Source organism: Mesorhizobium sp. B3-1-8 (genome assembly GCF_006439495.1).
Lineage (GTDB): Bacteria > Pseudomonadota > Alphaproteobacteria > Rhizobiales > Rhizobiaceae > Mesorhizobium.
In genome coordinates, this window is record NZ_VFTK01000012.1 from 1 (window position 1) to 54,623 (window position 54,623).

61 protein-coding genes and 2 pseudogenes (1 of these 63 running past the window's edge) are annotated in these 54,623 nt (G+C 63.4%); 37 read left to right on the forward strand and 26 right to left on the reverse strand.

From position 1 onward, the window contains the following. The first annotated feature begins 153 nt into the window (after window positions 1-153). From FJ424_RS13060 to FJ424_RS13080, 5 genes and pseudogenes are all read left to right on the forward strand, one after another. Window positions 154-1,679, forward strand: a pseudogene (locus tag FJ424_RS13060) (ABC-F family ATP-binding cassette domain-containing protein). A 131-nt stretch (window positions 1,680-1,810) separates the two neighbouring features. Next, entirely contained in the window at window positions 1,811-2,200 is a 390-nt protein-coding gene (locus tag FJ424_RS13065) for a nuclear transport factor 2 family protein (RefSeq protein WP_140647545.1), read from the forward strand. Window positions 2,201-2,291: 91 nt separating this feature from the next. Further along, window positions 2,292-2,474, forward strand: a complete 183-nt coding sequence (locus tag FJ424_RS13070; protein ID WP_041012788.1) for a hypothetical protein — start codon at window positions 2,292-2,294, stop codon at window positions 2,472-2,474. Window positions 2,475-2,619: 145 nt separating this feature from the next. Continuing rightward, complete coding sequence (locus FJ424_RS13075; RefSeq protein WP_140647546.1) at window positions 2,620-3,036, forward strand: glyoxalase/bleomycin resistance/extradiol dioxygenase family protein; 417 nt, start codon at window positions 2,620-2,622, stop codon at window positions 3,034-3,036. A gap of 108 nt (window positions 3,037-3,144) precedes the next feature. After that, a complete protein-coding gene (locus FJ424_RS13080) occupies window positions 3,145-3,498 on the forward strand; it encodes a DUF1428 family protein (RefSeq protein WP_140647568.1) in 354 nt (117 codons plus the stop codon). A 55-nt stretch (window positions 3,499-3,553) separates the two neighbouring features. Here the strand turns inward: FJ424_RS13080 and FJ424_RS13085 are convergent, their stop codons facing one another. After that, window positions 3,554-5,188, reverse strand: a complete 1,635-nt coding sequence (locus tag FJ424_RS13085; protein WP_140653386.1) for a sulfotransferase — start codon at window positions 5,186-5,188, stop codon at window positions 3,554-3,556. Window positions 5,189-5,380: 192 nt separating this feature from the next. Then, window positions 5,381-5,782: a Kazal-type serine protease inhibitor domain-containing protein gene (locus tag FJ424_RS13090; protein WP_140653384.1), complete on the reverse strand. Its 402-nt coding sequence runs from the start codon at window positions 5,780-5,782 to the stop codon at window positions 5,381-5,383. Between the two features lie 448 nt (window positions 5,783-6,230). On the opposite strand from FJ424_RS13090, the gene FJ424_RS13095 reads away from it, so the two are divergent. The 3 genes from FJ424_RS13095 to FJ424_RS13105 all read left to right on the forward strand — a co-directional run bounded on the left by FJ424_RS13095 (window position 6,231) and on the right by FJ424_RS13105 (window position 7,578). Next, window positions 6,231-6,443 carry a cold-shock protein gene (locus FJ424_RS13095; protein WP_006202520.1) on the forward strand — a complete coding sequence of 71 codons (213 nt, stop codon included), beginning with the start codon at window positions 6,231-6,233 and terminating at the stop codon, window positions 6,441-6,443. Between the two features lie 238 nt (window positions 6,444-6,681). Then, the gene (locus FJ424_RS13100) at window positions 6,682-6,894 is read left to right on the forward strand and encodes a cold-shock protein (protein ID WP_006202521.1); all 213 of its coding nucleotides are present in this window, start codon (window positions 6,682-6,684) and stop codon (window positions 6,892-6,894) included. Between the two features lie 270 nt (window positions 6,895-7,164). Next, complete coding sequence (locus FJ424_RS13105) at window positions 7,165-7,578, forward strand: BA14K family protein (RefSeq protein WP_140647550.1); 414 nt, start codon at window positions 7,165-7,167, stop codon at window positions 7,576-7,578. Window positions 7,579-7,646: 68 nt separating this feature from the next. On the opposite strand, the gene FJ424_RS13110 is transcribed toward FJ424_RS13105, so the two are convergent. The 3 genes from FJ424_RS13110 to FJ424_RS13120 form a co-directional block, all read right to left on the reverse strand. Further along, entirely contained in the window at window positions 7,647-8,288 is a 642-nt protein-coding gene (locus tag FJ424_RS13110; protein ID WP_140647551.1) for an MBL fold metallo-hydrolase, read from the reverse strand. A gap of 253 nt (window positions 8,289-8,541) precedes the next feature. Further along, a complete protein-coding gene (locus FJ424_RS13115) occupies window positions 8,542-8,850 on the reverse strand; it encodes a hypothetical protein (RefSeq protein ID WP_140647552.1) in 309 nt (102 codons plus the stop codon). A 146-nt stretch (window positions 8,851-8,996) separates the two neighbouring features. Continuing rightward, entirely contained in the window at window positions 8,997-9,890 is an 894-nt protein-coding gene (locus tag FJ424_RS13120) for a branched-chain amino acid aminotransferase (protein WP_140653382.1), read from the reverse strand. Between the two features lie 261 nt (window positions 9,891-10,151). Here FJ424_RS13120 and FJ424_RS13125 point away from each other — a divergent pair, with 261 nt between their 5' ends. The 4 genes from FJ424_RS13125 (at window position 10,152) to FJ424_RS13140 (ending at window position 14,191) form a co-directional block, all read left to right on the forward strand. Next, window positions 10,152-10,679: a MarR family transcriptional regulator gene (locus tag FJ424_RS13125; RefSeq protein WP_181175259.1), complete on the forward strand. Its 528-nt coding sequence runs from the start codon at window positions 10,152-10,154 to the stop codon at window positions 10,677-10,679. After that, window positions 10,666-11,385, forward strand: coding sequence for a response regulator transcription factor (locus FJ424_RS13130; RefSeq protein WP_095766537.1), 720 nt, complete (start codon window positions 10,666-10,668; stop codon window positions 11,383-11,385). Before FJ424_RS13125 ends, FJ424_RS13130 begins: the two co-directional genes overlap by 14 nt. A 50-nt stretch (window positions 11,386-11,435) precedes the next feature. Next, entirely contained in the window at window positions 11,436-12,851 is a 1,416-nt protein-coding gene (locus FJ424_RS13135; protein ID WP_140653379.1) for an ATP-binding protein, read from the forward strand. 275 nt (window positions 12,852-13,126) lie between these two features. Further along, window positions 13,127-14,191, forward strand: a complete 1,065-nt coding sequence (locus FJ424_RS13140; protein ID WP_140653402.1) for a glycosyltransferase family 1 protein — start codon at window positions 13,127-13,129, stop codon at window positions 14,189-14,191. Here FJ424_RS13140 and FJ424_RS13145 read toward each other — a convergent pair. From FJ424_RS13145 to FJ424_RS13155, 3 genes are all read right to left on the reverse strand, one after another. Then, window positions 14,183-14,542: a tRNA-binding protein gene (locus tag FJ424_RS13145; RefSeq protein ID WP_140653377.1), complete on the reverse strand. Its 360-nt coding sequence runs from the start codon at window positions 14,540-14,542 to the stop codon at window positions 14,183-14,185. The two genes, FJ424_RS13140 and FJ424_RS13145, sit on opposite strands and share 9 nt — an antisense overlap. 18 nt (window positions 14,543-14,560) lie before the next feature. Next, a complete protein-coding gene (locus FJ424_RS13150) occupies window positions 14,561-15,061 on the reverse strand; it encodes a YbjN domain-containing protein (RefSeq protein WP_040989643.1) in 501 nt (166 codons plus the stop codon). 313 nt (window positions 15,062-15,374) lie between these two features. After that, on the reverse strand, window positions 15,375-15,677 hold the full coding sequence (locus tag FJ424_RS13155) for an accessory factor UbiK family protein (protein ID WP_140647557.1): 303 nt from the start codon (window positions 15,675-15,677) through the stop codon (window positions 15,375-15,377). Window positions 15,678-15,887: 210 nt separating this feature from the next. Here FJ424_RS13155 and FJ424_RS13160 point away from each other — a divergent pair, with 210 nt between their 5' ends. From FJ424_RS13160 to FJ424_RS13190, 7 genes are all read left to right on the forward strand, one after another. Continuing rightward, window positions 15,888-16,127: a BrnA antitoxin family protein gene (locus tag FJ424_RS13160; RefSeq protein ID WP_140647558.1), complete on the forward strand. Its 240-nt coding sequence runs from the start codon at window positions 15,888-15,890 to the stop codon at window positions 16,125-16,127. Window positions 16,128-16,233: 106 nt separating this feature from the next. Next, entirely contained in the window at window positions 16,234-17,088 is an 855-nt protein-coding gene (gene lgt, locus FJ424_RS13165) for a prolipoprotein diacylglyceryl transferase (RefSeq protein WP_140647559.1), read from the forward strand. Then, window positions 17,085-18,152 carry a class I SAM-dependent methyltransferase gene (locus FJ424_RS13170; protein ID WP_140653375.1) on the forward strand — a complete coding sequence of 356 codons (1,068 nt, stop codon included), beginning with the start codon at window positions 17,085-17,087 and terminating at the stop codon, window positions 18,150-18,152. The genes lgt and FJ424_RS13170 overlap by 4 nt, the downstream gene beginning before the upstream one ends. Window positions 18,153-18,240: 88 nt before the next feature. Next, window positions 18,241-19,029 carry a peptidoglycan editing factor PgeF gene (gene pgeF / locus FJ424_RS13175; protein ID WP_140653373.1) on the forward strand — a complete coding sequence of 263 codons (789 nt, stop codon included), beginning with the start codon at window positions 18,241-18,243 and terminating at the stop codon, window positions 19,027-19,029. Beyond that, window positions 19,029-20,180, forward strand: coding sequence for a Xaa-Pro peptidase family protein (locus FJ424_RS13180; RefSeq protein ID WP_140653371.1), 1,152 nt, complete (start codon window positions 19,029-19,031; stop codon window positions 20,178-20,180). The genes pgeF and FJ424_RS13180 overlap by 1 nt, the downstream gene beginning before the upstream one ends. A 55-nt stretch (window positions 20,181-20,235) precedes the next feature. Next, window positions 20,236-20,859 carry a hypothetical protein gene (locus FJ424_RS13185; protein ID WP_140653369.1) on the forward strand — a complete coding sequence of 208 codons (624 nt, stop codon included), beginning with the start codon at window positions 20,236-20,238 and terminating at the stop codon, window positions 20,857-20,859. Between the two features lie 189 nt (window positions 20,860-21,048). Further along, window positions 21,049-21,984 (forward strand): ribose-phosphate pyrophosphokinase, encoded by a 936-nt coding sequence (locus tag FJ424_RS13190; protein WP_126059768.1) that lies wholly within the window; start codon window positions 21,049-21,051, stop codon window positions 21,982-21,984. On the opposite strand, the gene FJ424_RS13195 is transcribed toward FJ424_RS13190, so the two are convergent. Together FJ424_RS13195 and FJ424_RS13200 are read right to left on the reverse strand one after the other, a co-directional pair. Beyond that, window positions 21,981-22,550, reverse strand: a complete 570-nt coding sequence (locus tag FJ424_RS13195; protein WP_140653400.1) for a dihydrofolate reductase family protein — start codon at window positions 22,548-22,550, stop codon at window positions 21,981-21,983. The genes FJ424_RS13190 and FJ424_RS13195 overlap by 4 nt on opposite strands. A 125-nt stretch (window positions 22,551-22,675) precedes the next feature. Then, window positions 22,676-23,545 (reverse strand): helix-turn-helix transcriptional regulator, encoded by an 870-nt coding sequence (locus FJ424_RS13200; RefSeq protein WP_140653367.1) that lies wholly within the window; start codon window positions 23,543-23,545, stop codon window positions 22,676-22,678. 164 nt (window positions 23,546-23,709) lie between these two features. On the opposite strand from FJ424_RS13200, the gene FJ424_RS13205 reads away from it, so the two are divergent. Continuing rightward, window positions 23,710-24,939 (forward strand): MFS transporter, encoded by a 1,230-nt coding sequence (locus tag FJ424_RS13205; protein ID WP_181166801.1) that lies wholly within the window; start codon window positions 23,710-23,712, stop codon window positions 24,937-24,939. Between the two features lie 150 nt (window positions 24,940-25,089). On the opposite strand, the gene FJ424_RS13210 is transcribed toward FJ424_RS13205, so the two are convergent. Continuing rightward, window positions 25,090-26,646 carry a glycosyltransferase gene (locus FJ424_RS13210; RefSeq protein ID WP_140653365.1) on the reverse strand — a complete coding sequence of 519 codons (1,557 nt, stop codon included), beginning with the start codon at window positions 26,644-26,646 and terminating at the stop codon, window positions 25,090-25,092. 42 nt (window positions 26,647-26,688) lie between these two features. Between FJ424_RS13210 and FJ424_RS13215 the strand changes: the two genes are divergently transcribed. Further along, window positions 26,689-27,501 (forward strand): hypothetical protein, encoded by an 813-nt coding sequence (locus FJ424_RS13215; RefSeq protein ID WP_246677231.1) that lies wholly within the window; start codon window positions 26,689-26,691, stop codon window positions 27,499-27,501. A gap of 72 nt (window positions 27,502-27,573) precedes the next feature. Here FJ424_RS13215 and FJ424_RS13220 read toward each other — a convergent pair whose 3' ends face one another. After that, a complete protein-coding gene (locus FJ424_RS13220) occupies window positions 27,574-28,431 on the reverse strand; it encodes an alpha/beta hydrolase (protein ID WP_140653364.1) in 858 nt (285 codons plus the stop codon). 148 nt (window positions 28,432-28,579) lie between these two features. On the opposite strand from FJ424_RS13220, the gene FJ424_RS13225 reads away from it, so the two are divergent. Next, complete coding sequence (locus tag FJ424_RS13225; protein ID WP_140653362.1) at window positions 28,580-29,023, forward strand: MarR family transcriptional regulator; 444 nt, start codon at window positions 28,580-28,582, stop codon at window positions 29,021-29,023. Window positions 29,024-29,101: 78 nt separating this feature from the next. On the opposite strand, the gene FJ424_RS13230 is transcribed toward FJ424_RS13225, so the two are convergent. Then, a complete protein-coding gene (locus tag FJ424_RS13230; protein WP_140653360.1) occupies window positions 29,102-29,746 on the reverse strand; it encodes a glutathione S-transferase family protein in 645 nt (214 codons plus the stop codon). 349 nt (window positions 29,747-30,095) lie between these two features. On the opposite strand from FJ424_RS13230, the gene FJ424_RS13235 reads away from it, so the two are divergent. After that, on the forward strand, window positions 30,096-30,740 hold the full coding sequence (locus tag FJ424_RS13235) for a 50S ribosomal protein L25/general stress protein Ctc (RefSeq protein ID WP_140653359.1): 645 nt from the start codon (window positions 30,096-30,098) through the stop codon (window positions 30,738-30,740). A gap of 110 nt (window positions 30,741-30,850) precedes the next feature. After that, on the forward strand, window positions 30,851-31,573 hold the full coding sequence (pth, locus tag FJ424_RS13240; RefSeq protein WP_140645766.1) for an aminoacyl-tRNA hydrolase: 723 nt from the start codon (window positions 30,851-30,853) through the stop codon (window positions 31,571-31,573). Between the two features lie 156 nt (window positions 31,574-31,729). Here the strand turns inward: pth and FJ424_RS13245 are convergent, their stop codons facing one another. Next, window positions 31,730-32,011, reverse strand: coding sequence for a hypothetical protein (locus FJ424_RS13245; protein ID WP_140645765.1), 282 nt, complete (start codon window positions 32,009-32,011; stop codon window positions 31,730-31,732). Between the two features lie 220 nt (window positions 32,012-32,231). Here FJ424_RS13245 and ychF point away from each other — a divergent pair, with 220 nt between their 5' ends. From ychF to FJ424_RS13265, 4 genes are all read left to right on the forward strand, one after another. Then, entirely contained in the window at window positions 32,232-33,335 is a 1,104-nt protein-coding gene (gene ychF, locus FJ424_RS13250; RefSeq protein WP_140653357.1) for a redox-regulated ATPase YchF, read from the forward strand. A gap of 19 nt (window positions 33,336-33,354) precedes the next feature. Continuing rightward, window positions 33,355-34,329: a magnesium/cobalt transporter CorA gene (corA, locus tag FJ424_RS13255; protein ID WP_140653356.1), complete on the forward strand. Its 975-nt coding sequence runs from the start codon at window positions 33,355-33,357 to the stop codon at window positions 34,327-34,329. Window positions 34,330-34,443: 114 nt separating this feature from the next. Beyond that, the gene (locus FJ424_RS13260; RefSeq protein WP_140653354.1) at window positions 34,444-34,914 is read left to right on the forward strand and encodes a MaoC family dehydratase; all 471 of its coding nucleotides are present in this window, start codon (window positions 34,444-34,446) and stop codon (window positions 34,912-34,914) included. After that, window positions 34,911-35,381 carry a MaoC family dehydratase gene (locus FJ424_RS13265; protein ID WP_140653352.1) on the forward strand — a complete coding sequence of 157 codons (471 nt, stop codon included), beginning with the start codon at window positions 34,911-34,913 and terminating at the stop codon, window positions 35,379-35,381. Before FJ424_RS13260 ends, FJ424_RS13265 begins: the two co-directional genes overlap by 4 nt. A gap of 59 nt (window positions 35,382-35,440) precedes the next feature. Here FJ424_RS13265 and FJ424_RS13270 read toward each other — a convergent pair whose 3' ends face one another. The 4 genes from FJ424_RS13270 to petA form a co-directional block, all read right to left on the reverse strand. Further along, window positions 35,441-35,986: an adenine phosphoribosyltransferase gene (locus FJ424_RS13270; RefSeq protein ID WP_140653350.1), complete on the reverse strand. Its 546-nt coding sequence runs from the start codon at window positions 35,984-35,986 to the stop codon at window positions 35,441-35,443. A gap of 97 nt (window positions 35,987-36,083) precedes the next feature. Then, complete coding sequence (locus FJ424_RS13275) at window positions 36,084-36,941, reverse strand: cytochrome c1 (RefSeq protein WP_140653348.1); 858 nt, start codon at window positions 36,939-36,941, stop codon at window positions 36,084-36,086. Window positions 36,942-36,962: 21 nt separating this feature from the next. After that, the gene (locus FJ424_RS13280; RefSeq protein ID WP_140645758.1) at window positions 36,963-38,264 is read right to left on the reverse strand and encodes a cytochrome b N-terminal domain-containing protein; all 1,302 of its coding nucleotides are present in this window, start codon (window positions 38,262-38,264) and stop codon (window positions 36,963-36,965) included. 16 nt (window positions 38,265-38,280) lie between these two features. Then, entirely contained in the window at window positions 38,281-38,841 is a 561-nt protein-coding gene (petA, locus tag FJ424_RS13285) for a ubiquinol-cytochrome c reductase iron-sulfur subunit (RefSeq protein ID WP_112099424.1), read from the reverse strand. Window positions 38,842-39,151: 310 nt separating this feature from the next. Between petA and FJ424_RS13290 the strand changes: the two are divergent. Further along, a pseudogene (locus FJ424_RS13290) lies at window positions 39,152-39,495 on the forward strand (cupin domain-containing protein). A 71-nt stretch (window positions 39,496-39,566) separates the two neighbouring features. Continuing rightward, a complete protein-coding gene (locus tag FJ424_RS13295; RefSeq protein ID WP_140653346.1) occupies window positions 39,567-40,421 on the forward strand; it encodes an alpha/beta hydrolase in 855 nt (284 codons plus the stop codon). Here the strand turns inward: FJ424_RS13295 and FJ424_RS13300 are convergent. Genes FJ424_RS13300 through FJ424_RS13320 form a run of 5 tightly spaced genes read right to left on the reverse strand, consistent with a single transcriptional unit; the run spans window position 40,418 to window position 46,875 of the window. After that, window positions 40,418-40,729, reverse strand: a complete 312-nt coding sequence (locus FJ424_RS13300; protein WP_140653344.1) for a DUF6665 family protein — start codon at window positions 40,727-40,729, stop codon at window positions 40,418-40,420. The two genes, FJ424_RS13295 and FJ424_RS13300, sit on opposite strands and share 4 nt — an antisense overlap. Before the next feature lie 9 nt (window positions 40,730-40,738). After that, window positions 40,739-42,622, reverse strand: coding sequence for an ABC transporter ATP-binding protein (locus tag FJ424_RS13305; protein WP_140653342.1), 1,884 nt, complete (start codon window positions 42,620-42,622; stop codon window positions 40,739-40,741). Further along, a complete protein-coding gene (locus FJ424_RS13310; RefSeq protein WP_140653340.1) occupies window positions 42,619-44,511 on the reverse strand; it encodes an ABC transporter ATP-binding protein in 1,893 nt (630 codons plus the stop codon). The genes FJ424_RS13305 and FJ424_RS13310 overlap by 4 nt, the downstream gene beginning before the upstream one ends. 40 nt (window positions 44,512-44,551) lie before the next feature. Beyond that, a complete protein-coding gene (locus FJ424_RS13315) occupies window positions 44,552-46,432 on the reverse strand; it encodes an ABC transporter ATP-binding protein (protein ID WP_140653338.1) in 1,881 nt (626 codons plus the stop codon). Between the two features lie 26 nt (window positions 46,433-46,458). Then, window positions 46,459-46,875, reverse strand: coding sequence for a hypothetical protein (locus FJ424_RS13320; RefSeq protein WP_246677233.1), 417 nt, complete (start codon window positions 46,873-46,875; stop codon window positions 46,459-46,461). Window positions 46,876-47,369: 494 nt separating this feature from the next. Here FJ424_RS13320 and FJ424_RS13325 point away from each other — a divergent pair, with 494 nt between their 5' ends. Next, window positions 47,370-47,828 (forward strand): tRNA (cytidine(34)-2'-O)-methyltransferase, encoded by a 459-nt coding sequence (locus FJ424_RS13325; protein ID WP_140653334.1) that lies wholly within the window; start codon window positions 47,370-47,372, stop codon window positions 47,826-47,828. Between the two features lie 148 nt (window positions 47,829-47,976). Then, entirely contained in the window at window positions 47,977-48,420 is a 444-nt protein-coding gene (gene soxR / locus FJ424_RS13330; protein ID WP_140653333.1) for a redox-sensitive transcriptional activator SoxR, read from the forward strand. Between the two features lie 168 nt (window positions 48,421-48,588). On the opposite strand, the gene FJ424_RS13335 is transcribed toward soxR, so the two are convergent. Next, complete coding sequence (locus tag FJ424_RS13335; RefSeq protein WP_140645749.1) at window positions 48,589-48,846, reverse strand: hypothetical protein; 258 nt, start codon at window positions 48,844-48,846, stop codon at window positions 48,589-48,591. 121 nt (window positions 48,847-48,967) lie between these two features. Between FJ424_RS13335 and hemF the strand changes: the two genes are divergently transcribed. The 5 genes from hemF to FJ424_RS13365 all read left to right on the forward strand — a co-directional run bounded on the left by hemF (window position 48,968) and on the right by FJ424_RS13365 (window position 52,754). Then, the gene (gene hemF, locus FJ424_RS13340) at window positions 48,968-49,882 is read left to right on the forward strand and encodes an oxygen-dependent coproporphyrinogen oxidase (protein ID WP_140653331.1); all 915 of its coding nucleotides are present in this window, start codon (window positions 48,968-48,970) and stop codon (window positions 49,880-49,882) included. 258 nt (window positions 49,883-50,140) lie between these two features. Continuing rightward, window positions 50,141-50,401, forward strand: coding sequence for a DUF1344 domain-containing protein (locus FJ424_RS13350; RefSeq protein WP_140645747.1), 261 nt, complete (start codon window positions 50,141-50,143; stop codon window positions 50,399-50,401). 243 nt (window positions 50,402-50,644) lie between these two features. After that, entirely contained in the window at window positions 50,645-50,830 is a 186-nt protein-coding gene (locus FJ424_RS13355) for a DUF1059 domain-containing protein (RefSeq protein WP_008877709.1), read from the forward strand. Window positions 50,831-51,115: 285 nt separating this feature from the next. Further along, window positions 51,116-51,694, forward strand: coding sequence for a hypothetical protein (locus tag FJ424_RS13360; RefSeq protein WP_140653329.1), 579 nt, complete (start codon window positions 51,116-51,118; stop codon window positions 51,692-51,694). A 79-nt stretch (window positions 51,695-51,773) separates the two neighbouring features. Continuing rightward, window positions 51,774-52,754, forward strand: a complete 981-nt coding sequence (locus FJ424_RS13365; protein ID WP_140653327.1) for a S8 family serine peptidase — start codon at window positions 51,774-51,776, stop codon at window positions 52,752-52,754. A gap of 23 nt (window positions 52,755-52,777) precedes the next feature. Here the strand turns inward: FJ424_RS13365 and FJ424_RS13370 are convergent, their stop codons facing one another. Beyond that, the gene (locus FJ424_RS13370) at window positions 52,778-54,046 is read right to left on the reverse strand and encodes a CCA tRNA nucleotidyltransferase (protein ID WP_140653325.1); all 1,269 of its coding nucleotides are present in this window, start codon (window positions 54,044-54,046) and stop codon (window positions 52,778-52,780) included. Beyond that, on the reverse strand, window positions 54,043-54,623 hold the 3' portion of the coding sequence (locus tag FJ424_RS13375; protein WP_140645743.1) for a CoA pyrophosphatase. Its footprint extends 52 nt past the window's final position; 581 of the gene's 633 nt are visible here — the last part of the coding sequence; its start codon lies beyond the right edge, outside the window; the stop codon is at window positions 54,043-54,045. The genes FJ424_RS13370 and FJ424_RS13375 overlap by 4 nt, the downstream gene beginning before the upstream one ends.

Consider the following 54,623-nt stretch of genomic DNA (forward strand, 5'->3'; position numbering starts at 1 on the left):
ATCCCCAAAAATCAGCGTTGAATCTGATTTGCCGGCCCGTGGGAATCCCAATTCCTTAAATCGTCACTACGGCCTAGAGCATGATCCCGAAAATGGGAACCGTTTTTCGGGATCATGCTCCAACAAAGTGTCGGCAAGACCAGAGATATCGACATGGCCCTGATCAGCCTCAAATCCCTCGGCGTCACCATGAGTGCGCCGCTTTTTTCCAATCTCGACCTCATCATCGGCGCCGGCGACCGGCTCGGCATCGTCGCGGCCAATGGCCGTGGCAAATCCACCTTGCTCAAATGCCTGGCCGGCGAATTCGAAGCCACCACCGGCGACATCACCCGCTCGCGCGGCTTGCGCGTCGGCCATGTCGAGCAATCCGTCCCCGACGCGCTGCTCGACCGCAGCTTCCATGACGCCGTCGCCGATGCTTTGCCGCCCGAACAGCGCGACAGCGAGCTCTGGCGCGTTGACGTGGTGCTGGATTCGCTCGACGTGCCGGAGGACATGCGCGAGCGGAGAATGCGCGCCTTGAGCGGCGGCTGGCAGCGGCTGGCGCTGATCGCGCGCGTCTGGGTCACCGATCCGGACGTGCTCCTGCTCGACGAGCCAACCAATCATCTCGACCTTGCCAGGATCAGCCAACTCGAGACATGGCTCAACGCGTTGCCCCGCGAGGTGCCGGTGATCATCGCCAGCCACGACCGCGCCTTCCTCGACGCCACCACCAACCGCACACTGTTCCTGCGTCCGGAGGACTCACCGGTGTTCGCCTTGCCGTATTCGCGCGCCAGGCAGGCCTCGACGAGGTCGATGCGGCGACGGCGCGGAAGTTCGAGCGCGACATGAAAACCGCCCAGCAGCTGCGCAAGCAGGCCGCCAAGCTGAACAATATCGGCATCAATTCCGGCAGCGACCTTTTGACGGTGAAGACCAGGCAGCTCAAGGAGCGGGCGGAGAAGCTGGAAGATGCGGCGGTGGCGGCTCACCGCGAACGCTCGGCCGGCGCAATCCGGCTCGCCAACCGCGGCACCCACGCCAAGGTGCTGATCACGCTCGAGGACGCGGCGGTCGAAACCCCTGACGGCACGCTGCTGTTCAGGACCGGCAAGCGCCATATCTGCCAAGACGATCGCATCGTGCTGCTCGGCCGAAACGGCGTCGGTAAGACGCGCTTCATCGCGATGATCCGCGACGCCGTCGCCGAGCCAGGTTCGGTCGCGAACGTCAAGGTGACGCCCTCGACCGCGCTCGGCTACAGCGATCAGGCGTTGTCGGGCATCGATGGCGACGACACGCCGCTGGCGATGCTCTCGCGCCGCTTCGATGTCGGCGAGCAGCGCGCCCGTTCTCTGCTCGCCGGCGCCGGCATCGCCATCGAAATGCAGGAGCGGAAGATCGGCCTTCTGTCCGGCGGACAGAAGTCGAGACTGATGATGCTGGTACTGCGGCTCATCCATCCCAATTTCTATCTGCTCGACGAGCCGACCAACCACCTCGATATCGACGGTCAGGAAGCGTTGGAGGACGAATTGCTGAAGCATCAGGCGAGCTGCCTGCTTGCCTCGCATGACCGCTCCTTCATCCGCGCCGTCGGCAACCGCTTCTGGCTGATCGACAGGCGGCGGCTGACCGAAGTCGACGACCCGGAAGCGTTCTTCCGCTCCGTCGCCGAAACGCCGAACTGAGAGACGATACATCTGCCGGGCCGGCATTCGAAGCAACGCCGGCCCGGCAGGCTTTGCTGCCGGCCCGGCAATACTTTTCCATCTGCTAAAAAGGAGCATCTTGAATTGCTCAGCCATGGAGGGAACGGGCCATGCGTGCAGTGGAAATCGTCAGCAATCTCTACAAAGCCTATGCGGACCGCGACATCGAGGGCGCCCTCGCCCATTGCGCCGAGGATGTCGTATTCCGCTGGATTGCCGATCCCCGGCAATCGCGTCATGCCGGCACCGCGCATGGCAAGCAGGAATTCCTCGCCAGGCTCCTGGCGCTCGACGATGACTTCGAATACCGGCACTTCGTCCCGGTCGAGATCATCGACGGCGGCGACAAGGTCGCCGCGCAGGTCGAGATCTACATGACACGCCGCGCCACCGGCGAGGAGTTCATCATGCGCACCGCCAATTTCTGGACGGTGCGCGACGGCGAGATCATCGAGATGGTGGAATATTACGACACCGCGCTGGCGGCGTCGGTGTTCTGAAAAGATTGAGGCGATCTGTCGGATCGCCTGTTGCCGCCTCGTCCTTGGGATGCCGACACGGTGATGCCGGCATCAACCAGGGAGAACCAACATGTCGGTACTGTCATCCATCGGCCGCCTCGCCAACCGGTATGCCGCGGCGCGTGCCCGTCATCGCAGCGAGCGCATCCTGCTTTCGCTGCCCGCCGAGTTGCGCAAGGACATCGGCTTTCCGGAGATTTTCGAAACGCGGGAAAGCCGCCGTGCCGCCACCTTCTCGGCGAAGGTCATATAAAGTGGCATATCCAATGCGATTGTTCTCCGGTCGCCCCGGCTGCCGGGAACCGGCCCTTTAAGAAATTTTCGAGAGGCATGTAGGATCGCCGCCGGTTCGTCCGTCCTTGGGTGGCCAGATCAACCCCGTGAAGAGGAACACGAGAATGAACGACCAGACCCCGCCCCGCGCCAAGGTCCTTGGCGGATTGACCCCCTACCTGCAGGTCGACGGCGCCATCAAGGCCGCCGAATTCTACAAGAAGGCTTTCGGCGCGGAGGAAGTGTTCGCCTATCCGCCGGACGACAAGGGCCGCACCATGCACATCCATCTCTACGTCAACGGCTCGACGCTGATGCTGGGCGATGCCTATCCCGAGCACGGCCATCCGCACCAGGCGGCGCAGGGCTACACGCTGCAGCTCCATCTCGGCGGCGACGATATCGATGCCTGGTGGAAGCGCGCGGTCGATGCCGGCTGCGAAGTCGTCACCCCGCTGCAGGTGATGTTCTGGGGCGACCGCTGGGGCCAGGTGAAAGACCCCTTCGGCGTCGCCTGGGCGATGAACGCGCCGGTGAAGTGATTTCCTGGCGAGCAGCGGCGCCCGCCAATGGCGGGCATGTCGCGCTCACTCGCGCCGGGTCGCACCCCCGCCGGCCCGGCGCCTGATTTCAGCAAAGAGGAGTCCACCATGTCCTATGTCGATGGCTTCGTGCTCGCCGTGCCGAAGGCAAATCTCGATGCGTACAAGAAAATGGCTGCTAACGCCGGCGCCGTCTGGAAGGAGCATGGCGCGCTCGCCTACGTCGAATGCGTCGGCGACGACGTGCCCTATGGCGAGCTGACCTCGTTCCCGCGCGCCGTGCAGGCGAAGGACGATGAAATCGTCATCTTCGCCTGGGTCGTCTACGAGTCCAGACAGAGCCGCGACGCGGTCATGGCCAAGGTGATGGCCGACGAGCGCCTCAAGATGGACTGGTCTGCCATGCCATTCGACGGCAAGCGCATGATCTTCGGCGGCTTCCAGCCGTTCGTGGAGCTTTGAGGAACTCGGCCCTTCGCTTCGTCATCCTATGACGAAGCCGAGAGGCTTCGCCCTGCTACGCTAGCTTATCCAGCAGCGGCTTCAGCCGGTCCCCATAACGCTTCCACAGATCGACCGAGCCCTGATACATCGGCTGGCGCACCTGCGCCGCCGATGCGGTACGCACCGGCCGGTCCGTCTCGTGGAACGACAGGACCTTGTCGTCCCAAGGCAGGCCGAGATACGCCATCAGCGCCCGCGTCTGCCCTTCCTGGTCGGCGACGAAATCCTCGTAGCGCACATCGTGCACGACGCCCGGCAGCACCTTGTGCCAGTGCGCCATGATGTCGGTGTAGAGGTTGTGGAAATCGGCGAGCTCGCCGAGATCATAGCCGTAGCGATGGCTGTCGCCGCGGAAATGCACCTTGAAGATCGACAGGCACGTCGCCGCCGCGTCGCGCGCGCAATGGACGATCTTGGCCTTCGGCAGCATCATGTGCAGGAAGCCGACCAGAAGGAAGTTGCCCGGCATCTTGTCGGTGACATGGCGGTACCCCGGATAGCGGGTATGCAGCATGTCGAGATAGGCCTGGCCGGCTTCGGCGAACGCCTTGCCGGGCATGTCGGCGATACCGGCCGGGAAGCCGCCCGGCATGTTCATCGGAAACTGCTTGCCGACGGCCGTCTTCAGGATGTTCAACTCGCCGGCGCCAAGGACCTGCGGGTGGCTGGCGATGATCTGCTCGACCAGCGTGGTGCCGGAACGCGGCATGCCGACGACGAAGATCGGCGTGTCATCGGAAATGCCGCTTGGCTTGTGCTTCTCGAAGAAGACCGTGTCGAAGGCCGCCTTCATCGCCTCGAATTCGCCGCGCGTGCGCGCGGGGTCGTAGTCGATCGCCTTGCGGCGGATGGCATTGCCCTCGGCGAAATAGTCGAAAGCGCGGCCATAGTCCTTGAGGTCGTCATTGACCTTGCCCAGGCCGAAGGAGAGCTGCATGCGCGCGAGGCTGCCCTGCGGCGCCTTGGCGTGCTCGGCCTCCATTCCGGAAAGCTCCTTGTCGCGCTCGGTCTGGCGCTTGACCTGCGTGAGCAGCAGCCAGGCCCTGGCCATGTTCGGGGCGATCGCCAGCGCCTGGCGGGCGAGATCGGTTGCCTCGTCGAGCTTGCCCTTCTCCATCATCGCGACGCCCAGCCCGTAGAGCAGCTCGGCGTCCTTGGGCCGGATCGACAGCGCCTCGCGGAACAGCTTGATCGCCTCGTCCAACCGCCCGGCTTCCTGCAGCGTTTCGGCGAGACCGACACGCGCGCGGACATGGAACGGATTGCGGCCGATTGTGCCGCGATAGATCTCCTCGGCGGCGTCGAACTGCCCGAGCTGCGTCAACGACGAACCGAGATTGTCGCGCGCGGCCAGTTGGTCGGGTCGGATATCGACCGCGCCGCGGAAGAAATCGATCGCGGCGGCGACGCGCCCGAGGTCACGCATGACCGTGCCCATATTGTTGAGGAAGTCGGCATTCTCGGGTTGCAGCGTCACCGACTGCTCGAGGAGATCGAGCCCTTCCTCGCTCCTGCCGGTCTGGTGCAGCAGCAATCCGAGGAAATGCAGCGCGGCGGCATGGTTCGGCTGCTGCCCCAGGACCTGCCGGTAGAGCGCCTCGGCCTCCTGGCGGCGCCCCGCCTGATGCAGTTGCAGCGCCTTTTGCACATACGGGTCGAGCGGGCTGGCCGAGCCACCTGGCCTGCCGCCGGCGTTTGCCGCTCTTCTGTGATCTTTGCTAATGGGAAACCTGCCGTATTTGTTGGTCCGCCGGACCTAAGCCATGCGGGCAAGAGATTCAAGACAAAGCGTTAGCGCGCGTCGCGGTGTCCATTTGCGCGGATGGATACCGCGGTTTTCTCAGCACGGCCCGTCGCCGACGATGCGATAGTCCGCCGCGCGGGCCTCGCATGCGTTCGGGAAGCTGCGCACTTGCCCATGTCGCCTGGCGCAGACCGGCGCGTATTCGCGCGTGCAGAACGTCTGCTCCCCGCCGCCACCGCCTCCACCACCACCATCGCGGCAAGGACCATCGCGCACGATGCGGTAGCCTTCCCTTTCGGCCAGGCAGGCATTGGCGAAGGTCTGGCGGTCGCCGCCGCGCCGCGCGCAGACCGGTTCGTATTGCATGGTGCAGAGCTGCGGATGTGGCCGGGGCGGCCGCGGGCGCGGCCCATCGTCGACGACGACAGTACAGGCTGCCAGCAGCGCGGACAGCATGAAAATGACGACACCCTGCCGCGAGACCGCAAGAAACCGCATATGTCCCCCTCCATCCCGACGCGTGATGCCGGCTCGCGATATACTCGCATCCCGCGCGGTAAACGCAACCATCGTTTGTGGAGCGCACGACCCATGGTCGCTACCCTCATTCTGGCCCATGCTTGGCCCGTCTCTGGCCGATGACCGGTGATGAGGCCGGGTCTATCGAGGCCCCAGCGTTGGACGCGCCGCGGGCCGCCCGCGAGCGTCGTCTTGCAAGCATCACGTTTCCGTGTAATAAAAATCATGTTCGGGCATTTGCGACCCGGAGAGCGGAACGTTTTGGACGACCTTTCCCCGATAAGTGTGAATCTCTGACAACCCCGTTTTTCGGCGGGGGGTTTGACCATGCGCGAATGCATGACCGCCGAAGCAACCACCGGGATTTGCCCGAGGCGCGAGGCAGCGGGCGAACCACAAGACTGACACGGGTGAAGGAGTTTCCCCAATGGCCCAGACCGGTACCGTAAAGTTCTTCAATGCCACCAAAGGCTTCGGCTTCATCACGCCGGATGGTGGCGCCAAGGACGTGTTCGTCCACATTTCCGCGATCGAGGCCTCAGGCCTGCGTACGCTGGTCGACGGCCAGAAGGTCACCTTCGACGTCGAGCCGGACCGCATGGGCAAGGGCCCGAAGGCGGTCAACCTGCGCGCCGCCTGATCCCCGCAACAGCCTTATCCTTGCGGATGCAATGGTGCGGCAGGATCATGAACCGGCTTCTGCACAGGCCTGAAATTGCGAAGGCGCGACCGAGACGGTCGCGCCTTTTTTGCGCGCAAATGCTTGGATCGGCAGGCGAAAACTTTCTCTTGCCGATAGCGCTAAAATAAAGGACAAATTTCCTCTCGGGCAGTTTGCCGGCCCGAGACTTGACTTGATGGGATCAAAGGAGTTTCCCATGCCGCAGACCGGCACCGTCAAATTCTTCAACCATGCCAAGGGCTTCGGCTTCATCACGCCCGATGATGGCGCGAAGGATGTCTTCGTCCATATCTCGGCTGTGCAGGCGTCGGGCCTTCCCGGTCTTGAGGATGGGCAGAAAGTGACATTCGACACCGAGCCGGACAAGCGCGGCAAGGGTCCGAAGGCCGTCAATCTGTCGATCGGCTAAGCCGGCCCACGACGGATCCGACGGAGGCCTTTCAGGCGGGACCGCTCCCGCCCGGAATGGATCGTGCCCAGGCCCGGAAAAGTCGCCCCGGCTTCAAAAAAATCGCCCAGGCTCCAAAAGTCGCCCGGGCTTGAAAATCGGCAAGCCACGAAAAATCGTTTGCGCCGACTTCCGTTCAGCCTCCGTTCAGCCACGGTCTTCTATTAACCTTTGCTAAAGCCGGTCCGTATCCCCCGAAAAATGCGCGGGCCGGCGCGAAGGAGACCGAAAATGAATAGCTTTCTCAAGACCGCCATCCTGAGCGTTGGCATTGCCGCGACCACCTTGGCCACCTTCTCGGCGGCCAATGCCGACGACTGGCGCTGGCACCATCACCGCAGTCACGGCGGTGACGCCCTTGCTGCCGGCGTTGTCGGCCTCGCGGCGGGCGCCCTGATCGGCAGTGCGCTCAGCAACCCTGGGCCGCGCTATTACGACCCGGCCTATGATGACGGCTATTATGTCGACCGGCCGGTGCGTCGCTACTACGTGCAGCAGCCGCGTGTCGTCTATGCCGACCGCTACGCCGAACCGTGGACCCGCGGCTGGTACGAGTATTGCTCGGATCGCTACCGCAGCTTCAATTCGCGCACCGGCACCTTCACCGGCAATGATGGCGCCCAGCATTTCTGCGTTGCCAATTAAGAAAACCAGGGTTCCCTGCCCCGGGCAAAAGCGCCGCCTCCAGCGGCGCTTTTTCTTTGCCTGCGGGGTCAGGTCAGAAACGGATTGGTCCGCCGCTCGTCGCCAAAGCGGCTGCCCGGGCCATGGCCGCAGATGAAACCGATGTCGTCGCCAAGCGGCAGAAGCTTGTCCTTGATCGAGGCGATCAGCGCGGCATGGTCGCCGCCGGGCAGATCGGTGCGCCCGATCGAGCCCCGGAACAGCACGTCGCCGACATGCGCGAACTTGGCCGCCCGGTTGTAGTAGACGACATGGCCCGGCGCATGCCCCGGGCAATGCAGCACCTCGAACCGATGGCCGCCGAAGGACACGACCTCGCCTTCGGTCAGAAAACGGTCCGGCACGCAATTGCGCACCGGGTCGGTGAGGCCGAAGCGCTTGGCCTGGTTCTCGAGATTGGCAAGCAGTGGCTTGTCGGCCTCGTGCGGGCCGATGATGTCGATGCCCAGCGCATCCTTCAGTTCCATCGCGCCGCCGGCGTGGTCGATATGGCCGTGCGTGATCCAGATCGCGCCGGCGGTGATGGCATTGTCCTTCAGCACCGACAGTATTTTGTCGACATCGCCGCCGGGATCAACGACGACGCCGTTCCTGTCGTCCATGTCGAACAGGATGGTGCAGTTCTGCTGGAAGAGCGTGACCGGCACGATGCTGGCATTGAGCTGACCCATGGCTTTCCTTCCCCACCGGTTTCCTTCGAAGTGTCGCCTGATGTAGACAGCCCGGCGAACCTCGTCCACCATTGTCCGAACTTCGGGAGGAAATGCGCGGCCGAGGCGGCCGCCGGCCATGTTCCAAAACGAGTGGGCGGCCGAGGCCGCCGGCCATGCTCCAAAACGAATGGGCGGCCGAGGCCGCCGGCCATGTTCCCAAAAGGAATGGGCGGCCAAGGCCGCCCATGGCAAAGGTCCGAAAGAACCCGACCTATTTCTTCATCGCATTCATGACCGCGCCGATGATGCCGGTCAGGATCGCGCCACCACCAACGCCGCCGAGGAGGTTCTTCAGGTCGAGCGCGCTGCCGATGCCGCCCGCCGCCGCTGCCGCGTCAACGCCGCCGCCGCCGAGCAAACTGCCGAGAATGGCCGCGCCGCCGACGCCGCCGATCGCACCGCCGAGGATTTTGGTGACTTGGCCCATCGCCGCCTGCTTCAACGCCGCGCCAACCGCCTGGCCACCGATAACGCCGGCAATTACCTGTACAACGATCTGGATAATCGTGTTGCTGTCCATGTAACTAGTCCCTCCATAGCCGCCAGCCTCCTCGGGCCGACGCCATCATGAGACGCTGAATTGTTTGAAAGTCAAATGCGCGTGCGCTTAAATAAAAGGGGCGGCTCGAAAACCGCCCCTATTGCACAAAAAAGCTGTGACTATCGCTATTCTGCAGCGATTGCGTGCTTCGGCTGCACCGCGGCGGAATAGTCATTCATCAACGTCTTGGCGATCTCGCCGACCTCGAATCGGTATGGACCGATCTCGGAAACCGGCGTGACCTCGGCGGCGGTGCCGGTGAGGAAACACTGCTCGAAACCTTCGAGTTCCTCCGGCATGATGACGCGCTCGATCAATTCGAAACCGCGGTCCTTCGCCAGGCCGATCACCGTGCGGCGGGTTATGCCGTCGAGGAAGCAGTCGGGCGTGGGCGTATGGATCTTGCCGTCCTTGACGAAGAAGATGTTGGCGCCGGTGGCTTCCGCCACCTGGCCGCGCCAATCGAGCATCATGGCGTCGGCGTAGCCCTTGGCCTCGGCGGCGTGCTTGGACAGCGTGCAGATCATGTAGAGGCCCGCGGCCTTCGACTTGGACGGCGCGGTGCGCGGATCCGGCCGGCGCCATTCGGCGACATCGAGGCGGATGCCCTTGAGCTTCTGCGCGGGGTCGAAATAGCTCGGCCACTGCCAGATGGCGATGGCGCAGTTGATACGGTTGTTCTGCGCCGAAACACCCATCTGCTCGCTGCCGCGCCAGGCGATCGGGCGCACATAGGCGTCCTGGAAACCCTGTTTCTTCAACAGCGTGCGGCAGGCCTCGTCGATCTCGGCGACCGGATAGGGAATCTTGAAGCCGAGCAGGCGCGCCGATTCATGCAGGCGCTCATTATGTTCGGTCAGCTTGAAAATCTGGCCGCCATAGGCGCGCTCGCCCTCGAAGACGGCGCTGGCATAGTGCAGGCCATGGGTCAGCACATGGATCTTGGCGTCGGCCCATTTGACGAACTCGCCGTTCATCCAGATGAAGCCGTCCAATTGATCGAAGGGAACGGATGCCATGGAAACCTCCCGCGGGCGAGTGCCCGCAAATCGTTGTGTTTTAAAGCCTTTCGTACCGGCCCCGCCACAGGATCCGAAAGACTGGCCAATGCTTGAAAGCGTAGGCGGATATTCAATCCGTGGCAAACTCAGGAAGTTCCAGAAAAACGGCTTCCCCTTGCCTTTTCGTTCGCAATCCGCCGAAAAGCTTGTCAAAAATTATCATTGTCCGGAAATTACGTCAATAGTACTGACATAATTCCCGCCTCGCATGGAGAAATGATGACGACCACCGCAGCCGGTAAACCGATCAGGACGGCGATCGCCGATGAGGACGGCATCGACTTCGCCATCATCGAACTGTTTTTCTTCGCCTATCGCGATTTCACCTCCGATCCGGACCAGATCCTGGCCGATTACGGCTTCGGCCGCGCCCATCATCGCGTGCTGCACTTCGTCAACCGCAGGCCGGGCCTCACCGTCGCCGAATTGCTCGATGTGCTGAAGATCACCAAGCAGAGCCTCGCGCGGGTTTTGAAGCAGTTGATCGACACCGACCATATCGTCCAGGTGCAGGGTCCGCGCGACCGCCGGCAGCGCGAACTCTATCCGACCGCCAAGGGTCGCGCGTTGGCCTTGGCGCTGGCACGGCCACAGTCACGCCGCATCCGTGCGGCATTGGAGGATTCCGGAACCACCGAACGCGCCACGATCGAGCGCTTCCTGGAAGCGATGGTCAATCCGGAACTAAGAGCGCAGATCGACATTGTGCCTGCGCAAACATCGGGGAAGAACCATGGAGACCATTGAGAAGGTTGATCATCCGTCAGCGCCCGACGATGACGCGCCGCATCTCCTGGTCGTCGACGACGACACGCGTATCCGCAACCTGCTCAAGCAGTATCTGTCCGAGAACGGTTTTCGCGTCACCGTGGCCGGCAATTCCGGCGAGGCCAGGCGCAAGCTCGCCGGCCTCGACTTCGACCTTCTGGTGCTCGACGTGATGATGCCGGGCGAGACCGGCGTCGACCTCACCAAGGCGCTGCGGGCCGAGAAGAACGTGCCGATCCTGATGCTGACGGCGCTGTCCGAGACCGACAGCCGCATCACCGGGCTGGAAGCCGGCGCCGATGACTACCTGCCGAAACCGTTCGATCCGCGCGAGCTGATCCTGCGCATCAACAACATCCTGCGCCGTGGCGGCCCGGCGGCGACGCCGAAGGTGGAGCAGCTGGTGTTCGGGCCCTACACGTTCCAGATCGCCAAGCGCGAATTGAAGCGCGGCGGCGAGGCGCTTAAGCTGACCGACCGCGAGCAGGAGATCCTCGCGATCTTCGCTGCGCGTGCGGGTGAGACCATACCGCGCCATGAGCTGGTGGGCGATGAATCGGATGTCGGCGAGCGCACCATCGACGTGCAGATCAACCGGCTGCGCCGCAAGATCGAGCGCGATCCGTCCAATCCCGTGTGGCTGCAGACGGTGCGCGGTATTGGGTATCGGCTCAGCGTCGAATAAGCTACCGTCGAAGGCCCTTTGCTGAACGGCCATCGACGAGCGGAAGGCGAATGGCGACCACGCAACTGGACAAGCCGAAAGGAAGCGGTCTCGGCGATCTCGCATTGCGGACGCTGAGGGCGATGCCGCGCGCCTGGAACCGGTTCTGGCGTCTGGTCGCGCTCTATATGCCGAAGCGGCTTTACGCCCGCTCGCTGATCATCGTGATCGCCCCGATGATCCTGCTGCAGTCGGTGGTCGCCTTCGTCTTCATGGAGCGCCATTGGCAGACGGTCACGCAGCGCCTGTCGCAGGCGACTATCTCGGACATAGCGGCCGTCATCGACATGATGGAGACCTATCCGCACGACGCCGATTACGCCAACATCATCCGCATCGCCCAGGACCGCATGCAGTTGAAGGTGGATCTGCTGCCGCCAGATCCGCTGCCGCCGCCCGGCCCGAAACCGTTCTTCTCGATCCTCGACGAGGCCTTGTCGTCGGAGATCACGAAGCAGATCAACCGTCCGTTCTGGATCGACACGGTCGGAAACTCCAACGTCGTCGAGGTTCGCGTCCAGCTTGAAGGCAAAGTGCTGCGCGTCTTCGTGCGGCGCAGCCAGGCTTATGCCTCCAACACCCACATCTTCCTGATCTGGATGGTCGGCACCTCTCTGGTGCTGTTGATGATCGCCATCCCCTTCCTGCGCAATCAGATCAGGCCGATCCTGACGCTCGCCGAGGCCGCCGAGAGTTTCGGCAAGGGTCGGCCGATGCCGCGCGATTTCCGCCCGCGCGGCGCCGAGGAAGTCCGTCGCGCCGGCTTCGCCTTCATCCAGATGCGTGAGCGCATCGAGCGCCAGATCGAGCAGCGCACCGCGATGCTGACCGGCGTCAGCCACGACCTCAGGACCATCCTCACCCGCTTCAAGCTGCAACTGGCGCTGGCCGGCGGCAAATCCGAGACCAAGGCGGCGCTGAACCAGGACATCGACGACATGCAGTCGATGCTGGAGGGCTATCTTTCCTTTGCCCGCGGCGAGGGGGCGGAGGACACCGGCCGTTTCGATCTCGAAACCTATTTCCAGAAACTCGGCGAGGAAGCGCAATTGCGCGGCTGCAAGCTCACGACGGCGCTGACCGGCGATCCGACCGTGCATGTGCGGCCGAACGCCTTTGCCCGTTTGCTGTCGAACGTCATCGGCAATGCCTTCCGCTATGCCAAGACCGTCGAGGTCCACGCCAATCACGGCCGCGGCTCGCTCACCGTCACCATCGACGACAACGGCCCCGGCATCGCGCCCGACAAGCGCGAAGAGGTTTTCAAGCCTTTCCTGCGGCTCGACGAGGCGCGCAACCTCGACGCCAGCGGCACCGGACTTGGCCTGTCGATCGCCCGCGACATCGCCCGCAGCCACGGCGGCGACATCGGTCTCGAGGACAGCCCGCTCGGCGGCCTGCGCGCCGTCATCAAGGTTCCTGCCTAGCCCGAGCATGATCCCGAAAAGTGAAAGCCGGTTTTCGGATAAGATCATGCTCGATCAAAAAAGCAGCTTCATCCGCCCGTCATGAAATCATGGTCAAGAGCGCGCATGAAGCGCGCGACCTTCGTTGATTCGGCCCTGCCGCCCCGCTTCGATCCCGTGCCCGCCCGGGTGCGCTGGAGCGAGGCGCGAGCTGCTGCCTGGCTGCCGTTCCGGCACCACGCCGGCGCGACCAGGAACTATCGCGGCAAAGGACCGTCATGCGCATCGGGATCGCCATGCGGATCCTGATGGTCACCGACGCATGGCGGCCCCAGATCAATGGCGTGGTGCACACGCTGGAACGTCTCACCGAGGCGCTGAAACCTTTCGACGTCGAGCTCGATTTCCTGACGCCGAACCTCTTTCACACCTTGCCGATGCCGACCTATCCCGACATCCGGCTCGCATTGACGACGCCTGGCCATGTCGCGCGTATGATCGACGCCGCCAAGGCCGACCACATCCACATCGTCACCGAAGGTCCGCTCGGCATCATGGCGCGCCGCCATTGCCGAAGGATTGGCCGCCCCTTCACCACCAGCTACCACACACGCTTTCCCGAATATCTCAGCGCCCGCCTGCCGGTGCCGGAGAGCTGGGCCTACAATTGGCTGCGCGACTTCCACAATTCGGGACAGGGCACGCTCGTCGCGACGCAATCGCTGGCGGACGATCTCGCTGCGCGTGGCTTCAACAAGCTGAGGCCCTGGACACGCGGCGTCGACACAGACCATTTCCGGCCCGACAAGCGCAAGGAAACCGGCTTCCCCCGCCCGGTTTTCCTGTGCGTCGGCCGCGTCGCGATCGAAAAGAACCTGACCGCCTTCCTCGATCTCGATTTGCCCGGCAGCAAGATTATCGTCGGCGAAGGACCGGAGCTGGCAAAGCTCAAGGCGCGCTATCCCAAGGCGAATTTCCTCGGCCACCGCCCGAACGACGAGCTGGCCGAGATCTATGCGTCGGCCGACGTCTTCGTCTTCCCGAGCCGCACCGACACCTTCGGCAACGTCATCATCGAGGCGCTGGCCAGCGGAACGCCCGTCGCCGCCTATCCAGTGACCGGACCGATCGACATTGTCGGCGATGGCGTCGGGGGGGCCGTATCGAACGATCTGGGCGAGGCGGCGATGAAGGCGCTTCACGTCGATCGCGCCGAGGCACGCCAGCGCGCGATGCGCTACAGCTGGCAGGCCTGCGCCGAAATGTTCCTCGACGTGGTCGACGAAGCGCTGGGAATGCCAGGCAAGCGCGCCGATCAGGATCAGCTGGCTCCAGCTCGCCCCAGGCTCGTCCTAGAATAAACGCCCGCCGTCCGGCACCTTGCGTTCGATGGCGCCGAGCACGACCGCGCCTTCTTCATCGGGAAAGCCGAGCGTCAGCACGTCCGACATGAACGGGCCGATCTGGCGCGGCGGGAAATTGACCACCGCGAAGACCTGGCGGCCGATCAGCGTTTCCGGCGCGTAGTATTTGGTGATTTGCGCCGACGACTTCTTCACCCCGATCGCCGGACCGAAATCGATCTTCAGCTTGATCGCCGGCTTGCGCGCTTCCGGAAACGGCTCGGCCTCGACGATCGTGCCGGCACGGATGTCGATACGGTCGAAATCGGCAAAGCTGATCTCCGGCTTGCGCTCGCTGCTGGAACTCATCGGCGATATCGGCCTGGCTCAGGCGTTTCCATGGGTCTCGAAGAGCACGCTGGATAGCGCGTCCTTGGCCGATGTACCCGACCAGACGACGAACTGGAAGGCCTGGAAATAGCATTCGCATGCCTCTAACGCCGACGACAGAAGCACCTCGACCTGCTGGCTCGAGGGCTCGACCCCGCCAGCAAGCAGCAGCGACTGCCGGAACATGATAGCGCCTTCCTGTTCCCACAGATCGAAATGACCGAACAGCATCTGTTCGTTGATCAGCGACAACAGCCGCATCACTTCCAGCGCGCGCGTCTCCGGCACCTTGATGTCGAAGGCGCAGGCCAGATGCAGCGCCTCGAAATCCTCCATCCAGGAAAAGGAGACATGGTAATCGGTCCAACTGCCGGCCACCGAAATCGAAATCTCGTCGTCGCCGGCGCGCTCGAAGGACCAGTCGTTGTTGTGGGCCACCTGCTCGATGACATCCACCGGGTGGATTTCGCGGGAGAATTCGAGTTCGAGGAGTTCCATGAATGCTTCCTGTGTTCAGGGGAGCGCCACACGCTCCGCGGGGCACACACGACGAACAATCTTGTCTAGAACTCGGACGGTCAGGACTTCCCAACGCAAAGACCCAACCGGACCCCACCGCCCGGCGCATGACCCTGCTTCGAATCATGCAACAAATTCAGTCTATTGATCGGGAGTCGCGTGAACAGCCCAATTTTTCGCACTGCGTCATCCGCATGTGGAAAGGTGGCTGTCACAGAGATTCATGCAATGCTGGTAAGCGATTCACGGCAAAGCGATTTTTCGGATCGCGCTATGTGGAAAAGTTTAACGATTATTTTTTTGCGCGGGGCTTTGCAGCACCCGTAGGTGCGGCTTGTCCGGTCAGTTCGGCAAGCTTGGCCTCGAGCGCCTCGACGCGCGTCGCCAACTGGATGTTGTCTTCCCTCGCCTTGACCGCCATCTCGCGAACGGCCTCGAACTCTTCGCGCTGCACGATATCCATGGAGTTCAGCATGCGCTCGGCCTGAGCCCGGAACGCCGTCTCCACTTCGCGCCGCACGCCCTGCGCGGCACCCGCGGCGTCGGTCATGATCTTTGCGAATTCATCGAGAATGCGGTTCGGTCCGGTCGACATGGCAGATCCTCGCTTTTGTCGTTTTGACGTAGTGGCGAGCGCCGCGGAATGCAAGAACGTTACGGGTTGATGGGTCCTGTGCGTGCTATGGCGCATGGCGGTGAATTGCCTTATGCAAAGCTCCGCAAGCGCCCCAGACTGTACTTGAGGGCACCCAATCGCCTAGTGTGTTGCGTATTGCTTCAGCGCTCTTCAGTCCAGGGTCAACCAATGGCAACGCCCCCACGCCGACCGACAAATCCGATGGCCGCCGCGGAAGCCGCCTTCAAGCCAGTCAAAAAACCGGCGCCCCCGATTCGCGAGCCCGCCACCGCGCCAAACGTCAGAGAGCTTGTTTCGATCAGGATCGATCGAGCTGTGCTGGACCACTTCCAGGAAGATGGTCCCGGCTGGCAGGACAGGATCAACGACGCTCTAAGGCAAATTGTCGTCGGCAAGCCACCGGTTTAAGACCACCTCTGTGACAATCAAGGCAATCACCACCTTGCCTTGACCCTGCCAAAACCCTGCCGCATGGTCCGCGCCCGACAGACGACCGCAACCGGGAGACCCCAGTTTGAGCGAATATTTCCTGCTGCCGCTGGCCTCCCTGCCCTTCCCCAACATCGATCCGGTCATCGTCAACATCGGGCCGCTCGCAGTGCACTGGTACGGCGTCGGCTATATCGTCGGCATCCTGTTCGCCTGGTGGTACGCCAAGCGCCTCGTCACCAATTCTCGCCTCTGGCCGGACGGCCGCCTGCCGATGAAGCCCGAGGACCTTGACGACTTCATCGTCTGGGCGGCGATCGGCGTCGTGCTCGGCGGACGCACCGGGTACGTGCTCTTCTACGACCTGCCGCGCTACATCGCGCATCCGCTCGACATCTTCGCCGTCTGGCAGGGCGGCATGTCGTTCCATGGCGGCCTTCTCGGCGTCATTCTCGCCATGACGCTGTTTTCGCTCAAGCGCCGCATCCACACCTGGACATTGTTCGATGTGGTGTCGGCCGGCGTGCCGGTTGGGCTGGGCCTGGTCCGTGTCGCGAACTTCATCAATTCGGAGCTCTGGGGCCGGCCTTCGGACGTGCCATGGGCGATCGAATTCCCCAATGGCGGACCCTTCACTCGCCACCCTAGCCAGCTCTACGAGGCCTTGCTCGAAGGCCTGGTGCTGTTTCTGGTGCTGCGCTTCCTCACCCATTCGCGCCTCAAGCTGAAAACGCCGCGCTTCGTCGGCGGCGCCTTCATCTGCGGCTACGGCTTGTCGCGCATCTTCGTCGAGTTCTTCCGCGAGCCCGACCAGCAGCTCGGCTACCTGCTCGGCACCAACTGGCTGACCATGGGCATGATCCTGTCCACGCCGATGGTGCTCGCCGGCATCTGGGCCATGGTCACCGCAAAGCCGATGGCGCAACCGCGGACGGCATGACCCGGTTGAAGGAGCGCATCAAAGGCCTGATCGGCGCGACGGGGCCGATCCCGGTCAGCGAATATATGGCGCTCTGCCTGTTCGATCCCGACGCCGGTTACTACACCACGCGCGAGCCCTTCGGCGCCGCCGGCGACTTCATCACCGCGCCCGAGATCAGCCAGATGTTCGGCGAGCTTGTCGCGGTCTGGCTCTACCGGGCCTGGCAAGGTGCCGGCCGGCCATTGCCCGCGACCTTCGCCGAGATCGGTCCCGGCCGCGGCACCTTGATGAAGGACATGCTGCGCACCTGGTCGCGGCTCGACCCGGCACTTGCCGGCAAGGTCTCGTTTGCCCTCATCGAGACCAGCCCGCGCCTTGTCGAAATCCAAAGAGAGACGCTTGCCGGCCAAGACGCAAAGCTGGACTGGTATCAGACCGTCGACACGCTGCCGCGGCAGTCGCTTTTCATCGTCGGCAACGAACTCTTCGACGCAGTGCCGATCCGGCAGTTCGTGCATGTCGGCGAAAGCTGGCGCGAGCGCATGGTCGGCCTCGACGGCGCCGATGAACTGCACTTCTTCGCCGGCGCGGGGTCTGTCGATCCGGCACTGCTGCCGGCCGCCGCGGCCGATGCGCCGCAAGGCGCCATCGTCGAAATCGCGCCCGGCCGCTCCGCGCTGATGGCGGCGATCGCCGAACGCATTGCCGGCCAGGGCGGCGCCGGCCTCTTTATCGACTACGGCCACCTCCAGCCCGGGATCGGCGACACTTTCCAGGCGCTGCGCCGGCATCAGCGCGAAGACGTTTTGGCCAATCCGGGTGAAGCCGATCTCACCGCCCATGTCGATTTCGCCCCCCTTGCCGATATGGCGCGCGCTCACGGCCTCGATGCGCAATTGTCGACCCAAGGCGAATTCCTGCTTGGCATGGGCCTGCTCGAACGTGCCGGCACGCTCGGCGCCGATGCCGATCCCAAGACGCGTCAAGCCATCTCCGACGCGGTCGAACGCTTGGCCGGCCCCGACGCGATGGGCGAGCTTTTCAAGGTTATGAAGATCCTGCCGGCGACGAGAGCTGCTTGAGCCGGCGGGCGCGTCCTGCCGCCTGGCCCTCTTTGTCGTCCGAACTTCGCCTTGACGAAACCGCCTTGCACGGACGACAAACCCAACCATGCTGAATCAGACCAGACCAGATCCAGTACGCTCGCCGCTGCTTGAAAAGGCGCAAGGCATGCGCCACGGCTATTTCACCCGCATCGGCGGCGTCTCCGACGGCATCTATCGGGGGCTCAACATCGGCACGGGCTCCAGCGACGATCAGACACTGGTCGCCGAGAACCGGCGACGCGTTGCCGACTGGATGGGGGTGCCGGCCGATCACCTGTTGACAGCGCACCAGGTCCACTCGCCGGATGTCATTGTGGCCAGGGAACCCTTCGCGGGCCCTCGCCCGAAGGCCGATGCCATCGTCACCGACCGTCCGGGCATCGCCGTCGGCGCCTCGACCGCCGATTGCGGGCCGGTGTTGTTTGCCGATGCCGAGGCGCGCATCATCGGTGCCGCCCATGCGGGCTGGAAAGGCGCCTTCACCGGCGTGCTCGAGAACACCATCCTTGCCATGGAAGGCCTCGGCGCCCGCCGCGAGCGCATCGTCGCCGTGCTCGGTCCTTCCATCGGCCCCGACAATTACGAGGTCGGGCCGGAATTCGTCGCCCGCTTCGTCGAGGCCGATGCCGACAACCCCCGCTATTTCAGGCCATCGAAGACCGCCGGCCACTCGATGTTCGACCTCAACCAATATACGGTCGACCGGCTGCGCAAGGCCGGCGTGACCGCCGAGGGCCTTGGCCGCTGCACTTACGCGGAAGAAGACCTTTTCTATTCCTACCGGCGCACCACACACCGCAAGGAAGCGGATTACGGGCGCCAGGTTTCGGCAATCGTCCTGGAGAAAGAGTAATGGCGCTGCATTTCGAACGATCGGAATTCGACGCGCGGCGCGATCGGCTGCTGATCGAGATGGCCGAGAAGAAGCTCGATGCCGTGCTGTTGTTCGCGCAGGAGAGTATGTACTGGCTGACCGGCTACGACACGTTCGGCTTCTGCTTCTTCCAGTGCCTGGTGGTGAAGGCCGACGGTTCGATGGTGCTGCTCACCCGTTCGGCCGATCTCAGGCAGGCGCGCCATACCTCGACCATCGAAAACATCGTGCTGTGGACCGATCGTCAGGGCGCCAACCCGGCGATCGACCTGCGCAACCTGCTCAACGATCTCGATCTGCTCGGCGCCCGCATCGGCGTCGAATACGACACCCACGGCCTGACCGCCTACAACGGCCGCCGCCTCGACGAGCAATTGCAGACCTTCGGCCAGATCGCCGATGCTTCCGGCATCGTCGGCCGCCTGCGCCTGTTCAAGAGCCCGGCCGAAATCGCCAAGGCGGAAAAGGCCGCCAATCTTTCCGACGACGCGCTGGACGCCGCCCTGCCCCTGATCAAGCAGGGCGGCGACGAAGGGCTCATCCTTGCCGCCATGCAGGGCGCGGTCTTTGCCGGCGGCGGCGACTATCCCGCCAACGAGTATATCATCGGCTCCGGCGCCGATGCCTTGCTCTGCCGCTACAAGGCCGGCCGCCGCAAGCTCACCAAGAACGACCAGCTGACGCTCGAATGGGCCGGCGTCTTCCACCACTATCATGCTCCCATGATGCGCACCGTGCTGACCGGCAAGGTGTCGAAACGTCACCAGGAATTGTTCGACGCTTCCCGTGCCGCCCTGCTCGCGGTCGAAAAGGCGATGACGCCGGGCAACACGTTCGGCGATGTCTTCGACGCGCATGCCCGCACGCTCGAAGCGCACAATCTGACCAAGCATCGGCTGAATGCCTGCGGCTATTCGGTCGGCGCCCGCTTCACGCCGTCCTGGATGGACATGCCGATGTTCTACCAGGGCAACACGGAACCGATTGCACCCAATATGACGCTGTTCGCGCACATGATCATCATGGACTCCGAGACCGAGAGCGCAATGACGCTTGGCCGCACCTACCTCACCACGGAATCGGCGCCGAAGCCGCTGTCGCGCCATGATCTCGACTTGATCGTGCAGTGAATCCATAATGGTTGGTTCACGCGGGGGCGTTCGCCAGTAGGGAGTTTTCAGGCAAATGAGACGATCGCGGGTGACGACCGTGTCATTGCTTGCGGCGCTGGCGCTTGGCGCCTGCACCAACGCCAAGGACGTACTGGAACCTTCTGCCATCACCTCGCCGGCGAGTTCGGCCCAGTCTTTGCCTGCCCCGCAGGGCTCATCGACAACGGCCACGTCTCCGACCACGACCGCGCCCGCCCCCTCGCCCGCGCCTTCCATCGCAGCGTCGCCCGCGACACGCGCAACGCCGGCACAGACCGCCGCTCTCGCCAGGACGCGGCTGCAGGTGGCGCCGATCGTCGGCGCCACGGTGGAGGCCGCGGCGCCCCTGACGGCGGAACTGCAGACCCGAGCCCGGCAGCGCGGCCTGACGCTTGTCGGCAGCACGGACCAGACGGCCACGCATGTGCTGAAAGGCTATTTTTCGACGATGTCCGAGGGCAAGGACACGACCGTGATCTATGTCTGGGACATCTACGACCCCTCCGGCAATCGCCTGCACCGCATCAATGGCCAGCAGAAGGCGCCTGCGGCCGGCAGCGGCGAGGGCTGGCCCACGGTGGCGCCCGCGACCATGCAGGCCATCGCCGACCAGACGATCGACCAGTTCGCCGCCTGGCTCGGCGGCGGCGCCGGTTGACCGAACTGTTGCCGGCCAAACTGTTGCCGGCCAAACTGTTGCCGGCTTGCGATGTTTTCCGTGTTTGTTGCGGTCGCCGGAAGGATTCCCCACAACGAGGCTTGCAATACCGGCCCGGCCCGCTAAAAGCCCGCATAAAAGGCTTATGAGAGTCTCTCCGGCCTCTCCATCCTTCACCAGGAACGGTGCATGAAGCTTTTCGCGGGCAATTCCAACCGGGTGCTGGCCGAAGCGGTCGCTCGCTATCTCAACATCCCGCTGGGGAAGGCCAGCGTCAGGCGCTTCGCCGACCAGGAGATCTTCGTCGAGATCCAGGAAAACGTGCGCGGCGAGGATGTCTTCATCCTGCAGTCGACCTCTTATCCGACCAATGACCATCTGATGGAACTGCTCATCATGATGGACGCCTTCATGCGCTCCTCGGCACGACGCATCACGGCGGTCATCCCCTATTTCGGCTATGCAAGGCAGGACCGCCGCGCCTCCGGCCGCACGCCGATCTCGGCCAAGCTGGTCGCCAACATGATCACCCGCGCCGGTGCCGACCGCGTGCTGACGCTCGATTTGCATGCCGGCCAGATCCAGGGTTTCTTCGATATCCCGACCGACAATCTGTTCTCGGTGCCGGTGATGGCCCGCGACGTGAAAGCCAAGTACAAGCAGCTCGGCAACGTCGTCGTCGTGTCGCCCGACATCGGCGGCGTGGTGCGGGCGCGCGCGCTGGCCAAGCGTTTCGACGCGCAGCTCGCCATCGTCGACAAACGCCGCGAGCGCCCTGGCGAATCGGAAGTCATGAACATCATCGGCGCCGTCGCCGGCAAGGACTGCCTGCTGATCGACGACATCGTCGATTCCGGCGGCACGCTTTGCAACGCGGCCGACGCGCTGCTCGCCAATGGCGCGACCTCCGTCACCGCCTACATCACCCATGGCGTGCTCTCCGGCGGCGCCGTTGCCCGCATCGCCGGATCGAAGCTGCAGGAATTGGTGATCACCGATTCCATCCAGCCGACGCAGGGCGTACTCGACGCGCCGAATATCCGTGTCATTTCGATCGCCGACCTGATGGGCGAAGCGATCTCGCGCACGGCCACGGAAGAATCGGTGTCGAGCCTGTTCGATTAATCAAAACTGGTCGTCGCGGGCGCATAGCGCAGCAGCGTCACCCCTTGCGCAAGGCGCTCCGTGCCGAGCGGCTTCAACGCCAGCGACAGGCCGGACCGGAAATATGGCTTGCCGCCGCCCAGCACGACCGGATGCACGTAAAGCCGGTACTCGTCGATCAGGGCGGCACGCGCAAAATACCCGGCAAGCTCGGCGCCAGCGACGGAAATCTCGCCATCCGTGTCTGCCTTGAGCGCCCTCACCACCGCCTCCGCGTCACCTTTCGCCAGACGGGCATTCGGCCCAACCTCCTGAAGCGTGGTCGAAAACACGACCTTCGGCGTCTCTCGCCAGGCGCGGGCAAAATCCCGCTCGACGTCTTCAGCGGCGATCTCGCGCTCCGGGCTGTCCCAGAAGCGCATGGTTTCATACATCCCGCGCCCGCAAAGCGCGATGGATGTCCGTCGCATCTCGTCGTTGAAATGCCGATGCAATTCTTCCTCGGGAACCGGCAGGTCGATGTCTCCGCTCGGCCCGGCGATGTAGCCATCCAGCGATGTCAGCATGGCATAGACGATCGTCGCCACTAGGCTTCCTCCCGATTTTGCCTCCAGCAAAAAGAGCACAACTGATTGCAATTCGCAATCAGTATTTGGAAAATAGAACCTGTGCTGAGAACGGGCGAACCGGCTCAATACCGCCGGCGCTGCTTTCACGCGGCGATCGGACCGCCTGTTCGGCGCGGGTTTTCACCGGCATCGCGCGCGCCGCGCATATAGCCGCGCGGCGACGTCCCGAGCATGCGCTTGAACATGGTGATGAAGGCCGGCACGCTGTCATAGCCGAGATCGAGCGCCACCCTGGTGATCGGCTCGCCGTCGGCAAGCCTCGGCAGCGCCGCGAACAGGCAGGCCTGCTGGCGCCAGGTCGACAGCGACAGCCCGGTCTGGCGGTGGAAGGCACGGGTGAAGGAGCGGCGGCTCATGCCCGCGGCATCCGCCCATTCGTCGATCGTCGCATGCGGTGAAGGGGCTGCCACGAAGCGTCGGCAAAGCGCCGCGAGCTTCGGATCGGACGGGAAAGGCAGGCCGAGCGGCCGTTCCGGCAGGCTCGGGATCTCGTGCAGCAAAAGTCCCATGACGAGCGCGGCGCGCCCTTCGAGCTCGCCGCCTTGCGGCAGCTTCTCCGATTCGACGATCAGGCTGTGCATCAGCTCGGTGATGCCGACGACGCGCAAGCCTTCCGGCAGGCCGGCAATGGCGTCCGGCATCACATAGACCGAGCGCATCGAGACGTCGCCGAGCATCTCGACGGCGTGCTCGGTGCCGGCCGGTATCCACATCGCATGGTCGGGCGGCACCATCCAGCGCCCGTGCCTGGTCGTCACCAGGACCACGCCAACCAGCGCGTGCAGCAGCTGGCTGCGGCTGTGGCGGTGCTGCGGCACGCGATAGCCGTCCGGATATTCCGTCGGCAGCGCGACCGCCGGCCCGACGGCCTGTTCCAGCCATTGCCAGCGGCTTTCATGCAGCCGGCCGAGCTCGGCGGCGTCGCCTCTGAATATCTCCCGGCTATTCGGCATCGGATGTGGCCCACTTGCGAAACTATTGGACCAAACCACGAAAGAAGTCGCTTGGCAACAGGCCTATAAGGCCGCCTGCGGTTCGCCGCCTAGAGCATGATCCCGAAAAGTGGGAACCGGTTTTCGGACAAGATCATGCTCCAACAAGACTACGGAGCATTGCCTTGACTGATACGACCGCCACCTCCGTCGCCGCACCGGCGCCGGCAAGCAACATCTCGGCGCAGGCGACGGCCTTCACCGTCATTCTTGCGGTGAGCTTCTGCCACTGCGTCAACGACATCATGCAGTCGCTGCTTTCGGCGATCTATCCGCTGCTCAAGGACAATTACGGTCTCGATTTCTGGCAGATTGGCCTTCTGACCTTCACCTTCCAGGTGACGGCCTCGCTGTTGCAGCCGGTGATCGGCATGATCACCGACAAGAAGCCAATGCCCTACTCCTTGCCCTGGGGCATGGCCTCGTCGCTGGTCGGCCTGGTGGTGCTCGCCCATGCCGGCCATTACTGGCTGCTCCTGATCGGCGCCTCGCTGATCGGCATCGGCTCGGCGATCTTCCATCCGGAATCCTCGCGCATCGCCCGCTTTGCATCTGGCGGCCGCTTCGGCCTTGCGCAATCGCTGTTCCAGGTGGGCGGCAATTTCGGCCAGGCCATGGGCCCGCTGCTCGCCGCCTTCATCGTCGTGCCGTTCGGGCAAACCAGCATCTCCTGGTTCGCCGTCGGCTCGCTGATCGGCATCGTCGTCTTGTGGCAGGTCGGCGGCTGGTACAGCCGTCTGCGCGCCTCGCTGGCCACCCGCAAGCAGGCCGCCCATGTCTCGCCCTTCGCGCGCAAGAAGGTGATGTGGGCGCTGGCCGTGCTGACGCTGCTGGTGCTGACCAAGAACGCCTATATCGCCTCGCTCTCCAGCTACTACACCTTCTACGCCATGCATAAGTTCGGCGTTTCGGTGCAGATGAGCCAGGTGATGCTGTTCCTGTTCCTCGGCGCCTCGGCGCTGGGCATCCTGCTCGGCGGTCCGTTCGGCGACCGCTATGGACAGAAGGCGATGATCTGGTTCTCGATCGTCGGCGTGCTGCCCTTCACGCTGGCGCTGCCCTACGCCAATCTGGAATGGACGATGGTGCTCACCGTGCTGATCGGCCTGATCCTGTCGTCGGCCTTCTCCAACATCGTCGTTTTCGCGCAGGAACTGGTCCCGGGGCGCGTCGGCATGATCGCCGGCATCTTCTTCGGCTTCGCCTTTGGCATGGGCGGCATCGCCGCCGCGGTGCTCGGCGTCGTCGCCGACATGAAGGGCATCGACTTCGTCTACCAGATCTGCTCGTACCTGCCCTTCCTCGGCCTGCTGACCGTGTTTCTGCCCGACATGAAGGAAGCGCGGAAGGCCTGAGCCGGCGAGATCGGCGGCCAAGCCGCCGTTCAGCCTATAATCGCCGCCGGGTTTGAGACCTTGAAGGTCCCGGATCCGGCGGCATCTCATGGCGCAGCGCTTGCATTGCCCAAAACGCAGGTTCTTTTCTCGGCGCCCTTGCGCACGAGATCAGCTCTTTCCGATCAAACCCAGGCGCCGCAGAAGGCCGCGAAGAAAGCGGCCTCGGCCATTGGCCGGGTTCGCCGTCGCCTGGCGTTGCCGCCTCGGCAGCGCTGCGAACTGCTCGGAAAGCCGCCGAAGCGTCGAAGTCCAAAGCAGCGTATCGAGCTGCGCGATATCCGCCGATTTCAGCTCCTCCGGTTCGCTTCTGAGCGCCTGCGCCAGCAGATCCCGGAAGTCATCCGGCCTGTCGGCCAGCCGGACATTCCGCCAATGCTTGAATTGCTCGTAGCCGCGCAACGCGAAAGTCGTCGCCACGACGGGCTTGCGATTGTACAGCGCTTCCGCGGTCTTGATGTTCGTGCCGCCGCCCTCAAGGATCGGAAGCATCACGACATCGGCAAGCTCGATCAGCGCGCTGAGGGTCGCGCCGTCCTGCACGCCGAGCAGCTCGATCCGTGCTTTGTCGGCGCCACCGTGCCGCGGGAATCCGGGATCGTTGCGTATCTGGTCGGCAACGTCGCCGACCACCACGATCCGCTCCGAGGCTGAAAGGAAACCGAGGTCCGGACCCGTCATCTGGAGAAAACCGCGGGCGTTGGGCGGATGGCCCGAGCCGACGAACAGCGCCGTGCGCAGGCCGGCGAACCGCGACGCCCAACGATCGAGGCCGATAGGCATTTCCCGCGGCCAAATGCCGTTGGCGGCGACCACCACGCTTGGATTGAGCTTGCGGAAATAGGTTGCATCCTGCTCGCTGACGGCGACGATCAGGTCTGCCTTTGCGGCAAGATCGGGCTCGATGTCCGCCGCGCGTTGAGCACTCCAGAAGTCCATTTCCGCGCCGGCGATCATGGCCTCCTGCGCCAGTATTTCCTGTTCGACGTTGTGCGAACTGTACACGATTGAAAAGCGTGCCTCGGGCGAGCACGTTTCAACATACTCGCGCAAGGCCGGCCAAAGCCAGCACTGCTCCAGGGCGATGACATCCGGTCTGAAGCCGTCGAGAAATCTTGCGATTTCGCGGCGATGGGACTTGCTGCCTGCGATGAATTCAGCGGCGGCGACATCGGAACGCCATTTGCGCCGGGCCATCTTCTTGCGAAAGCTGCGCGGCATCTCGATGAAAAGATCGCCGGCCTCCATTTCCCGCTTGGCGCCGCGGTTGGGAGTGACCACGACATGGCGTGTTTCCCATCCGCAATCCCGCAAGACCCTGTGGATGGCATTCACCCTCAACTGACCGCCATGGACCGGCCGCCGGATCGGAAACGTTCCAAGCGAAACATACCTCATCGGATCGACGTGATGGCCAAGCCGCCGGCATGAAGTGGCCGTCTCAACGTCGCAATCATTCTCTGGTCCCCAATTTAAGCGGGACACTACCATTGGACGCCCAGTCTGGACATTATGTTGGTGGATGGATGCCAGGTGCGCCCAAGATAGACCTTGGCGATTGCAAAGGTGAGAGCATCCAGCTCGGTCTGAAGGGGAAGGAAGCTTTTGACGTCGAGCAACGGTCGAGATCCTTCCAAGTTGCGAATCCTGACGCTTCTGGCGCGCCATGGCACCGCCAGATATCCCACCGCGCTGCAGGATTTGAAGGCGATGTTTGCCGCGCAAATGCCCGACGTGGCGCACCAGACGCTTGTGATCGACAATTGCCTGCCGGAAGGTCGGAGCGTTCACCTTGATCGCGAAGTCGCATTGATCGGGGGCTCCAACTCCAGCTGGGAATTCTCCGCCTGGGACAGCGGCATTGCCCACATCGGCAAACGGGTGAATGACTATGACCTGGTCCATCTCGCTACGTCTGCATTCGCCGAATACACGCCGGACCATCTCAAGCTGATCGACCAGGACGTCGTGCGGCATCTGTCGGGCTTGAATGCGGTGCTCGGCCATATCGATTTCTTCAATGAGCCCGTGTCGATGTTTGGAATTCCCTCGCAGGCTTGGCTCCGAAGCTCGTTCATCCTGATGCGGCCCAGGCATTTGCAGGCGCTTGGATCGATGGTCGGCGTGACCGATGGCGCGCCGATTTTCAGCGGGAATCCGCTTTCGCCCTTCCGGGAAGACGCACCGGTCTCGCGCCCCTATAGACAGCTGTTGATTGGATGGCTTACCGGAGCCGGTACCGGGCAAGGGCCTGGATGGCACTCCCGGTTCGATCTCACGGACGAAACGCTGCCTCTTCTCGAGAGCAAGGCAAGGGCGATCCTCAACGAGCAGATGCTGACGAACCGATTGCTCGCAATCGGCAGCGCAATCGTCGATGTCACCTGGCTCGCGCGAAAGGCCAAGGCTGCAGACAGCATATCCTTGGGCGACATCCCCGATTGGCGAGCGCAACTGCGGCCGAGAGTGGGGCGCAAATTCGCGCGCCTCCTCGGTAAATCCAGTCGGGGACGACAGCCCTAGCAGAAAGCAGCAGGCACGATTTCGAGCTTCATCCTCCCTGCAGCACCGCCAGAGGGCGGGTGCTTTGCAGGCTCAGGCCTTGAAGAACGCCAGCAGGTCGGCGTTGATGACATCCGCATGGGTCGTTGCCATACCGTGCGGGAAACCCTTGTAGACCTTGAGCTCGCCCTTCTTGAGCAGCTTGACCGAAAGCAGCGCGGAGTCCGCGATCGGGACGATCTGGTCGTCGTCTCCATGCATAACCAGCACCGGCACGTCGATCTTCTTCAGATCCTCGGTGAAGTCGGTCTCCGAGAACGCCTTGATGCAGTCGTAATGCGCCTTGGCGCTACCCATCATGCCCTGGCGCCACCAATTGTCGACGACGCCTTCGGAAACCTGGGCACCGGGACGGTTGAAGCCGTAGAACGGGCCGGCCGGGACGTCGCGGAAGAACTGGGCGCGGTTGGCCGCCAGCGCAGCGCGGAAACCGTCGAAGACCTCGATCGGCAGGCCGCCGGGATTGGCCGGCGTCTTCAACATGATCGGCGGCACCGCGCCGATCAGCACGGCCTTGGCGACGCGGCCTCCGCCGCCATATTGCGCGACATAGCGAGCGACCTCGCCGCCGCCTGTCGAATGACCGACGTGGATGGCATCCTTGAGGTCGAGATGTTCCGCGAGCGCGGCCACATCCGCGGCATAGGTGTCCATCTCGTTGCCGGTATCGGTCTGGCTCGAACGGCCATGGCCGCGTCGGTCATGGGCGACGACGCGGTAACCCTGTGCCAGGAAGAACAGCATCTGGGCGTCCCAGTCGTCGCTGCTCAACGGCCAGCCATGGTGGAAGACGACAGGCTGGCCAGTCCCCCAATCCTTGTAGAAGATCTGCGTTCCGTCCTTGGTGGTGATCGTGCCGCTGCCCGAACCCGACTTGGTCTGCGAGGTCATCTCAATCTCCTTTTATAGATGTCACGATAAACAATATCGCGATAACTATCTCGTAACGGAGGTCGAGAGCCTTGTCCATGAAATTATTTATCGCGATATCATTTTTCGTGGTATGCAATAGATGCTCAGTCGGCAAAAGGAATGCGCCGTGCCTCTCCCGTTGGACAATCAGCTCTGCTTCACGCTCTACGCCACCAGCTTGGCGATCAACCGCACCTACAAGCCCATGCTGGACGAGATGGGGATCACTTATCCGCAATATCTCGTGCTCAATGCGCTGGGAGAGACGGATGGCATGTCGGTGGGCAGCATCGCGCATCGGCTCGCCCTCGAATCGAGCACCATCACGCCGCTGGTGAAGCGAATGGAGCAGGCTGGGCTTGTCACCCGCCAGCGCAGCCAGACGGACGAGCGCCAGGTGCAGGTCGACCTGACCCCCGGCGGACGAGCCTTGCTCGTCCAATGCAATTGCCTGAACGAGACGCTGATCGAGCGGTCAGGCATGAAACTGGCTGAACTCGATGCCTTGAACCGGCAAATCCAGGCGTTGCGCGACGCGCTGAACGGCGGCCTTGCGGTCGACGTCGTCTGAGATGTGCTGAAAAAGAGAGCGGGCGCGACCGGGCAAACTTGCGTCCCGGGCGCCTTGGACGGGCTCAGGGGATGCCGGTCACGCCTCTATCTTGACCGGCGGCAGTTGCGGCGCCTCCAGCCCCTGGAATGGGTCGCGCCAGGCGTCGATCGCCTCCAGCCGGCCGTACCACCGCCGGATCGCCGGGTAGTCGGCGAGCGGCAATCCGGCGACGTCGTTGAAAGGCAGGAACGTCGCCATGCGGAAGTCGGCATAGGAGATGGAATTGCCGACCAGCCACTCGCGTCCCGAAAGCTCGGGCTCGAGGATCGCCGCGGCTTTATGGAACTGCCTCAGCCCCTCCTCGACCAGCGCGTGGTCGATAGGACCGAGCCCATAGCGCTGCTTGGTCCCGCGCTCGAAATGCACCATGTCGCAGGCGAAAGCGAACCGTTCCTTGCCCCAGCTGATCCAGCGGATCATGTCCGGCTCGTCATCCCCGCCGCGCCAAAAATCCGAGCGAACCTCGCGCGAAAGCCGGCAAGCGATGGCGTCGGCCTCCCACAGGCTCCATCCCGATCCCACCAGTATGGGCAATGTCAGATTGGGGTTGAGCACGCGATGGCGTTCGGCCTGCCCCGGCGCCATGGGCGATGCGAACTCGAACGCGATCTTAGCCTTGAGATGGCGCGCCGTCGCGACCGCGAGGCGAGGATTGGGATTGCGGCTGAACAGCAGTTTCATAGTCGGTCCCCTTGGGATGGTTACATGCCGCAGGACGACTGATATCCACCCGATCCTACATTCGTGCAAATCGGATTGCCGGTTTATGCTTTCGATGCTGGAAACCGCCCCGCAAGCCTTCCAGCCCAACCGCTTGCGCCTCTCGCCGCCTTCCGCTATAGAGCCGCCACCCGCGTAGACACCCTTGGAGGCAACGCGGAGGAAGGCCGGCCAGGCCTCGCATGATCCCCAGACGCATTTGGATCGCCAAACGCATCGGACAGATCGTGCAAGGCCGCGACGGCTTTCGACGTTTACGGTTGGCCTCGTGCTTGCCGCAAGCGCTCCATAACACGCGAAAGGAAGTGCCATGAGCCACGATGCTTATGAGCTGAAAGCCGAAGCGCGCGAACAGGTCGGTAAGGGGTCCGCCCGTGCAGTTCGTCGCAACGGTAAAGTGCCTGCAGTGATTTACGGCGACAAGCAGCCTCCCCTGGCGATTGCGCTGAACTACAAGGACCTCTTCTACAAGATCCACGGCGGCGGGTTTCTGACCACGATCGCCACGATCGATGTCGACGGCAAGAAGATCCAGGTCCTGCCGAAGGATTTCCAGCTCGACCCGGTCAAGGATTTTCCTGTCCATGTCGACTTCCTGCGCATCGGCAAGGACACCGAGGTCAATGTCGACGTGCCTGTCCACTTCATCAATGAGGACAAGTCGCCCGGCATCAAGCGCGGCGGCGTGCTCAACATCGTTCGTCACGAAGTCGAGTTCCACTGCCCGGCCAACGCGATCCCGGAATTCATCACCGTCGATCTCACCGGCACCGACATTGGCGATTCGATCCACATCTCGGCGGTCAAGCTGCCGGCCGGCGTCAAGCCGGTCATCTCCGATCGCGACTTCACCATCGCGACCGTTGCCGGCTCGTCGGCGATGAAGCCGGAGACGGAAGCGACCACCGAGGCGGCTGCGGAAGAGACGGCGGCTCCGGCGGCCGAAGAGAAGTAATTCTCCAGGCCGGATGATTTCATCCGGCTCTAGATCAAAGAAATAGAGCATGATGTTTTCCGAAAACCGCTTCACACTTTTCGGCATCATGCTCTAGTCCGGAGGCGGCGATGCTTGTCTTTGCAGGCCTCGGCAATCCGGGCGCGAAATACGAAAACAACCGGCACAATGTCGGCTTCATGGCGGCGGACGCGATTGCCCGCCGCCATTCCTTTTCGCCCTGGTCGCGAAAATTCCAGGGCCTGATCTGCGAAGGCACGCTCGGCGGCGAGAAGGTGCTGCTGATCAAGCCGCAGACCTTCATGAATCTGTCCGGACAGTCGGTCGGCGAAGCGATGCGCTTCTACAAGCTCGAACCGGCCGCGCTCACCGTCTTCTACGACGAGATCGACCTTGCCGCCGGCAAGCTCCGGGTCAAGGTCGGCGGCGGCTCCGGCGGCCACAACGGCATTCGTTCGCTCGACCAGCATGTCGGCAACGCCTATCGCCGGGTGCGCATCGGCGTCGGCCATCCCGGCGTCAAGGAGATGGTGCACGGCCATGTGCTCGGCGATTTCGCCAAGGCCGATCGCGAATGGCTCGACGTCCTGCTCGACGCCATCGCCGACGACGCCGGTCTGCTGGCCAAGGGCGACGACAGCTCGTTCATGAACCGCGTCACGCTGGCGCTCCGCGACAAGCTTGTGCCGACCGGCGATGACGATCGCCCGCCGCCCAAGCCGCCGAAGCAGCAAAGCCATGTCCGCCAGGCGCGCCCGCAGCAGCCGGCGGCAAAACTTCCCGAAAGTGGCCCGATGGCCGCCATGCTGAAGAAGCTGTTCGGAAAAGACTAAAGCGCGCCGCGTCGAAACGGATTCACACGACGCGCTTTAGGTCGTTGCTTGATGCATGTCGTTGTCGCACTTTTGCGCGACATGCGTTAAATCATCGGACCGCTCCCCATCTGATCGGCAGGAGCCGCCGATCGCGGAGAACGGCGCCGCCTCGAACTACATGGCGCCGACGGCCATGCCCTTGGTCGTCTCGTCGATCGCATCCCTGACCAGCGCGATGGCCTTGAGACGATGACCGCCCTTGTCGGGAATGGCGACCTGAAGCTGGTTGAGCGCCGTTTCCAGGGCTGCAAGCGCCCGGCTCATATGCGGCTGGCCGGCGGCTTCGGCTTCAGTGGCGGCAAGCGCTGTCGCGCCAACGGCGACTGCGGCGCCCGCAACTCCAAGCGCCACGATGTTGCGTAGACTGTCACGACGGGACAGATTGAAATCGGCCATGTCAGAATTTCCTTTGCTCGAGACTTTTGTCGTCCATGCGACCGGGCCAAGCTAGCGTCAAATTGCGACGCCCGCGCTAAACGAACCCTGATCAAGCCGCTTGCAAACCGCACGCCCAGGCACTGGCGACGCCGGCTGCTGTCTTCGAAGGGCTTGACGTTCGTCACCCCTATCGCCCATAGCCCTCACCAAAATCGAATTCCGACAGGACTGGACGAACATGGGTTTCAAATGTGGCATCGTTGGCTTGCCCAACGTCGGCAAGTCGACGCTGTTCAATGCGCTGACCAGGACGGCCGCCGCGCAGGCCGCCAACTATCCTTTCTGCACCATTGAGCCGAACACCGGCGAGGTGGCGGTGCCCGACCCGCGCCTGCAGAAGATCGCGGCGATCGGCAAGTCGAAGGAGATCATCCCGACCCGCATCTCCTTCGTCGACATCGCCGGCCTGGTGCGCGGCGCCTCGAAGGGCGAAGGGTTGGGCAACCAGTTCCTCGCCAACATCCGCGAGGTCGACGCCATCGTGCACGTGCTGCGCTGCTTTGAGGATGACGACATCACCCATGTCGAAGGCCGCATCGACCCTGTCGCCGACGCCGAGACGGTCGAGACCGAGCTGATGCTGGCGGACCTCGAAAGCCTCGAGCGCCGCATCGCCCAAATCCGCAAGCGCGCCGCAGGCAAGGACAAGGAAGCCATGGCGGTCCTGCCGATGATGGAGGCCGCGCTCGAATTGCTGCAGGCCGGCAAGCCGACGCGCGTCCTGCTCAACGGCATCGCGGCGGAGGACCTACGCATCCTGCAGGGGCTGAACCTGCTCACCTCGCATCCCGTTCTCTATGTCTGCAACGTCTCCGAGGCGGACGCCGCCACCGGCAACGAGCACACCAGGGCGGTGGAGAAGATGGCCGCCGCGCAAGGCGCCGGCACGGTGGTGATCTCGGCGGCGATCGAGGCCGAAGTCGCCCAGCTTTCCGACGAGGAGGAAATGGAGTTCCTTGCCTCGATCGGCCTCGACGAGCCCGGCCTCAACAAGGTGATCCGCGCCGGCTACGAGCTCCTGCATCTGATCACCTATTTCACCGTCGGACCGAAGGAGACGCGCGCCTGGACGATCCACAAGGGCGATAAGGCGCCGCAGGCGGCCGGCGTCATCCACACCGACTTCGAACGCGGCTTCATCCGCGCCCAGACGATCGCCTACAACGACTTCGTCACGCTGGGCGGCGAAGTAGCCGCCAAGGAAGCCGGCAAGGCGCGCGACGAAGGCAAGGAATATGTCGTCCAGGACGGCGACATCATGCTGTTCAAGTTCAACACCTGATCTCCAGGGAGACCCGGCGATGATAAAAACCTTCGTCGTCGACAATGATCGCCTGCGCCTCACCGAGGATCTTGCGGCCGATGGCGACAGGGTCGTCTGGGCCGATCTCTTCAACCCGACCAAGGAGGAAGAGGCGCGCATCGAGAGCTGGCTGGGCATTGCCATTCCGACCCGCGAGGAGATGGAAGAGATCGAGATTTCGAGCCGCCTCTATATCGAGGATGGCGGCTACTTCATGACCGCCGTGCTGCCGGCGCAGACCGAGGCGGACGATCCTTTGATGTCGCCGGTAACCTTCGCGCTCGCCGGCAAGAGGCTGATCACCGTCCGCTACCATGAGCCCAAGGCCTTCAAGACTTTCCCGCAGCGCGCCGAAAAGGTGGCGACCGGCTGCACCAGCGGCGACACCATCCTGATCGGCCTCCTCGAGGCGATCGTCGATCGCCTGGCCGACATCCTCGAGCGCGCCGGCCGCGAGGTCGAAACGATCTCGCGCGACATTTTCGAGGCGCGCTCGACCAAGGCCTCGAAGCGCAACCGCGATTTCCAGGAGCTCCTGAAAGGCATCGGCCGCAAGGAGGACATCGCCTCCTCGGTCCGCGACAGCCTGATCTCGCTGCAGCGCCTTGCCGGCTTTCTCGCCCATGTCGCTGACCAGACCAAGATGAGCAAGGATGTGCGCGCCCGCATCAAGACGCTGTCGCGCGACGTGCTCTCGCTCGCCGACCACGCGACTTTCCTGTCGCAGAAGATCTCCTTCCTGCTCGATGCCACGCTCGGCATGATCTCGATCGAGCAGAACGCCATCATCAAGATCTTCTCGGTCGCCGCCGTCATCTTCCTGCCGCCGACGCTGGTCGCCTCGATCTACGGCATGAACTTCGACATCATCCCCGAGCTCAAATGGGAGTTCGGCTACCCCTTCGCCATCGCCCTGATGGTGGTCTCGGCCATCCTGCCCTTCTGGTATTTCCGCCGCCGCGGCTGGCTCTGACGGGGTTGGCCGGCGACGGCTGGCTTACCAGAAATCACTTGACCAAATTGACTAGGACCTTCATCCGGGAAGGCCCGACTTTGGGGACCACGCGTTGTCAACCGGATTGTCAGCATGACCGGAAAGACCTGGGCCTATGAGGACTTCGTCGAGGGCGCCTCGCTCGACCTCGGCAGCAAGGACGTGAGCGCCGCCGAAATCATCGAATTCGCCAGCGAGTTCGACCCGCAGCCGATGCATCTCGACGAGGAAGCCGGCAAGGCGAGCATCCTCGGCGGGCTTTCGGCTTCGGGCTGGCATACCTGCGCGATGTTCATGCGCATGCTGTGCGACGCTTTCCTGCTCGATTCGACCTCTCAAGGCTCGCCCGGCATCGAGCATGTGAAATGGAAGAAGCCGGTGCTGGCCGGCGACAGGCTCACCGGCACGCTCACCATACTTTCCAAGCGCCAGTCGAAATCGAGGCCGCAGCTCGGCTTGATCACCATGCGCAGCGAGCTCGTCAACCAGCGCGGCGAAAGCGTCTTCGAGCTCGAAAACACCGGCATGTTCCTCGCGCGTGATGCCGCGAGGGACCTGTCATGACTTTGGACGAGTATTTCCTGATCGGCGAAACCGTCACGCTCGGCGCGCATAAATTCGAAGCCGACGAGATCAAGGCGTTTGCCAAAAAATACGATCCGCAGATCTTCCACGTCGATGAAGAGGCGGCGAAGAAGAGCGTGCTTGGCGGGCTCTGCGCCTCGGGCTGGCACACCGCCGCCACCTGGATGAAATACAACCTGGAAAAACGCATGGAGACCGAGGGCGTGCGCTGGACCGGCCCCGGCCCGCAGCCCGAATTCGGCCCCTCGCCCGGCTTCCGTAACCTGAAATGGCTGAAGCCGGTCTACGCCGGCGAGACCGTGACTTTCACGCGCATCGCGCAGGCGCACCGTCCGCTCGCCGGACGCCCGGGCTGGTACCTGCTGACGCTGCGTTCGGAAGGTTTCGATTCGACCGGCGACAAGGTGATCGAATTCGACAGCGCCGTGCTGGTGAAGGTGGGATAGTGAGTAGTGAGTAGTGAGTAGTGAGTAGTCACTATTCACTATTCACTATTCACTACTTCCTAATGCCCCTCGAACCCGATCAACGTCCTCACCGGCACGCCGAGCGCTTCCAGCTTCTCGCGCCCGCCGAGGTCCGGCAGGTCGATGACGAAGCAGGCCGCGACGATGTCGGCGCCGATTTGCCTGAGCAGCTTCACCGCGGCTTCCGCCGTGCCGCCGGTGGCGATCAGGTCGTCGACGATTATCACCTTCTCTCCTGGCGAGACGCCGTCCTTGTGCATCTCCATCTCGTCCAGCCCGTATTCGAGACTGTAGGCCACGCGCACCGTCTCATAAGGCAGCTTGCCTTTCTTGCGGATGGGCACGAAGCCCGCCGAAAGCTGGTGCGCCACCGCGCCGCCCAGGATGAAGCCGCGCGCCTCGATGCCGGCGATCTTGTCGATCTTCAGCCCGGCATAGGGATGCACCAGCTCGTCGATGGCGCGGCGGAAGGCGCGCGCGTCACCCAGCAGCGTGGTGATGTCGCGAAACAGAATGCCGGGCCTGGGATAATCCGGAATGGTGCGGATGGCCGCAAGCAGCGTGTCTTCGAGGGAGGATTTCATGGGCGGTTGATCCGTTGCCGCACAGTTTTGCCGACAAGCGGCCGAAAAGAAAAGGGCGCCATTCGGCGCCCTTGCATTTTTCTGGAAGCAAGGCGCCTCAGTGCGCCACGTCGGCCCACACCCTGCGCTTGGTCATGTAGACCAATGCGCCGAAGAGCAGCAGGAAGATCATGACGCGGAAACCGGTCTTCTTGCGGTCCTCCAGATGCGGCTCGGCGGCAAACATCAGGAAGGCCGAGACGTCGCGGGCATACTGGTCGACCGTCTGCGGTGAGCCGTCGTCATAGGTCACCTGACCGTCCGAGAGCGGCTTCGGCATCTTCAGCGACAAGCCGGACAGGAAGTACGGATTGTAGTGCGTGCCTTCCGGGACCACCATGCCGGCCGGCGGCGTCTGATCGTAGCCGGTGAGCAGCGAGTGGATGTAGTCCGGGCCGCCCTGCGCGTACTGCGTGAAGATATCGAAGATGAAGCGCGGGAAGCCGCGCTCGACGCCGCGCGCCTTGGCGAGCAGCGACATGTCCGGCGGGGCGGCGCCGCCATTGGCGGAGGCCGCGGCCTGCTCGTTCGGGAACGGCGCCGGGAAGTGGTCCGACGGCTTGCCGGGACGGTCGAACATGTCGCCGGCGTCGTTCGGGCCGTCATGGATGGTGTATTCGGCGGCCAGCGTCTTGATCTGCGCTTCCGAATAGCCGAGCCCTTCCAGCGTGCGGAAGGCCACCAGGTTCATCGAGTGGCAGGCCGAGCAGACTTCCTTGTAGACCTTCAGGCCGCGCTGCAGCTGCGCCTTGTCATAGGTGCCGAACGGACCGGCGAAGCTCCAGCTCATTTCCTTCGGTTCGTTGATCGGGAAATGCGTCGGAGCGGCCGCGTTGTGTTCCTCTTCGGCGGCGATGGCAGCGGTGCCCGCGACCACCAGGCCAAGCAGCGCCAGCGAGGTGAGAATCTTCTTCATACCCAAAATCCCCTCAGATTCTCAGCCCGTGGTTTCCGGCGCGACGGTAGCACGTGCCGGATGTCCGCTGCCGCCCTTTTTCTTTTCAAGCACGGCCTCGGTGATCGAGTTCGGCAGCCTGCGCGGCGTCTCGATCAGGCCGAGCACCGGCATGATGACCAGGAAGAAGGCGAAGTAGAACAGCGTCGCCATCTGCGCCATGAACACATAGCTGCCTTCCGCCGGCTGCGAGCCGAGCCATCCGAGCAGGACGGCATCGGCCACGAACACCCAGAAGAACAGCTTGTACCATGGACGGTAGACCGCCGAGCGCACCTTGGAGGTGTCGAGCCACGGCACCAGGAACAGCATGGCGATGGCGCCGAACATGCACAGCACGCCGCCGAGCTTGGAGTTGATCGGCCCGATGTTGAAGGTGATGGCGCGCAGGATCGCGTAGAACGGCAGGAAGTACCATTCCGGAACGATGTGGGCCGGCGTCTTCAGCGGGTTGGCGACCGTGTAGTTGTCCGGGTGGCCGAGAAAGTTCGGCAGGTAGAAGACGAAATAGGCGAAGACGAACAGGAACACGATCATGCCGAACGCGTCCTTGATCGTGGCGTAGGGCGTGAAGGCGACAGTGTCGGTCTTCGACTTGACCTCGATGCCGGTCGGGTTCGACTGGCCCACGACATGCAGCGCCCAGATGTGCAGCACGACGACGCCGGCGATCATGAACGGCAACAGGTAATGCAGCGCAAAGAAGCGGTTCAGCGTCGGATTGTCGACGGCGAAGCCGCCGAGCAGCAGTTCCTGGATCCAGTTCCCGACCAGCGGAATGGCGCTGAAGAAGCCGGTGATGACGGTAGCGCCCCAGAAGCTCATCTGGCCCCAAGGCAGCACGTAGCCCATGAAGCCGGTGGCCATCATCAGGAGGTAGATGATGCAGCCGAGGATCCACAGGAGCTCGCGCGGCGCCTTGTAGGAGCCGTAGAATAGGCCTCGGAAGATGTGGATGTAGACGGCCACGAAGAAGAACGAGGCGCCGTTGGAATGGAGATAGCGCAAGAGCCATCCCGAATTCACGTCGCGCATGATCTTCTCGACCGAATCGAAGGCGAGATTGGTGTCGGAGGTGTAGTGCATCGCCAGCACGATGCCGGTCAGGATCTGCGCGACCAGCATGATCGACAGGATGCCGCCGAAGGTCCACATATAGTTGAGGTTGCGCGGCACCGGATAGGCGACGAAGCTGTCATAGACCAGCCGCGGCAGCGGCATGCGGGCGTCGAACCAGCGCTCGATACCGGTCTTGGGCGTATAGGTCGAGTGTCCCTCGCTCATCGAAATATCCCCTGCCTCAACCGATAAGGATCTTGGTATCGGAAATGAACTTGAATACCGGGATCGCCATGTTCTCCGGCGCCGGGCCTTTGCGGATGCGGCCGGCGGTGTCGTACTGCGAACCGTGGCACGGGCAGAACCAGCCGCCGAAATCGCCTTCCTGGCCGAGCGGGATGCAGCCGAGATGGGTGCAGACCTGCACCATCACCATCCAGGCTTCCTTGCCGGGCGTGGTACGGTTGGCATCGGTCGCCGGCGCGTCGGAGGGCAGGTTGGCGTTGCGCGCGATCGGGTCCTTCAGATCGGCGAGATTGACGGCCTCGCCGTCCTTCATTTCCTTTTCGGTGCGGTTTCGCACCACCACCGGCTTGCCGCGCCACTTGACGATCAGCGAAGAACCGGGCTGCAGCGAGGCGACGTCGACCTCCACCGAGGCCAGCGCCAGCGTCGAGGCGTCGGGGCGCATCTGGTCGATGAACGGCCACGCGACGGCTCCCGCGCCGACAACGGCGGCCATGCCGGTGGCTACGTAGAGAAAATCGCGACGGTTGGGATCGTGGATGTCGGTTGCGCTCACGGGTGCCTGATCCTTTCGCCTCTTCCTAACCGGAGGCCGAGCCTTGTCCCCGCTCAATCGCACCTGCCCGACAGCGCATGGCGAACAGGCTAGCGAATTCCTCCGGCATTTGGATTTCGGTTTATGCGTGCAGCCCGTTTTTGTCCAGCGGGGTGAAGGCACAAGGGCAGATTGTCGCGGGGACGCACAGCGGCCTTGGCCGACGCCTCCCGGCCAGGCCGTCGGACAGCGTGAAACAGCGAGAAATCCGGGGTGAATCGGGCCGGTGTTCGCCTCGACATCGGCTCCTGGCCCGGTCTATTGTCCCGCCATGGCGCATGTCATCGAACGCGACAGTTGGGCCGAAGCCCCGACCGCTGGATAGGCGAGCTGCAGTGCGGCCAATTCGGCGCCAATTCCTGCCTGATCTTCAACTACCAGCCGACGATCGGCGGCGGCCCGCGCCTGCACAAGCACCCCTATGCGGAAATCTTCGTCATCCGCTCCGGCACCGGCCTGTTCACGATCGGCGACCGGGAAATCGAGGCCACGGCCGGCCAGATTCTGATCGTGCCGCCCGACACGCCGCACAAATTCACCAATCTCGGCCCCGGCCCGCTCGAAAGCACCGACATCCACGAGAACGGCCACTTCATCACCGAGTGGCTGGAATGATTCTGATTGGGCCTGTCCGAAGCCTGACCGCAACCTAGTTCCATCCATCTGGCAACGATGGAGATCGACGCATGCAAACACGCGCCGTCGAGGTCGAGGGGTTGGCTATCGCGATCCGGGAAGCAGGACCGTTCGATGCGCCCGGCCTTCTGCTGCTGCATGGCTGGCCGCAAAGTTCATATGCATTCGAGGCAGTCATCGACCGGCTGGCCGAGAACCAGCACGTGGTCGCGCCAGACCTGCCGGGCATCGGCGGCTCGTACGACGCGCCCGGGACTGGCGAGAAGAGATATCTGGCAAGATTGATAAGGGGTCTGATTGGCGCTTGCGGCCTGCGGCAGGTCATCGTCGCCGGTCATGACGTCGGTGGCCAGATCGTCTTCGCGCTGTTGCGCGACTTGCCCGAGGAATTATCCGGCGCGGTGATCATGAACGTCGTCGTCCCCGGCGTGGCGCCGTGGGAAAATGTCATCCGCAATCCGCATATCTGGCATTTTGCCTTTCATGCGATCCCGGCTTTGCCGGAGATGCTGGTAGGCGGCCAAGAGCGCGCGTATTTCGATTTCTTCTTCGATATCCTTTCCAAGGAAAAGACCGCGATCCCCGCGGAAGCCAGGGACATCTATGCAAAGGCCTATTCGCGGCCGGAAAGCCTCAAGGCCGGCTTCGACTGGTACCGCGCCTTTGCCGAGGACGCCAAGGTCAATTCCCGCCCATCCGCGATGCCGATCACTACGCCGGTTCTTTATCTCAGGGGTTCGGCCGAATCCGGCGACATCGCCGATTATCTCGACGGCTTGAGGTCCGCCGGTCTGTCGCGGGTCGAAGGCGACATCATCGCGGATAGCGGGCACTTCGCCGCTGATGAGAACCCCACGGCACTCGCTGCAAGATTGGTACGCTTCCGTGAAGAAATCAGTGCCTAACTGGCACCAAGTCTAACCAGCACCGCCCGCGGGATGTCGTATTCGCGGATCACGGCATCATGCTTGCGCAGGCCGCAAAGCTCGCGCTGGATGAAGTAGGCGTGGACGGCCGCCGCCGCTTCCTTGAGCAACCGGTTGCGATGCTCGCCCTCGCCACCCTCGCGCAATCGGACAAGGCTTTCCTCGACACGCCGGCCGGCGCGGCCGAGCGCTGCGGCTTTTTCGGCGAGGATTTCGTGGCCGAGCAGGTCAAGCGCGCTCTCCTGCGCGCCTGACCGTCCGAAATTGGTGGGCATGCGTACCGACATGACGCCGTTCTACTCCGCCGGCCGCGTCTCTTCCAGCGCGCTTTCCTCGTTGAACAGGAAGCCGCCGGACTGCCGTTTCCAGAGCCGCGCATAGAGCCCGTCGAGCGCCACCAGTTCGTCATGCGTGCCCTGTTCGACGATGCGGCCGCCGTCGAGCACCACCAGGCGGTCGAGCGCCGCGATCGTCGACAGCCGGTGCGCGATGGCGATCACGGTCTTGCTTTCCATCAGCCTGGTCAGATTCTCCTGGATCGCCGCCTCGATGTCCGAATCGAGCGCCGAGGTCGCCTCGTCGAGGATGAGGATCGGCGCATCCTTGAGGAAGACGCGCGCGATCGCCACGCGCTGCCGCTGCCCGCCGGAGAGCTTCACGCCGCGCTCGCCGACATAGGCCTCGTAGCCGGCGCGGCCTCGGTTGTCGCGCAGTCCCAGGATGAAGTCATGCGCCTCGGCTTTCCTGGCCGCGGCGATAACCTGCGCGTCGGTGGCATTCGGCATGCCGAGCTTGATGTTGTCGCGCAGCGAGCGGTGGAACAGTGCGGTATCCTGGCTGACGACGCCGATATTGCCGCGCAGCGAGTTCTGCGTGACCCCGGCGATGTCCTGGCCGTCGATCAGGATCTGGCCGCCCTCCAGGTCGTAGAGGCGCAGGATCAGGTTGGCCAAGGTCGTCTTGCCGGCGCCCGACGGGCCGACCAGCCCGACCTTCTCGCCCGGACGCACAACGAGATCGATGCCGTCGAGCACGCCTTGCCCCTTGCCGTAATGGAAGGTGACGTTCCTGACCTCGATGCGGCCGCCGGTGACGACCAGTTCCTTGGCGTCCGGCGCGTCGGTCAGGCCCAGCGGCTGCGAGATCAGCGCCTTGGAGTTCTCCAGCACGCCAAGATTTCGCAGGATGCCGTTGAGCTGCATCATCAGCCTTCCCAGCAGCATGTTGAGCCTGAGCACCAGCGACAGCGTGAAGGCAACGGCGCCGACCGTGATCGAGCCTTCGACCCAGAGATAGATGGCAAAGGCTGCGATCGCGGTGATCATGATGCCGGAGAGCATGGTCAGCGCCATGCGCACGCCGGTCAGCCGGCGTGTGAACGGCCGCAGCGCGTCGAGATAGATGTCGAAGCCGCTGCGGATATAGCGGTCGTCGCCATCGGCTGAAAACAGTTTCAGCGTTTGCACGTTGGAATAGGAATCGACGATACGGCCGGTGATCATCGAGCCGGCCTCGGCCGTCGCCTCTGCATGCTTGCGGATCGCCGGTAGATAGAGTTTCGCCAGCCAGCCGAAGGCGGCGATCCAGATCACCACCAGCACCGCCAGCCGCAGATCGAGACCGGCGACCAGCGCCAGCGTGGTGACCGTATAGACGATCATGAACCACACGACCTCGATGAAGCTTTCCATCAGGTCGCCCGTCGCTTGCCCCGCCTGCCAGACCTTGGTGGCAATGCGGCCGGCGAAATCATTCTGGAAGAAGGCGTAGGACTGGCGCGAGACATGCCGATGCGCCTGCCAGCGCACCAGATTGTAGAAGCCGGGCGTGATCGTCTGTTCGTCGACCAGCGCCGACAGGCCGACCACGGCGGTGCGGATGACGAGCACCACCGCGCCCATGAACAGCACCTCTGGCCCAGCGGCAGCCCAAAGCGCGTGCCAGCTGCGTTCAGCGGGCAGTTGGTCGAGGATATCGACCAGCCTTCCGACGAAATAGAACAAGCCGGCCTCGACCAGCGGCGCGATGCCGCCGATGATCAGCATGGCGAAGAAGGCGAGCTTCGCCTGGCCGACATAGTGCCAGAGAAAGCCGCCGACGCTGACGGGCGGCCGCAGATTCGCCGGCTCGCGAAACGGGTAGACCCAGCGCTCGAACCAGCGATAGACGGCCTGCATCATTCGGCGGCTTCACCTTTCGTCGCCAGATCGTCGGCGACCGGTTTTTCCTCCAGCAGGAACCCGCCCGACTGGCGCCGCCAGAGCTGGGCGTAGAGCCCGCCCCTGGCGATCAGCGCCTCATGCGAGCCGTCCTCGACGATGCGGCCCTTGTCCATGACGACGAGCCGGTCCATCGCCGCGATGGTCGACAGGCGGTGAGCGATGGCGATGACGGTCTTGCCCTGCATGAGCTTGTAGAGGTTCTCCTGGATGGCGGCTTCCACTTCTGAATCGAGCGCGGACGTTGCCTCGTCGAGAATGAGGATCGGCGCGTCCTTCAGCATAACGCGGGCAATTGCGATGCGTTGCCGCTGGCCGCCGGACAGCTTCACGCCGCGCTCGCCGACAAGCGCCTCATAGCCGCTCTGCCCATGGGGATCGGTCAGCCCCGCGATCACATCGTCGATCTGGGCGGCTTTGGCGGCGCTGAACATCGCCTCGTCGCTAGCCGTCTGGCGCCCATATTTGAGGTTTTCGCGAACGGATCGATGCAAGAGCGAGGTGTCCTGGTTGACGAAGCCTATCGCCGTCCGAACGCTTTCCTGCGAGACGTTGCGGATGTCCTGCCCGTCGATCAGCACCTTGCCGTCTTGGACGTCGAACAGCCGCAGCACGAGATTGACCAGCGTCGACTTGCCGGCTCCCGAACGGCCGATCAGGCCGACCCGCTCGCCCGGCGCGATCTTCAGCGACAGATTGTCGATGACCCCGCCTTTGCCGTCCTTGCGCCAGTAATTGAAGTTCACCCGGTCGAACTCGATGCCGCCGGCGGTCACGACGAGGGCCGGTGCGTCGGGCTGGTCCTGCATGACGATCGGCAGCGCGATCGTCGTCATCGAGTTGCTGGCGACGCCGATCTGCCGGAAGACGTTGGCGCCGACGTCGAGGATCCTGCCGGAGATGTTGGCGATCTGCAGCGCGAACGGTATCGCGGTCGCGACGGCCGCGGTGGTCAAGGCGCCGGCGTTCCAGCCGACGAGCGCCAGCCAGCTCACGGCAATGAGCAGCGCCGCGTTGAGGATGAACAAGGCTGACCACATCAGCGTGAAAACGCGCATCAGCTGGTTGAATGTGTCGGCGTGCTCGACGACTGCCTGCGAGACATATTTGTCTTCGTGCTCGCCGGTCGAGAATGTCTTGAGCGTCAGGATGTTGGTGTAGCTGTCGACCATGCGGCCGCTCACCTGGGACCACCGCTCCGACAGTTGGGACGAGCGTTGCGTGATCCTGGGCATCGCGGACCAGAAGATCAGGCAATAGAACACCAGCCACACCGCCACGACCGCCAGAAGAAGCGGATCGAGCCGCGCCAGCACGACGATGGCGACCGCAACGAAGACCAGCGCATACCAGACGGCATCGACGGTGAGGTTGACGCTCATCTCCATCGAATCGCCGCTCTGCATGACCTTGGTTCCGATGCGGCCGGCGAAGTCGTTCTGGAAGAACGACCAGTCCTGGCGCACGACATGCCAATGGCTCTGCCAACGGATGAGGTCGATGAGGTTTGGCGCGATGGCATGGTTGCGGATAAGCGCGTCGATGACCATCGACAGCGGGCGCAGCAGCACGACGATCGCCATCAGCACGAGCAGCGGCCCATGCGCCGCGAAGAAGTCGCCCGGCCTGGTGCTGGAAAGCAGGCCCACGATCAGGCCGACAAAAATCGGCAGCATCGCGTCCACGATTGCCGCGACCGCAACGATGACGATGCGCAGCCAATAGGCGGTGCGAAACTGCCTTATGAAATACCAGTAGAACCGCCAAAGCCCCATTGGCGGCTGCCTGTCTTCGGCCAGCGCCACCGGCGAATAACGGCTTTCGAACCAGGTGAAGATGCGGTCGAGCATTTTTCTCTCATAGACGCCGGAAACTGCAATCGCGATCGCGTTACTCAGCTGCCATCTCGGATTCCGACGCCTTGGCATCAACCTCGGTTGGCGCGTCATCGAGCAGGAAGCCGCCGGACTGGCGCTGCCAGAGCTGCGCATAGAGCCCGCCCTTGGCGACGAGTTCCTCATGCGAGCCTTCCTCGATGATGCGGCCCTTGTCCATGACGACGAGCCGGTCCATCGCCGCGATGGTCGACAGACGGTGCGCGATGGCAATGACGGTCTTGCCCTGCATCAGCTTGTAGAGGTTCTCCTGGATCGCGGCCTCGGCTTCCGAATCGAGCGCCGAGGTCGCCTCGTCGAGGATCAGGATCGGCGCGTCCTTCAGCATGACGCGGGCGATCGCGACGCGCTGGCGCTGGCCGCCGGACAGTTTGACGCCGCGGTCGCCGACATGGGCGTCGAATCCCTTGCGGCCATTGTGGTCCGAAAGTCCGCCGATGAAATCGAGCGCCTCCGCCCGGCGCGCCGCCTCGGTGAGCATCTCGTCGGTCGCGTCGGGCCGGCCGTAGAGGATGTTCTCCCTCACCGAGCGGTGCAGCAGCGAGGTGTCCTGCGTCACCATGCCGATCTGCGCGCGCAGCGAATCCTGCGTCACCGCCGCGATCTCCTGGCCGTCGACGAGGATCCTGCCGCTTTCCAGGTCGTAGAAGCGCAGCAGCAGGTTGACCAGCGTCGACTTGCCGGCGCCCGAGCGGCCGACGATGCCGACTTTCTCGCCGGGCTTCACGGTAAGCGACAAGTTCTCGATGACGCCCTTCTGCTTGCCATAGTGGAAGCGGATGTCGTCAAAGCGGATCTCGCCCTGGCTGACACTGATGTCCTTGGCGCCCGGCCTGTCCTCGACCAGGCGCGGCAGCGAGATCGACTGGATGCCGTCCTGCACCGTGCCGATGTTCTCGAAAAGCCCGGACATCTCCCACATGATCCATTGCGACATGCCCCACATTCTGAGGACAAGGCCGATGACCACGGCGACGGCGCCAATCGTCACCGCCTGCCCCAGCCAAAGCCATAGCGAGATTGCCGTGACGGAGAACAGAAGCAGCGAATTCAGGATGTAGAGCAGGCCGTAGAGCACCGTCACCAGCCGCATCGAGCGGTAGACGGTGTCGAGGAAGCTCGCCATGCCTTCCCTGGCGAAGGTTGCCTCGCGCCGCGCATGCGAAAACAGCTTCACCGTCTGGATGTTGGTGTAGCTGTCGACGACGCGGCCGGTCATGGTCGAGCGCGCATTGGCCTGCTCCTCGCCGACCTTGCCGAGCCGTGGAATGAAAAAGCGCAAGAGCCCGATATAGCCGACCAGCCAGACGGCGAGCGGTGCGGCCAGCCGCCAGTCGGCCGAGCCGACGATGAACAACATGCCGAGGAAGTAGACGATGACGTAGTTCAGCACGTCGATCAGCTTGATCACGCATTCGCGCACGGCGAGCGCCGTCTGCATCAGCTTGGTGGCGATGCGGCCGGCGAACTCGTCCTGGTAGAAGGCCATCGACTGCTTGAGCAGATAGCGATGCACCTGCCAGCGGATGCGCATGGGATAATTGCCCATCAGCGTCTGCTGGTTGAGCAGCGAATGCAGCCATACCGTGCCCGGCAGCGCGAACAGCACGACGAAAGCCATGCCGGCGAGCTTCCAGATCTCCGTCTGCAGGAAGGTTTCGCGGTTCTGCGCCGACAGCCAGTCGACGATGCGGCCGAGGAAGCCGAACATCCAAACTTCGGTGAAGGCGATCGCCGTCACCAGCACCGCATCGACGACGATGTAGGGCCAGGCGCCGCGCGTGTAGTGCACGCAAAACGCGATCAGCGTCCTCGGCGGCTCGACCGGCTCCGCGGCAGGGAACGGATCGAGCCTGTTTTCAAACCAGCGGAACATTCCAGGCACTCGACTTATCTGTGCGCTCACGCGGCGCGGGATTGATGGGCAAGGCTTTGCGGCCGCGCGGCATTGCGGGCCGGCGACACGGAATCATCCGAGTCGCCGGCCCTATCCCGCGCAATATAAGGTTTCGCCGGCATTTCGCCGACAGGTTCGTTTGACGATCCTGACGGCCCCGAGGTTCCCGACGAAAGGCCGGAGCCTGCCCGGTTCCTGTCGCCCGGCCGGATCAAACGGATGATCCGGCGCACCAGCGTGGGCCGGCTGTGGTCGGGCACCGCGCGCGAGAAATCGACGTCCGGCAGCATGCCGCGATGCGGCCTGCGCTGTTCCTCGGCATGCACCGCCGACGAATAGGTCTCGCCGATCAGCAGCGCCCAGGTAGCCACCTTGCGCTCATGCAGGCTTCTTGACCCCGGTATCTTGTAGGGATCGAACATCGGTCCGTCCTCCATATGCAAATGCGTTAAAAAGGGTGATGCGGCCTCGACCACCGGCATTCGGCCGAAGGCGCGGATCGAATCGGCCGGAACCGGACGACGAGCGTCAGCCTCGGCACGACGGTAACCGTCGGTCTTGACACGACGGCAAGCATCGGTCTTGACACGTTCAGCGGGAGCGCGGCGCCCCTTTGGCAGTTTGAAAAACATCGCAAGATTCCTTCGAAGGCCGAAAACTGGGTTCGGCGGGAATCGGTGCGATGAGGACTTAAAGTGTCAGAAGAATCGTCGTACCGAAACCGCCTGCGGGCATACGTGAGCCCCGGAGAGGAGCTGGATGTGCATGGTCATCATGTGTTCCCCTCCATTCGGTTCGGGTTGACGATGGTGGGCATATACTCGACTTCGCAGAAAATGGCCACCCGCCAGTCCAGAAATCGCCAAAAGCCGGAGGTTCCTGTGGCCGATCTGCCACTTATTAGCAGTATGCGGAAATGAACGATCGTCTCCGCATCGCGCTCTACCAGCCGGATATCGCCGGCAACACCGGGACAATCCTGCGCTTCGCCGCCTGCCTCGACATCGGTGTCGATATCATCGAGCCGGCCGGCTTCCCGCTCTCCGACCGGGCGCTGAAACGGGCCGGCATGGATTATCTCGAAATGGCGGCGCTTTCCCGCCATGCCGACTGGCACGCCTTCGAGGAATGGCGAAAGACCAACGCGCGCCGCCTGGTGCTGCTCACCACCAAGGCCACCAGCGCCTATACGGACTTCGCCTTTGCCGCCGGCGACATTCTGCTGTTCGGCCGCGAATCCGCGGGCGTGACGGAAGAAGTCCACCAGGCGGCCGACGCGCGACTGACCATTCCGATGCGGGCGGGCGCCCGCAGCATCAATGTCGCGCTGTCGGTCGCCATGGTCGCGGGCGAAGCGCTGCGCCAGCTCGGCTAGGACGCGCCGGGTTTCCTCGCTCTCCCGAACCGCCACCCCTTCCGCCGTCATTTTCGTCCAGGCGCACATCGCCTTCTCCTGCATTTGCCATATCGTCGCTCTTTCGCTACAAGTTCAACTTAACTTGAGGTCAAGCGGGAATTTGAGAATGGCTCCGGCAAGGGAATTGACGGTCGGCCAGGTGGCCGTGCGCAGTGGCGTGGCGGTATCGGCGCTGCATTTCTACGAGGCCCGCGGGCTGATCCGCAGCCATCGCACTTCGGGCAACCAGCGGCGCTACGGCCGGGACGTGCTGCGGCGCGTGGCGATCATCCGCGTCGCCCAGGAAGTCGGCATCTCGCTTGCCGGGATCGCCCAGGCGTTCCAGTCCCTGCCCGAAGAGCGCACGCCGACGCGCGAGGACTGGAACCTGCTTTCAACGGCCTGGCGCGACGATCTCGACCAGAAGATCGCCCAGCTCAAGAAATTGCGCGACGGCCTGACCGACTGCATCGGCTGCGGCTGCATGTCGATCGACAAGTGCCCGCTGAGGAACAAGGAAGACCGGCTGGCCCGGGAGGGGACGGGGGCGAGAAGGCTGGCGGTGCGCTGACGGTCTGTCGCCAAGGTGCATTGAGATTCAGGTCAGGCCGAGCCGGAGTCGAAGACGGGCGCGAAGCGACCAAACTAGGTGACTTCCGAAAACCGGAGCGTACTTAAAGTACGTAAGCACCGGAAGCGCAGGAAGCCGCCGTTTGCAGGCCGGCCTCATCAATGCACCTTAATCAGCCGCCGGCAGCCGCCGCATGGTGAATTCGATCACGTCGCCTGGACGTTCGAACCAGCTTTCGATCTCAGTCCAGTAGGCCTGTTTCGGAAAACGCTCGAACCACTCCTTGGCCTTGAGGCGCGCATCCGGGCGCGGCAGCACGAAGGTTTCGCGCAAGAAACCGTCGCGCGGCTGGTTTTCGCGCTCAGCCCGTGAGCGCTCCAGCCTCTTCTTCAAGCCATCCAGCGGCGGTCTTGCCGGGGTGCGCACGAAGGAACTCCTTTGCACCTGGATCAGACAGGACTTGACCCTTGTCCTCAAGAGATTAGGGATCGCGCGCAGAAAAAACGAGTCATTTGTCAGGCAAGTGAGCCTGTGACTGGAGACCGAATTGGAAAGACCTGATCTTCCGGTGGGCCTGCCGGCCGATATCGAGCAGAAGAAGATGAAGGCCCGCCTCTGGTTCGAGGCCTTGCGCGAGCGCATCTGCGCCACCTTCGAGCAGATCGAGCAGGAGCTCACCGGCCCGCAAGCATCATGGTCGCCCGGCCATTTCGAGAAGACCCCCTGGGAGCGCGACGAAGGGCGTGGTGGCGGCGGCACCATGTCGATGATGCGCGGTCGCGTCTTCGAGAAGGTCGGCGTTCACACCTCGACCGTCCATGGCGAATTCTCGCCCGAGTTCAGGAAACAGATGCCCGGCGCCGAGGAAGACCCGCGTTTCTGGGCGAGCGGCATCTCGTTGATCGCCCACCCCTGGAATCCCAACGTGCCGGCCGTGCACATGAACACGCGCATGGTCGTCACCACGCGCCAGTGGTTCGGTGGCGGCGCCGATCTGACGCCGGTGCTCGACCGTCGCCGAACCCAGGACGATCCCGACACGATTGCCTTCCATCGCGCCATGCAGTTCGCCTGCGAGAAGAACGCCGCCGTCGCCGACTATCCCAAATTCAAAGCCTGGTGCGACGAGTATTTCTTCCTGCCGCACCGCAACGAGGCGCGCGGCATCGGCGGCATCTTCTTCGATTGGCTGCATTCGGACGAGGACAGGGGCGGCTGGAACGCCGATCTCAATTTCGTCCAGGATGTCGGACGCTCCTTCCTTGTCGTCTATGCCCATCTGGTGCGGGGCAACTTCAACCAGGACTGGACCGACGGCGAGCGCGACGAACAGCTGATCCGGCGCGGCCGCTACGTCGAATTCAACTTGCTTCACGATCGCGGCACCATCTTCGGCCTGAAGACCGGCGGCAATGTCGCCTCGATCCTGTCCAGCCTGCCGCCCGAGGTAAAATGGCCGTAACGATCCGGTGAGCCCCGGCCATGGCCGCATTGCTGTCCCATTCGCCGAATCTTGGCAGGCAATGTGGCAGGGACGATATCTTTTTCGTCTAATATCCTTTTGAAAAAATTGAGCTAATTAAGGCCGACGGGTCGGGAAGCGCCGGCGGTCGAAGCGGAGATCACCTGTCTCCGCCGGCCGTGACCCGACGCGACTTGACGGCCCTGACCAGGAGGGTGCCTGACCAAACGGGTGCCCTTGTTTCCAAGAGAGTATTCCATGCGCAAGCTTATCGTGACGGCAGCCGCCGCCGCCTTTCTCGCCTCCGGTGGCGCCGCATTCGCGGCGGTGAAGCACACCACCGGCACCGTCAAGAGCTTTGATGGAACGGCCATGAGCCTTGTTCTGGACGATGGGTCGACATTCAAGCTGTCCAAGGCCTTCAAGGATCCCGGCGTTCAGGCCGGCGAGAAGGTCCGCGTGTCCTGGGACATGAGCGGCAAGAACAAAATCGCCGAGGCCGTCAAGATCATGAAGTAACGACCTTGCTCTGAAGGTCCAGTTCTCAGGCAGCGGGGAAAGGCGGGGCATAGTGCTCCGCCTTTCCTTCCATTCCTGGATTGGGGACTTTCGATGCAACCGAACCGTCCGACACGTGTTATGGTAGTCCGGCAGAGCAACCGGAAGAGGCGCGCCGCCGTTTCCCTCCCGGACTGCCAAGAAAAAAATCAGGGGCGGCCGGCCGGCCAAGGTCGAACCACCCGCGCTAGGAAAGGAAGAGTCATGAAGGAATTCCAATGCGGATCGCTGGTTCCCGGCTGTGACTGGCACACGCGCGCCGACGAGGAAGCGGAGGTCATGCGCCGCGCCGTCGAGCATATGCGCGAAACGCATGGCGAGACCGTTATTCGCGAGACCATGATCGAAGCGATCCGCTCGCGCATCCAGAAAGTTCGCGACGCCGCCTGATCGGTCCAGATCGCAGGCTTCCAAACGTCACCGGCCGACAGGCGCGATGGCGGGTCGTTGGCTCCGGCGCGCGTCCGCCCTCCTCGTCGGCGATCCTCCGATCGCCGGCGAAGGCACTGTTTATGCTTAATTCCAGCGAATTCTTATATTCGTAACAGCTTAGGTAACCTGGCGGTAACGGTCTGCGTGCGATTCTCCCGCGCATGATCCGGCCAGAGGCGGCTGCCCGAGAAGCTCTTCGCCATCAAGGCGCTGTCCGGAATGGTGGGGCGAGGTGCTTCGCGCATGCGCGAGCGATCCGACATCCGAGGCGGTCTCTGCACGGCGGTGCTCCTGTTGTGCGCCTTCCTCTTGGCGTCCGCTGCGACAGCGCAGGAATGGACCACCTCGCTCGTCGATATCCATCAGGGTTCTCCGCTCAGCGACCGCGCCAGGGGCCTCGGCAACGGCGGCTATGAGCTGCAGGGCGGAAGCTGGGTCTCCTTCAGCCGTTGGTATCACGCGAGCTGGGTCGATATGCATGTCGATCTTCTTACCCAGATCACGCCCGATACCGGCTTTCTCTGGGGATTTGGCACCGGGGAACAAGGCGAGAAATACAGCATCGAGCCCAGCCTCAAGCTTGGTTTTCTCACTCAGGTCCATCCCAATCCGAACAGCACCCTGTCCCTGTCGGTCACCTCGGTCATCGGCGGCAACCTGACCGAAAAGCCCTGCGAAGCCGACTACGGCGAGTTCGGAACCTACAGCGTCAACTGCCGGCTGGCGGCCGGCGAGACGGCCCCCGAGGAAACGCTGAAGTATCTGGTCAGCGCGAAGCCGGAGAGCATGCATCTCTGGCTGAACTATCGTCTCACTTTCTGATCGGAGGGCCGCGAATGAAATCATCTTGTCCCGAAACTCACGATCGTCCGTCCTGGTTCTGTCTGACTGGAGAATGAACATGTCGGTTAAGTCCTTGAAGTTCGGCCTCGCCGCTGCCCTCGCCATCCTTTCGGCGCCGATGGCATCGGCTCAGGAAGCTCTCAGCCCGGACGAAATGGCTGCACTCTGCCATGGTGGCGGGTCGATCTGCGTGAGCGCAACGATCCCGGTCGCGCGGACGACGCAAGCCGTACAGAGCTGGATGAGCCCCGACGTCGGCGCCGCGTGGGCAGCCGGCTACAAGGGCAAGGGCGTCACCATCACCATGGTCGACGACTTCAGCAGTTCGTCGCGCTTTTCCGGCAATTTCGGCATCGGCGTGCAGACCCAGCGGCACGGTGAATGGACGCGCGAGGAGGCTGGCATGATCGCTCCGGCGGCGACCATCCGCTCCAAGGATTTCTCGACGGGCACGGCCGTCCCGCTGGCCGCCGGCCGCAACGTGCTTAACCTGAGCTACGGCATGTACACAACTGCGGGCTACAGCACGAACCAGATCTGGTGGGCTCCAGAGGAGTCCTCGATCATCTCCTACGCCACCAAGGGTTCGGCCATCGTCTCGAAGGCGGCCGGCAACGACGCGGTCGCTGTCGGTGGGGTCACGGGCGGGCAGCAGGACTACCTCGACCTTGCCCTGATCGGCAAATCGACGGCGATCTTCGTCGGCGCATTGTCGACGAACGGCACCACAGCCAACAAGGCCCAACTCGCCTGGTATTCCGACTATGCCGGCTCCAACACGGCTGTGCAGAGCCACTTCCTGGTGGTCGGCGTCGAGGGCAACAAGACCGGTCTTTACGGAACTTCGTTCGCCGCGCCGATCATCTCGGGCTACGCCGCGATCATCGGCAGCAAGTTCACCAAGGCAACGCCGGTTCAGATCACCAACGACCTGCTCAACACGGCCCGCACCGACACGCTGGCCAATTACGACCCCTCCGTCTACGGCAAAGGCGAGGCAAGCCTTTCTCGCGCGCTCGCCCCTGTTGCGATCCATTGACAGCCGCGAGCGGTTTCGACGTTTCAAGTCTCCAGCGCCTGCGCGGCGCGTTCCATCAGCGCGCCGCGTTCCAGGGTGAAGCCTGACTCCATCCATTCCTTCTCGAGGTTCTTCAGCGTGGCGCCGAGCTTGGGCCCCGGCGACGCTCCAAGCTCGGTCAGGTCGGCGCCTTTGATCGGGAACACCGGCTTTTCCCACTTGAGCGTGAAATTGAGCAGGCGTGAAAAGCCGCCGGCTTCCATCATCGCCTGATTGTCCTCGACGGCACGCGTCCGAGCGGCGGCAAGCGCCAGTCGAATACGGTCGAGATAGCCGTCGCGATCGCCGTAATAGAGTTTCTTGGCCAGTTCGGTCTCGGTCGCCTTGGCCTCCGGTGCAACGGTCAGCGCCCAATGCCGCAGGCGATCGGCATCCTCGTTCGAAAGTCGCAGCCTCTCGCCAAGCCTCTTCATACGCACGGCATCGGGCGGGACGATCGCCTCCAGCCTCAGCACCGGATCGGCGATCCAGCCGAGATCCTCTCCAGCCTTGATCAGGCCATGGATGGCGTCGATGCCCCATTTCTCGCTTTCCGGCAGCACGGCGGTGAGCACGCCAGCCTGGCGCATCCACAAGAGCGCGCGCGAGGGATCCGGAGCCGACAAGAGCTTCTTCAGTTCGGACCAGACGCGTTCGGCCGAAAGCCGCGCAAGTCCATCCTTCAGCCTGGCGCAGGCCTTCAGCCCTTCCGCGTCCGGCCGTCCTTCGCCATACCAGGCAAAGAAGCGGAAAAAGCGCAGGATGCGCAGATAGTCCTCGCGGATGCGCGCCTCCGCGTCGCCGATGAAACGCAGCCGCCGCGCTTCGATGTCGGCGATGCCGCCGACGAGGTCGACGACCGTGCCGTCCGCTTCGGCATAGAGGGCGTTGATGGTGAAGTCGCGCCGCTCGGCGTCGGCTTTCCAGTCACGTCCGAAAATAACTTTTGCCCGCCGCCCGTCGGTCTCGATATCGGCGCGCAGCGTCGTCACCTCATAGGGCTTGCCGCCCGCGACCACTGTGACCGTGCCGTGATCGATGCCTGTCGGCACCGTCTTGAAGCCGACGGCCTTGGCGCGTCTGATCGTTTCCTCTGGCACCGTGGTCGTGGCGATGTCGACGTCGGCGACCGGTTGGCCGATCAGCGTGTTGCGCACCGCGCCGCCGGCGACACGCGCTTCCTCGCCGCCCTCCTTCAGCACGGCAAGCAGCTTCTGCAGATGCTTTTCGGCCAGCCAATCGGCCCTACCCGAGAGAGACACCTCAGCGCTCACGCATAGAGCCTTTCATAGAGCGTGCGGACGATGCCGGCGGTGACGCCCCAGATGCGCTGGCCGCCATAGGGCATATCGTAGAAGAACCATTCGAGGTCGTTCCAGAAACGGCTGTCGCGCGCGTGGTTGGCGGGGTCCATCAGGAAACTCAGGGGCACCTCGAAGGCGGCATCGACCTCGTCGGCATTGAGCGTCAGCGAAAAACCCGGCCGCACGATGGCAAGCACCGGCACGATGCGGTAGCCGCTGCCGGAGACGTAGTCGGGCATGCGGCCGATGATCTCGATGAAATCCGGCTCGAGGCCGATCTCCTCGAAGGTCTCGCGCAGCGCCGTGGCCTCGGGGCCGGGATCGGTCGGATCGATCGTGCCGCCTGGGAAAGCCACCTGGCCGGAATGGCTGCGCAGCTTCTCGGCGCGCTTGGTGAGAAGCACCATGGCGCCCTTGGCACGGTCGATCACCGGAATCAGCACCGCCGCGTCGCGCAGCGGCTTGACATGTTTGAGCCTGGGATGGCCGGGATTGAAGCGATGGTCGCCGAAATCGTCGCCAGGGACGATCGCCGCCTGCGCCGCGA

Coding starts and splice junctions, on each gene's coding strand:
- FJ424_RS13065 (WP_140647545.1), top strand. CDS start 1,811: ATGCGTGCAGTGGAAATCGTCAGCAATCTCTACAAAGCCTATGCGGAC.
- FJ424_RS13070 (WP_041012788.1), top strand. CDS start 2,292: ATGTCGGTACTGTCATCCATCGGCCGCCTCGCCAACCGGTATGCCGCG.
- FJ424_RS13075 (WP_140647546.1), top strand. CDS start 2,620: ATGAACGACCAGACCCCGCCCCGCGCCAAGGTCCTTGGCGGATTGACC.
- FJ424_RS13080 (WP_140647568.1), top strand. CDS start 3,145: ATGTCCTATGTCGATGGCTTCGTGCTCGCCGTGCCGAAGGCAAATCTC.
- FJ424_RS13090 (WP_140653384.1), bottom strand. CDS start 5,782: ATGCGGTTTCTTGCGGTCTCGCGGCAGGGTGTCGTCATTTTCATGCTG.
- FJ424_RS13095 (WP_006202520.1), top strand. CDS start 6,231: ATGGCCCAGACCGGTACCGTAAAGTTCTTCAATGCCACCAAAGGCTTC.
- FJ424_RS13100 (WP_006202521.1), top strand. CDS start 6,682: ATGCCGCAGACCGGCACCGTCAAATTCTTCAACCATGCCAAGGGCTTC.
- FJ424_RS13105 (WP_140647550.1), top strand. CDS start 7,165: ATGAATAGCTTTCTCAAGACCGCCATCCTGAGCGTTGGCATTGCCGCG.
- FJ424_RS13110 (WP_140647551.1), bottom strand. CDS start 8,288: ATGGGTCAGCTCAATGCCAGCATCGTGCCGGTCACGCTCTTCCAGCAG.
- FJ424_RS13115 (WP_140647552.1), bottom strand. CDS start 8,850: ATGGACAGCAACACGATTATCCAGATCGTTGTACAGGTAATTGCCGGC.
- FJ424_RS13120 (WP_140653382.1), bottom strand. CDS start 9,890: ATGGCATCCGTTCCCTTCGATCAATTGGACGGCTTCATCTGGATGAAC.
- FJ424_RS13125 (WP_181175259.1), top strand. CDS start 10,152: ATGACGACCACCGCAGCCGGTAAACCGATCAGGACGGCGATCGCCGAT.
- FJ424_RS13130 (WP_095766537.1), top strand. CDS start 10,666: ATGGAGACCATTGAGAAGGTTGATCATCCGTCAGCGCCCGACGATGAC.
- FJ424_RS13135 (WP_140653379.1), top strand. CDS start 11,436: ATGGCGACCACGCAACTGGACAAGCCGAAAGGAAGCGGTCTCGGCGAT.
- FJ424_RS13140 (WP_140653402.1), top strand. CDS start 13,127: ATGCGGATCCTGATGGTCACCGACGCATGGCGGCCCCAGATCAATGGC.
- FJ424_RS13145 (WP_140653377.1), bottom strand. CDS start 14,542: ATGAGTTCCAGCAGCGAGCGCAAGCCGGAGATCAGCTTTGCCGATTTC.
- FJ424_RS13150 (WP_040989643.1), bottom strand. CDS start 15,061: ATGGAACTCCTCGAACTCGAATTCTCCCGCGAAATCCACCCGGTGGAT.
- FJ424_RS13155 (WP_140647557.1), bottom strand. CDS start 15,677: ATGTCGACCGGACCGAACCGCATTCTCGATGAATTCGCAAAGATCATG.
- FJ424_RS13160 (WP_140647558.1), top strand. CDS start 15,888: ATGGCAACGCCCCCACGCCGACCGACAAATCCGATGGCCGCCGCGGAA.
- FJ424_RS13170 (WP_140653375.1), top strand. CDS start 17,085: ATGACCCGGTTGAAGGAGCGCATCAAAGGCCTGATCGGCGCGACGGGG.
- pgeF (WP_140653373.1), top strand. CDS start 18,241: ATGCTGAATCAGACCAGACCAGATCCAGTACGCTCGCCGCTGCTTGAA.
- FJ424_RS13180 (WP_140653371.1), top strand. CDS start 19,029: ATGGCGCTGCATTTCGAACGATCGGAATTCGACGCGCGGCGCGATCGG.
- FJ424_RS13185 (WP_140653369.1), top strand. CDS start 20,236: ATGAGACGATCGCGGGTGACGACCGTGTCATTGCTTGCGGCGCTGGCG.
- FJ424_RS13190 (WP_126059768.1), top strand. CDS start 21,049: ATGAAGCTTTTCGCGGGCAATTCCAACCGGGTGCTGGCCGAAGCGGTC.
- FJ424_RS13200 (WP_140653367.1), bottom strand. CDS start 23,545: ATGCCGAATAGCCGGGAGATATTCAGAGGCGACGCCGCCGAGCTCGGC.
- FJ424_RS13210 (WP_140653365.1), bottom strand. CDS start 26,646: ATGGCGCGCCAGAAGCGTCAGGATTCGCAACTTGGAAGGATCTCGACC.
- FJ424_RS13215 (WP_246677231.1), top strand. CDS start 26,689: ATGTTTGCCGCGCAAATGCCCGACGTGGCGCACCAGACGCTTGTGATC.
- FJ424_RS13220 (WP_140653364.1), bottom strand. CDS start 28,431: ATGACCTCGCAGACCAAGTCGGGTTCGGGCAGCGGCACGATCACCACC.
- FJ424_RS13230 (WP_140653360.1), bottom strand. CDS start 29,746: ATGAAACTGCTGTTCAGCCGCAATCCCAATCCTCGCCTCGCGGTCGCG.
- FJ424_RS13235 (WP_140653359.1), top strand. CDS start 30,096: ATGAGCCACGATGCTTATGAGCTGAAAGCCGAAGCGCGCGAACAGGTC.
- pth (WP_140645766.1), top strand. CDS start 30,851: ATGCTTGTCTTTGCAGGCCTCGGCAATCCGGGCGCGAAATACGAAAAC.
- FJ424_RS13245 (WP_140645765.1), bottom strand. CDS start 32,011: ATGGCCGATTTCAATCTGTCCCGTCGTGACAGTCTACGCAACATCGTG.
- ychF (WP_140653357.1), top strand. CDS start 32,232: ATGGGTTTCAAATGTGGCATCGTTGGCTTGCCCAACGTCGGCAAGTCG.
- corA (WP_140653356.1), top strand. CDS start 33,355: ATGATAAAAACCTTCGTCGTCGACAATGATCGCCTGCGCCTCACCGAG.
- FJ424_RS13260 (WP_140653354.1), top strand. CDS start 34,444: ATGACCGGAAAGACCTGGGCCTATGAGGACTTCGTCGAGGGCGCCTCG.
- FJ424_RS13265 (WP_140653352.1), top strand. CDS start 34,911: ATGACTTTGGACGAGTATTTCCTGATCGGCGAAACCGTCACGCTCGGC.
- FJ424_RS13270 (WP_140653350.1), bottom strand. CDS start 35,986: ATGAAATCCTCCCTCGAAGACACGCTGCTTGCGGCCATCCGCACCATT.
- FJ424_RS13275 (WP_140653348.1), bottom strand. CDS start 36,941: ATGAAGAAGATTCTCACCTCGCTGGCGCTGCTTGGCCTGGTGGTCGCG.
- FJ424_RS13280 (WP_140645758.1), bottom strand. CDS start 38,264: ATGAGCGAGGGACACTCGACCTATACGCCCAAGACCGGTATCGAGCGC.
- FJ424_RS13295 (WP_140653346.1), top strand. CDS start 39,567: ATGCAAACACGCGCCGTCGAGGTCGAGGGGTTGGCTATCGCGATCCGG.
- FJ424_RS13300 (WP_140653344.1), bottom strand. CDS start 40,729: ATGTCGGTACGCATGCCCACCAATTTCGGACGGTCAGGCGCGCAGGAG.
- FJ424_RS13305 (WP_140653342.1), bottom strand. CDS start 42,622: ATGATGCAGGCCGTCTATCGCTGGTTCGAGCGCTGGGTCTACCCGTTT.
- FJ424_RS13310 (WP_140653340.1), bottom strand. CDS start 44,511: ATGCTCGACCGCATCTTCACCTGGTTCGAAAGCCGTTATTCGCCGGTG.
- FJ424_RS13315 (WP_140653338.1), bottom strand. CDS start 46,432: ATGTTCCGCTGGTTTGAAAACAGGCTCGATCCGTTCCCTGCCGCGGAG.
- FJ424_RS13320 (WP_246677233.1), bottom strand. CDS start 46,875: ATGTTCGATCCCTACAAGATACCGGGGTCAAGAAGCCTGCATGAGCGC.
- FJ424_RS13325 (WP_140653334.1), top strand. CDS start 47,370: ATGAACGATCGTCTCCGCATCGCGCTCTACCAGCCGGATATCGCCGGC.
- soxR (WP_140653333.1), top strand. CDS start 47,977: ATGGCTCCGGCAAGGGAATTGACGGTCGGCCAGGTGGCCGTGCGCAGT.
- FJ424_RS13350 (WP_140645747.1), top strand. CDS start 50,141: ATGCGCAAGCTTATCGTGACGGCAGCCGCCGCCGCCTTTCTCGCCTCC.
- FJ424_RS13355 (WP_008877709.1), top strand. CDS start 50,645: ATGAAGGAATTCCAATGCGGATCGCTGGTTCCCGGCTGTGACTGGCAC.
- FJ424_RS13360 (WP_140653329.1), top strand. CDS start 51,116: ATGCGCGAGCGATCCGACATCCGAGGCGGTCTCTGCACGGCGGTGCTC.
- FJ424_RS13365 (WP_140653327.1), top strand. CDS start 51,774: ATGTCGGTTAAGTCCTTGAAGTTCGGCCTCGCCGCTGCCCTCGCCATC.